The sequence below is a fragment of the Chitinophaga niabensis genome (genome assembly GCF_039545795.1).
GTDB classification, from domain to species: Bacteria; Bacteroidota; Bacteroidia; order Chitinophagales; family Chitinophagaceae; genus Chitinophaga; species Chitinophaga niabensis_B.
Genome location: NZ_CP154260.1, coordinates 6229683 through 6287353, shown reverse-complemented (window position 1 = coordinate 6287353; position 57671 = coordinate 6229683). Strand labels below are relative to the sequence as shown.

Below are 57671 nucleotides of genomic sequence, written 5' to 3'. Positions count from 1 at the left end.
ATTTATCAAATCATGGTTACGGAAAAGAATAACAAAGGAAACCAGATTTCACGTAGATCATTTCTAACGGGCACCGCAACAGCTGCCGCAGGATTTATGATCGTTCCACGTCACGTATTAGGAGGTAAAGGGTACACAGCGCCAAGCGATAAGTTGAGGGTAGCAGGCATTGGAGTTGGCGGTAAAGGAGAAAGCGATATTGCTGAGTTCGCAAAAGGACCGGCAGATATTACCGTTCTGTGTGACGTGCACGACAGTCGTGCCGCAAATTCTGTAAAGCGTTTCCCGAAAGCGAAGTTTTACAGGGACTACCGCGAAATGCTGGACAAAGAACACAAGAACATTGATGCCGTTTCTGTATCCACCCCGGATCACAGTCACGCTATCCAGGCAATGGCCGCTATGCAGCTGGGTAAACACGTATACGTGCAAAAACCCCTGACGCATGATATTTACGAAGCGCGCATGCTCACAGAAGCTGCGAAGAAATATAAAGTAGTTACCCAAATGGGCAACCAGGGTGCTTCCGGTGATGGTGTTCGCCAATTGATGGAATGGTATAATGCCGGCCTCATTGGTGATGTGAAGGAAGTATACTGCTGGACCAACCGTCCTGTTTGGCCACAAGGTATTCCCTGGCCTTCAACACCAGCCCCGATCCCTTCAGACCTGGATTGGGATCTCTGGTTAGGTACTGCTCCTAAAAAGGATTATGTAAATAAACTGGTTCCTTTCAACTGGCGTGGCTGGTGGGATTATGGTACCGGTGCGCTCGGAGACATGGGTTGCCATATCGTGGAACCTCCTTTCCGTGTGCTGGACCTGGGTTATCCTGAGTCTGCAGAAGCCAGTGTGGGTAGCGTATATGTTGACGAGTTCAAACAAGGTTACTTCCCGGACAGTTGCCCTCCTTCTTCTCATTGCATCCTGAACTTTAAAGGCAAGAAAGGTAAACCAGATGTGAAACTGCATTGGATGGACGGTGGTATTCAACCTGCACGTCCTGAAGAACTGGGACCAAATGAAAGAATGGGCGATGGTGGTAACGGTGCCATCTTTATTGGTACAAAAGGTAAGATGATGTGCGGTACTTATGGTATCTCTCCCACCCTTTTGCCAACTTCCCGTAGCAAAGAGGTGAATGTAAAACAAACTATTGCACGTGTTCCGGAAGGGCACTATGTACAATGGGTGAATGCAGCCATCGCTGGTTATGGTAAGAAAGAAGTCAGCTCTCCATTTGAGATTGCCGGTCCGTTAACAGAGACTTTGCTGATGGGTAACCTGGCTATCCGTAGCTATGATGTTCGTAAGCCTAAAGCAAATGGTAATGGTTTTGATTATCCAGGCCGTTATATTAAACTGCTGTGGGATGGTCCGAACATGAAGATCACCAACTTCGATGATGCTAACCAGTTTGTGAAGAGAACTTATCGTGATGGCTGGAAGCTGGGTTCCTGATAATTGAATTATTAAATTTTGAAAGGGCGTCCTGTATGGACGCCCTTTTTTTATTCGTCTTCCTTAGTACCCTCCTATATCCCATATTCGCTTGACATAGGCTAAAGATACGCTTTGATATGTGTCAGATATTATCTATCTTAGTACCATGGCAATCTCGGAACATAACGTCATTACCCGCGGGGCAACCGGAACTTTCGGTGGCCAGGTAGTTTTCCGTCAACGGAACGGAAAAACCATTATGTGCAAACCACCGAAACCATACCCGCCTAAAACGCCCACCCAGATCGCGAACCAGGAACGCTTCAAAAGAGCGAACGATTTCGCCAAACAGGTCATTAAAGACCCCGCTAAGAAGGCCTTCTACAAGTCCATCGCCAAACCCGGCCAGACTGCTTTCAACGCAGCCTTCCAGGATGCATACCATAAACCGGAAGTGGAAGTAAGTGTAGAGGAAAAGACCATCGCCATCAAAGCCAGGGGTAAACACCGCGTAGAAAAAGTAAAAGTTGCCATTCAGGACCCCTCCGGCACAGAAAAGAGAACCGGCTTCGCCCTATTAAAGAATGATCTCTGGGAATATAACCTCGGGGATATACAGGAAGGTGAAAGTATCTGGCTATGGGTACATGATATAGCAGGTAATATCGTCCGGAAAAAATACAGATATAGCTAAATAATATCGTATGGGCCTTATTTCATTCCATCATTTTGTCGATATCGACAAAATGATCGGAAGTCACATCTCTGGCGAATTAAAATGAATTGATCAAGGCTGGCCCCTTCTTTTACTCATCATTTTATTGATGTAAATAAGATGATTGGAAACCAGCGCTGTTGGGGATCTAAATAAAAAGATGAAATCATTCTTGATCATTTTTCCGATGTCGGCAAAATGATCGGATTCCTTTATACCAGCCCATCTAAACAAAAAAGGTGTTCGTTTGAACACCTTCCTTTTCTATCTGAACAACTCTTTAAAATCACGCTTAAATTCCTCCCACTCACTATCTGCTTTCTTCAGCGATTTATCCATTCCTTTCTTCGTTTCCTCCCAGGCTTCCACGGTACTATTCTTCACATCCTCCATGGTCTTATTCAGATCATCTCTTGCCTCTTCCAATCTTTTGCGCGCACGTTCGCTTTTCTTGCTGCCGTCTTTCTTTAACTCTTCAATCTTCGCATCCAGTTCATCTCTTTTTTCTTTCAACTTCGCCTGTGCTATTTCTTTCTGTTCTTTGAGGTAAGCACCTACGGTATCTGCTTTCATTTCTACACCTTCTTTCACCTGCTCCACTCCCTCTTTCATTTTATCAGCAGCAGAATCTGTGGTGGTCTGCGTATTACTGGTATTGCTCTGGCAGGCCATGAACGTTGCCGCGGCTGCCATTATTAAAAAATACTTTTGCATATGCTTTATGTTTTATTGTTGGATAGCTGTGAATGTTGCCAGAATAGAATCTCCCCGCTGTAAACGCAGGAGGTCTTTATCGATCGTATACTTACTGGTGGCAGCCATTGCTTTCCCCAACGCATTCTCCACATCCAGGGAAGGACAAGCCATTTGTGTAGAGACCACATCGGAGATCTGAAGATCCCCCTTGTCCGTAGCAAGGTATTTGCCACCAAAGCCATTACAGCCCAAAAATCCCTGGATCTGGGAAGAAGTATCCACAAAGGAAATATAGATGTCCTTTTCGCTGGGCGGGATCGCGATAGGGTTCGCCGGAAATTCCTTCAGCTTCCAGCGGGTGCCTTCCAGTTTCCAGGAAGGGGAAGCGGTGGTTACCACGGCAGAAGTGTCTCCTCCTGTGTTTTTGCTGGTGCCCTGACAGGCATAAATAAACATCGATAAAGCGGCTAAGCCGCCAAAAAGTACCTGTTTCATAGTTTGGTTTTATGGTGCATGAAAAAGTATGATCAATCTTCAAGCCATTTTAACATCCGGCCCCTGTAATTGTTCTGCAATTAACAACAAATTAAACTTATCTCTTATGTTCGCCGAAAGAGGTAAATCCATCAGCGGCAGCACTATTATCAAAAATTTCGCTAGGTTTGGGCCTCTTTACAAAATCTGAACTATGAAGAAAAATCTATTCCTGCTGCTCCTGTTACTTTCGGTGAAGCTGGCGAAAGCAGATGAAGGTATGTGGTTACCATATCTCCTGGGTCAGCAAGTCTATGCCGACATGGTGAAAAAAGGACTGAAGCTCACAAAAGAACAGTTGTACAGCATCAACAAATCCTCCATGAAAGACGCCATCATTATCTTCAACGGTGGATGTACCGGAGAAATAGTGAGCAGTGAAGGTCTGATCTTCACCAACCACCACTGTGGTTATGGCGCCATCGCCGCTGCCAGCAGTGTGGAGAAAAACTACCTGAAAGATGGTTTCTATGCCAGAAGCAAACAGGAAGAGATCCCTTCCAAAAACATGTTTGTGCAATTCCTGGTGCGCGTGGAAGATGTTACCACCAAAGTAGACAGTGCTTTGCAAGGCGCCGCAGCCAATGAGCGTAACGCCAAACTGCAGGCTGCTTATGGCAATATCATCAAAGCCGCCACAGATGGTACCGGTTATGAAGGACGTGTTGTTCCCATGTACGCCGGTAACCAATACATCCTCTTTATTTACGAACGTTATACGGATATCCGCCTGGTAGGTACCCCTCCTGAAAGCATTGGTAAATTCGGTGGCGATACGGACAACTGGGAATGGCCACGCCATACCGGAGACTTCTCTGTATTCCGCGTATATACCGGCAAAGATGGCAAACCTGCTGCCCATAACCCTGAGAACATCCCCATGAAAGCAAAGTCTTTTCTGCCGGTATCTATCAAAGGGGTGAAAGAAAATGATTACGCCATGATCTTTGGTTATCCCGGAGGTACCACGCGTTATGAAACTTCTTTCGGCGTAAAACTGAAAACCGATATCGAAAATCCTTCTACAGTTAATCTGCGCGACATCCGTCTTAAATATATGTTTGAGGAAATGAAGAAAGACCCTGCTGTGAAACTGCAACTGGCTTCTTCTTACGCAGGTATCGCCAACTACTGGAAATTCTTTGACGGTGAAAGCAAACAACTGCTGAAGTACCATGTATATGAAGAAAAACAAAAACAGGAAGCTGCTTACCAACAATGGGCTAAGGGCAAACCCGAATTTGAAAACGTGTTTGCACAATATGAAAAGGCTTACAAAGCCTGGGAACCTTATGCTAAACACCGCATCTATCTGCGTGAAGCAACTTTAGGTTCTCCGCTTGCTGCCTTTGCTTCTTCCCTCGCTTCTATTGAAGACGCTATCCTGAAGAAAGGTAATGTAAATGCGGCTGTGGCTGCTGCTGATGCGGCACGCGCCAACTTCCTGAAAGATGAAAATAAAGTAAGTGATCAGAAGATCCTCGCGGCTACGGCTCAGATGTTCTATACGGATATCGCCAAAGACCAGCAGCCGATCGGTTTTTACGAAAGCCTCAAATCCTTCGGTGACCTGCAGGATGAAAAGACTTACAAAACATGGGCCGCCTCAGTGTTCGCCAATACCATGATCTTCAATGATGCCAAATGGAGCGCATTCGTTAAAAACCCTGATGCTGTAACCCTGCAGGACGATCCGGCATATGCTTATGCCTCTGCTTTCGTGAAAAACTACGTGGGTAAATATGCTCCGCTGTTTGCACAATTTGCTGCACAAACCACCGAGCTCAACCGCCTTTACCTGAAAGGGGAAATGCAAATGAACCCCAATAAATCCCGCTATCCGGATGCGAACTTCACCATGCGTCTCTCTTACGGGCAGGTGAAACCTTATGCTCCAAAGGATGCGGTGGCTTATGATTATGTGACCACCTCTGCCGGTGTGCTGGAAAAATACATCCCGGGCGATTATGAATTTGATCTGCCTCCGGGTTATGTAGACCTGGTGAAGAAAAAAGATTTCGGCCAGTATAAGGACCTCAAACGTAACGACCTGGTTGTCGGCTTTATCACTACAAATGATATCACAGGCGGTAACTCCGGTTCTCCTGTTATCAATGGAAACGGAGAGCTGATCGGACTTGCTTTTGATGGTAACTACGAAGCGCTGAGCCACAAGATCCAATTCGACAAGAATTATAACCGTACCATTTGTGTGGATGTGCGCTATGTATTATGGTGCATTGATAAACTGGGTGGTGCAAAGAATATCATTAATGAGTTGAAGATCGTTAAGTAATCTTTTCTTATGTCTTTTAAAGGCCTTCCGGAAACGGGAGGCCTTTTTTTCGTGGGTTATTATAATTATTTTATGGTTTGCGGGCTAGCTTTAGTTGTTCGCTACTCTCACTAAAAACGTCTCCACAGCTCTGCGCACAGCGGTTGAGGTACTGTTATGGTTATTCACCAGCACACTAAAGATCAGCGTTTTTCCATTTTTGGTTACGAGGAATCCGCTCAATGCCACACAGCCACTCAACGTTCCGGTTTTCGCATATAACCTTCCCGGCAGGGCCTGGTAATAATTACGTAAGGTGCCTTTGCCGCCGGTGGGGAAAAGCGGATACAGCCTTTCTTTGGGATAGGTTTTGTATAATTTTTCAAGCACTGTAACAAAGTCCCGCGGGGTAAAAAGATTGTAACGGGAAAGCCCGGAACCATCTACCCAGCTGGGTGGATGCGGCAGATCCTTCAAGGTGCTGTCCAGCATATAACCGATCACTTTACGTGAATCAATGGTATCCCACTTAGCCGAGGCGCACATCATTAATATCTGTTCTGCAAAGAAGTTATCGCTGCGGTGCATCATGGGTTGAAAGAGCGTATCTACAGGAATACTCTTCAGTATGGCACCTGTACTCGCAGCGCGCACTGGTAACAAGCCAACCTGCTTATGCAATGTATCCTGTAACCTTTGCAGGAGCTGTTCATTGCCGCCTGTAATGAAAGGCACTTCAAAATCATGTGCTGCTCTGTCTTCCGGCCGGAAGTGTAACACAAATTCATTTTCCCTTTCTTCCCGGTCTGCCAATACTTCGTTGGGCAGTGGTTCTCCTGAACGGGTAGGATATTCCGGCACCATGGTATAATGGCTGCCTTGTATTTTTATGCGGGCCACATTTCCATACATGGGCCATTCATTTAATTCCGGTTGATAATAATCTGCATAGTCGCTCCAGGCCCATCCGGGGCCGAACCTTTTATTTTTGATCATTGCCGGCTGATACCAGATCCGTTTATTCGTTTGCGTTAAAAAGTCTTTCACCCGCTGCGCTGTAAAATCAGGATGCAGGAAAGAAGGGTCTGCCGTGCCTTGTATATAAATGGCCGTATCGTTTTCTGTGTAACGCATGCCGGGAAGGGAATCTCCCAGTAACTGAAGTCCGGTGAAAAGCGTGAAGATCTTGGTGTTGGAAGCGGGCATGAAGAACTTATCATCCTGGTACTGTATCCAGTATTTTCCTGTTGCAGGGTCCATGATGCTGATACCCACATGTGCTCCGGCCAGGGGCTTTGTATCTAAAACATCCTGGTTGGCCCATTGACGGATATTCTTAGGCTGGGCGGTTGCGGCACCTGCTACCAGGATAGCCACCAACGATAAGTATAATCTCATTCCTTTAAGTTACTCCGTTTTAACAGAAAAAGAAAACCTCCTGAATGATCAGGAGGTTTTCAGTATGGTGTTACATTATTTCAATCAGCTGAAATATTTAGTGATGCCTGGTTTTGCGTAAGCATAGTTACCATCTGCATCAGGCAGTATCGGCGGAGGTGCGTCAAATGCATACTTCGCTGGTTGCAGGTTCAGACCGGAAGCCAGTGCTTTTTCGAACGCAATGGTTTGACCGGAATAAGTAGCCAAACGGCCGATGATAGCAGTGAGTGTGGTTTCTGCACCTCTCTTTGCATCTTCGAATTTGTATTGACCAGCCGCAACTGCTGCAAACAGTTCATCGTGTTCTGCCTGGTAAGGACGGTTCTCCTGTTTCCTGTCGAACTGGTAAATGGTCTTCCCTTTGCTATCCAGGATCCGGCCTTTGTCGCAGATCACGCGGCCTTTTGTACCAATGATCTCTTCGTCCACACGGCTCACGGCATCTTTCCAGTGACGGCATTGTGCGTTCATTACCACACCGTCAGCATAACGGTACTCCACGTAGTGGTGATCATAGATCTCACCAAACTCTTTACCGGTACGGATGGCACGGCCACCCATTCCCATTGCGGTTACAGGGATCTCTCCTTTGAACCAGTTACCTACGTCTATATTGTGAATGTGTTGTTCTACGATATGATCGCCGCAAAGCCAGTTGAAGTAATACCAGTTACGCATCTGGTATTCCATTTCTGTATACTCCGGTTTGCGTGGTTTCACCCACAATGCACCCTGGTTCCAATATACCTGCATGGAAGTGATATCACCAATGATACCATCTTTTACGCGTTTGTACAGTTCCAGGTAAGAGGTTTGATAGCGGCGTTGCAAACCTACTACCACGTTCAGTTTCTTTGCTTTTGCTTTTTCTGCAGTCTCCAAAACCTTGGCGATACCAGCAGGGTCTGTAGCCACGGGTTTTTCCATGAATACATGTTTGCCCTGGCGGATAGCTTCTTCAAAGTGAATAGGGCGGAAACCGGGAGGGGTGGTGAGGATCACCACATCTGCTTTCGCGATGGCTTCTTTGTATCCATCGAAGCCTACATATTTATCTGCTTCGGCAACTTTCACACGTTCAGGTGTAGCTTTCATGGAATCAACAATTTCATTGAAGCTTCCATCCAACCTGTCTTTGAAAGCATCTGCCATCGCAACGAGTTGTACATTTTGCTTAGTGCTCAGTGCCTGAACAGCAGCTCCGGTACCGCGGCCACCGCAACCGATCAGCGCAACTTTGATAACGCCGGGTGCTCCGGAAAAATAATTCGCCTGGCTGGCCTCAGCAATGATAGGCGCTGCCAGCAGTCCGCCCGCAAGCAGGGAGGATTGTTTTACAAAGTCTCTGCGGCTTTGTCCGTGGAATGATGGTGATTTTTCGTTTTCCATGATGGGTATTTTACAGGGAGCGTTTAAGTCCTTGGTGATTTATAAATAGACGATTAGCTATCAGAAATTACGTATTCCTACTGTTAAATCCTAGCGGGCGCCCACGAATTTATCGATAACGTCTGCAAAGAATTTTTCTGCCTCTGCCTTGGTCGGTTGCTTTACCGGACGAATGATCCGGAACCCGATGAACGGAGCATCCGCATTCCACCATTTACTGCGGGGGATCTGAGGATCACGGTTGTTCCAGGACTCATCTGATTTCAGGCGGGCAGCGCAACGGGCTGCTGTAGCCGGTTCCAGGTAAGTACCTCCTTTGATGGTGCGTGGCGTTTTTACGGTGGGCTGATTCCAGGGATTTTCTGCCGCCGCTTTTTCATACCCTTTTTCATCGTATTGGTCCAGCGTCCATTCTCCCACATTACCCATCATATCATATAAACCCCAGGCATTGGGTTTCTTTTCTCCTACTTTATGATATACCTCTTCGCTGTTCTCCTGCGTCCAGGCATATTCTCCGAGTTTGGAAGCATCATCCCCAAAAGGAAATGCTGTGGTAGACCCTGCGCGGCAGGCATATTCCCATTCTGCTTCTGTAGGAAGACGGTAAAAAACACCGGTTTTACCATACAGCCAGCGGCAATACATCAGTGCTGCATACTGGCTCATACTGTTGGCCGGAAATCCGCCTCCTTTTCCCATTCCCAGTGTCAGATCGATATAAGGAGGACTGGGCCTCGTCATACCATCCGGCAATGGGGTTTTATCTTTTTCTGCGTCTGAATACACATCATACTGATCAAACGTCACCTCGTAAGCGCCCATCCAGAAAGGGTCAATCTTCACCTTCTTTTGCGGCCCTTCGTCTGCGTTCCTTCCTTTTTCCTTAGCCGGGCTGCCCAACAGGAACTCGCCTCCTTTCACCGGCACCATTTTGATGGGTACATCTGATCCTGGTACTTTCTGTTCGTAGGCGGTAAATGGTTCGTTGTTCTGAGCGTAAGCCCCGCTGGTCACTATCCCTGCGAGTAAAATGGCCACAGTTTTCTTTCTCATTGCTAGACGTGTGAATTATTAAGCGTGTGAATTTATCGATTTTGATGGTTGAATGCAATAATTATTTTACAAACGTCAAAAATTAATGCTTATGTTTCAATATTGGTTAAAATAGCGGGAGTTTAGGTTAATTTCTGAAATCTCTCGTTTTTACATGGAAAAGCTATTAAATTTCGGATTCAGCATTTAAACTATCACGCTATGGAAAGAAGAACATTCCTTCAAAAAGGCACACTGGCAGGCATTTCAGCCCTGGCCCTTGGCGGTGCGGCCACTGCTGCAAACGCTGCAGATACAAAGCCTGCCGCGGCAGGGAAAACCTTTAACCTGGACTATGCCCCCCATGCCGGAATGTTCAAAAACAGTGCCGGGGACGACTTCCTGGACCAGATCAAATTCATGCATGATCAAGGGTTTCGGTCTATTGAGGACAATGGCATGCTGGGCCGTGATACCGCCCTTCAAAACAAGATCGGTGAACTGCTGGCAAAACTGAATATGCGGATGGGTGTTTTTGTGATAGACGGTGGAGACAACTGGAAAATTTCCCTCACTACCGGCAAAAAAGAATTCCTGGACCTGTTCCTGAAAACCTGCGAACGTTCCGTAGAACTGGCCAAACGAGTGAATGCTAAATGGGCAACTGTAGTGCCCGGTTTCTTTGAACGCAAACTGCCAATCGGTGTTCAGACGGGCAACGTGATCGATGCGCTGCGCCGGGGTTCTGAGATCCTGGAAAAAGGCGGGCTCACCATGGTTCTGGAGCCACTAAGCGATACGCCGGACCTGTTCCTCCGCAATTCTGATCAGACCTATATGATCTGCCGCGCGGTGAACAGCCCTTCCTGCAAAATATTGTTCGACATCTATCATATGCAGAAGAATGAAGGGCAGCTGATCACCAACATGAATCTTTGCTGGGATGAAATTGCCTACGTACAGATCGGTGATAATCCCGGCCGTAAAGAACCAGGTACGGGTGAGATCAATTACAAGAACATCTTCAAACACCTGCACACCAAAGGTTACAAAGGAGTGATGGGCATGGAGCATGGTAATGCATTGCCGGGTAAAGACGGGGAACTGGCTTTGATCAAGGCTTACAGGGAAGCGGATAGTTTTCTGGGATGATGAAATGCTGCGAGCCTTTTCAAAGCAGGCAAGCTATCAATAAAAAAGGCGGTCTGTAACAGACCGCCTTTTCTTTTATAGCCTCAGGTAACCCGCCAGCTGCAACACATGCACTGTGCTGCGAGCAGCGCCTCTCCCGGAAATATATTGATTCAGGTAACCGGCCTCCAGATCGAACTGGCGGCTGAAACGATAACCCACAGCCAGGTACGCACGGTTCTGGTCAAACACTTTTCCATTCACCGCATCTGTATTGGCAAAGTTCAGGAACAGTTCATTCTGTACAGCCGCAAAAGCGCCCTTCGTAAAGGTCTGCTCTCCGTTGAATGGAACAATACCCCGCAGGAAATAACGGAAGCGGTGTGCCAGTTCATGGCCATCTTTTTCCAGTTTGTTATTATTTACAACAGGCGTTCCGATAAAACGTTGTTCCACGCGGAAGCGGTGTTGTATGGGAATAAAACTCAGCTTATGATTAACGATGAATTGCTCCCAGATGCGATGTTCTGAAAGATATGCAGATACATCCTGCACCGCGCGGAGATTATGCACCCAGCCATAACCGACTGTAGCGATCATGTTCTTTCTTACATGGTAATTCAGTCCCGGACGTACAATGAATGTTTGAAATTCTCTCCATTCATGTGTACTGCGCACCTGCGCATCCAGGTGAATGCTGAACTTTGTTTTTGGAATAGCGATGGTATTGAAAGAAGCCAGCCAGCTGGCAAACTGCCTGGACTGCTGCGCATTTGCGGCAGCCACACTCATCATGCAAAAACATACAACTAAAATACACCTCATCCTCTCTTAACTTTTCGGTTTAAATACTACACCTCTCAGCCATTGTACAGCCAGGCCGGGCCAGCTGTTCAGTACAGGATCTTTCGGCCCCATACCATATCCATGGCCGCCGTGATCGTATATATGCAAAGAAGCGGAAATATTGTTTTTCTTCAACGCGGAATAGAACGCCCAGCTGTTCTCTACCGGTACCACTTTATCATCTGTTGAATGTACCAGGAAAGTAGGAGGCGTTTGCGCTGTTACTCTTTTGTCCGTAGATAAAGAATCCATCATGGCCTGCGATGCACCGGGGCCCAATAAATTCACGGTGCTGCCTTTATGCCGGAAGCTTTCGCTCATGCTGATAACAGGATAAACCAGGATGGCAAAGGCCGGGCGGGAACTCCATTTTTCCAGTTCATTCTTTGCGGCCGGGTTCGCAGGAATGATCATGGTGGTGAGCGTGGAAGCAAGATGCCCTCCGGCTGAAAAACCTATTACACCTATCTTTTCCGGGTCCAGCTTCCAGGCTGCAGCTTTGGATTTCACCAGGCGCATGGCATTGGTTACATCGTTGTACTGAGAAGGGAAGCGGGAGCCTTTATTTTCTGCATCGTTCAAACGGTAATGCAGTACAATGGCTTCAAAACCCTGTGCGGTGAAAAACGCGGCAATGTCTTTTCCCTCATGGTCTATGGCCAGGTGCTGGTATCCGCCACCGGGGCAGATCAATATGGCTTCACCGGTTTTTTTATCCGGGGCTGCCGGGTAATGATCGATATGTGGTACATCGTCTATCTTACGGCCGCCTGCTATTTTGAGTTCAGGCTGGCCAGGATAAAGGTCTATCCTTTCCTGTGCAAATGCGGTCATTGTTGAGATCATGAGCAGTGCGGTAGTAAAACCGTTTTTCATGTGGTACAATTGAAGAGTGGATTAATGATGTGTGGCGCGTTTTTTTATCATCCCGCCACGTGTGTCGTTAATATTGTGTTGCACAATAAACGCTTTTTCATCGATTCTTTCAATCTCATCTATGATATTATGTACCTCCAGGCGGGTAACAACAGTATACACGATGTCGATCTCTTCATTTTTTTGACCCCGCTTACCAAAGCCACTCTTGCCTTTGAACACGGTAACCCCTTTTTTTAATTTCAGTGTTAGGGTTTTTCGGATCAGTTCACTTTTTTCTGAGATAATAGTGAGCGCAATATATTCTTCAAAACCCTGGATCACAAAATCCACGGTTTTGGAGGCGGAAAAATAAGTGAGCATCGCATACATGGCTGTTTCCACATTAATCAGTACCGCGGCCACTCCAAAAAGCAGCACGTTAAAATACATGATCACTTCGCCTACAGACAATACGGTTTTGCGGTTGATATAAAGCGCCAGTACTTCCGTTCCATCCAATACGGCACCTCCCCGGATAGACATGCCGATCCCCGCTCCCAGGAAGAATCCGCCAAAGATGGCGATCAGCAATTTATCCTGTGTGAAGGTAGGGACCTTTATGAGCACCAGGCAGGTGGCCAGGCCTATAATAGCCGCAATGGTTTTAATGGTGAACCTTTTGGAAAGCTGTTTATACGCCAGCAAAATAAAAGGGGCATTGATCAAGATGAGTAATACGGAAAAAGACCAGCCGGTGAGCCTGTTCACCAACAGCGAAATTCCCGTTACGCCTCCATCGAGGAATCCATTCGGCAGCAGGAAACCTCTCAGCCCGATACTGGCAAGGAGCACACCAATAGCTATCAATGCTGCATCCTGCGAATTCTGAATGAGGTTTAACCGTACCGCCCTTGCTCTGCGGGTAGTGACCATAGTTGTGTTTTAAAGTCTTTCCTGGCTCCGCATCCAGCGTTCCGGAATTTCATTGTTGCTGGCCCGCAGGTAATCACTGTAGGCGCAGGGCGCAAATGTTTTATCCGGCAATTGCATCCACCATCTGCCTGTTTTTTTACTCTTCAGGAAAACGGTATCGATGTCTGCAAATGCGATGTGAAATTCGAGGAAAGATTCACGTTCTGTTAAAAGGGCTTCTTTGTTCTTTACAGATCTGCCGTCCATAAAGTACCACAGCATTTGAGAGATCTGTTTGGCGGTAAGGTTGTCTTTATCCTTTGCCGCATTATATCCGAAAATACCATAGGTACTGAGCTGCGAACTCATGCCCGCATAACGGGAAAGTGCGCAGGCTTCTTCTCCGCTGAATCCGTTCGGAGAAAGAGAATTGGCCGGGGCATCTGTATATTTGATCATATTAACATCCACACTAAAAAGATCGGTATTGCGGAGTACAGGTTCTATGTCTTCCATATTCTCGCGCACATTGCCGAGGCGGAAACAATCGAAGCGTAATTTATCCAGTGTTTCCAGCATGCGGGGCTGTACAAAATAACTCTGGAAGCCGATATGGTTATAGTGGCGGATATAGTTGGGCTGTTCCATGAACATATCCAGCAGGAAGCGCTGGGAGCGTACAGGAGAGTTTTCCTGGAGGTCTATCAACGCATCTGCCACCGTTACTTCAATGATGTATTTTTTGCCGGCATAAGCCTGGTATTGTGCGTAAGTAAGATCATGAGAGCCGCCGAGTATGATCACTGTTTTTCCGGCATCGATCAGTTCTGTAAGCACACTTTTGAGTGCAGCATAAGAATCTGTAAGACTGCGGCCGGCAATGAGGTTGCCTGCATCAGCAAGGCGTACATCTTTATGCCAGTGATACAGCCTGTAAAATTCGCGGCGGATAGCATCCGGGGTTGCGTTGCCGCCACTGATGGTGCCGTTACCTCTTTCTTCGCCCGCACCTAATAAGATAATGTCCGCCGTATCCAGGTCAGGGATATTTTCTTCTTCATACAGGTCTATCGTACGGCCGATCTGCAGATCGTCGTATTCTTCATCATCATGCAATTGTGTTTTGGAAACAGGCGTAAGAAAATCCTGCAGGTGCGAAAAGTCTATCATCACAACGGATATTGTTTGCTCGCAAATCTACAAGAAGAAATTTAATTCATAGCATAAGAAGTTAACGTTCATAAAATGAACATTGCGAGTGCTATGGAATGTTTTCCGGTTTAATTAATCGCTGGTGTATAGGTTGGAGGGCAGTAGGCAATCGGGTAGGAAATACTACCGGACAGGGATGAAATGTTACGATCAGTTTTTGTGGACGATGAACTCAAATGCTTTTGGCTCTTTACGAAAGAAGGCTCGTTCCAGGATGCGGCGTTTACTGCTAACACGGTGTTTATTGCAGTCTGCTACTTCTGTTGCACGGGCGAGGTAATCCATAGTTTCTACCAACGATAACATATCGCTGATCTGCTTAACCTCATGCTGGATCTCCTGCTCGTTGTAACGATCTTCATGTAGCAAGATGAGTAAATCCCTCTCTACAGGCTTCATGCTAATTGATTGTTTTATTTGTTGTTGACATATTTTTCGATAACGTGTTTCCCCCACATTTCGGTTTCTCAAGGATGGCTTCCGGTATAGAGTGTGCTAGTCTTGTCTTCTAATGTTTCATCCGCCCTTTCTGCATCGGCGGGCAACCACAATCATTCTTTTTCAACACGCTGCAACCTTGCCACATTAAGCTAACCATAAATAAGAAGATAAAACCCCATTTAAACTTTTTCATAGTGCATTATAAAAAAACTTATTGAATATTGCATTTGCCAGCTTAAAAGAGTTTACCGTTTCTTAACAATGGTCATTTCTAAATTAAGCTATTTTCGCATAAAATTTCTAATTATTTGTCCACACACACCCTTGTGCAGAAAAAAGTTCTCGTTGTACCATTGGATTGGGGTCTAGGCCACGCCACGCGCGACATCCCGCTGATCCATGAACTATTAAACGCTGGTTGTGAAGTACTTATTGCGGCGGAAGGAAAACACGCCGCCCTGCTTTCCCGGGAATTCCCGCAGATCAACATTCTACCCCTTCCCGGTTATCAAATTCAATACTCTCAGAAAGGCCTCTTTTTTGGCTTGAAAATAATACAGCAGATCCCTAAGATCTGGAAGGCCGTTCGTTATGAACAGGCCTGGTTACGTAAGACGGTGGCGGATCTTGGCATAGATGCCGTGATATCAGACAACCGTTTCGGTCTCTATCATCCTGATATTCCCTGTGTGTTCATCTCTCACCAGCTGCTCATTAAAACCCCCTTTGGCGGTATCACCGAGCGCCTGCTGCAAAAGATCAATTATAAATACATCAACCGTTACGCTGCCTGCTGGATCCCCGATTTTGCCGGGGAACCCAATCTAAGCGGGGTTTTGGCACATCCCGGCACGCTGCCGGAACACACCACTTACCTGGGCTGCCTTTCCCGTTTTGTGCCCATGGATAATGTGGAAAAGAAATACGACCTGCTGGCATTAATTTCCGGGCCCGAGCCTCAACGCACAAACCTCGAAGAACTGCTGCTGGCACAGGTTAAGCAAATTCCGGGCATGAAAGCCCTGATCGTCAGCGGCCGGCCGGACCAGGCGGAAAAGAGAGAGATCGCCCCCGGGGTTTTCCAGGTGAGCCACCTGGGCGCAAAAGAACTGAACGAAGCCATGCTGGCATCGGATATGGTATTAAGCCGCTCCGGTTATACGACCCTCATGGACCTCGCCAAACTCAATAAGAAAGCCATTCTTATCCCCACTCCCGGCCAATCTGAACAGGAGTACCTGGGGAAATATCTAATGGAGAAAGGTTACTTCTACAGCCTGCCGCAACACCAGTTCAACCTGCAAAAAGCACTGGAGGCTGTAAAAACATTCCCTTTCACCACTTTTCAACATGGGCAGGACATGGAAGCCTATAAAAAAGTGGTGCAAACCTTCGCGAAAACACTTTAAGATTTTAACGCATTTGGAATTGATTAACGAAAGATCAGATGGTTTCTTTCAGTGATTCCACCGTCTTTTTCTCACTCCCCACAAATATTTTCTTCCCGATAATAGTTACCGGCCGTTTCAGGAAAGTGTATTCTTCCAGTATAAGGGAACGGTAATCGTCCTCTGTTAATTCTCTTTCCGCCAGGCCCATCGGTTTGTATTTCTGAGAACGGCGGCTGAACAATGCTTCATAACTCCCCGCCAGTTTACGCATATCGTCCAACTGCTCCGGTGTGATCTTGTCCTTCTTGATATCCTGTAATGCATAGCCCTTTCCTACAGCATCCGTTTCATCCAGGATCCGTTTGCATGTACTGCAGCTCGACAAATAATAAATCCTTTTCATGGCCGCAAAATTAGGTAATATGATCTTGCGAATAGGTAATTGTTTACTTTTACCGAATGAGCAAGAAACTCTTTTTATTAGACGCCATGGCGCTTATCTATCGCGCCTATTATGCATTGATCAGAAGCCCAAGGCTCACCAGTAAAGGACGTAACACCAACGCCCAGTTTGGATTTACCTCTACCCTGCTGGACCTCCTGAACAAAGAAAAACCCACACACATTGCCGTGGCTTTTGACACACATGCCCCTACCGAACGCCACACGGATTTTGCTGATTACAAAGCCAACCGGGAAGAAGCCCCGGAAGATATCATTTCTTCCATCCCCGATATCAAACGGATCATCGAAGGGTTCAACATTCCGGTACTGGAACTGGATGGATATGAAGCGGACGATATCATCGGTACCGTTGCCTGGCAGGCTGCCGCACAAGGGTATGAAGTGTACATGGTAACACCGGATAAAGATTACGGCCAGTTGGTAAAAGATAATATTTTCATCTGGAAGCCGCCCGCACTGGGCAATAAGGAAGAGATCCTCGGCCCTAAAGAAGTATGCGAACGCTGGCAGATCAAAGATGTAAGCCAGGTAATAGATATCCTGGGCCTGATGGGTGATGCGGTGGACAACATTCCCGGCATCCCCGGCGTAGGAGAAAAAACAGCCATGAAATTATTGGCGGAATGGGGCTCCCTGGAAAACATCCTCGCCAATGCCGATAAGATCCCCGGTAAAATGGGCGAAAAGATCAAAGCAGGAACAGAAAGTGCCATCCTCTCCAAAAAACTCGCTACCATCATCACCAATGTGCCCGTAGATTTTCATGAGGAAGATTTCTGCTGTACAGAAGTGAACAAGGAAGCACTGACTGAGATCTTCGCGGAACTGGAATTTAAAACATTAGGCAAACGCATACTGGGAGATACCTTCAATGCTATCGGCGGAGAAGCAAAACCGGTGCAGCAGGACCTTTTTGGTAATGCTACCGCCTCTCCTGCTGAAAACCTTGCGGCCTCTGCTGAAGCCATTGAATCCGTTGGACTGGTGGCAGATAAAAACATCGACAATACACCGCATACTTATCATCTTGCAGATACCCCGGAAAAACATGCAGAACTGATCGCCGTGCTGATGAAAGAACCGGAGATCAGCTTTGATACAGAAACTACGGGAACAGATGCTAATGCAGTAGAAATAGTGGGAATGAGCTTTGCCGTAAAACCCGGCGAAGCATGGTATGTACCATTACCTCCTGATCAGTTTGTAGTAAAAGAGATCCTGGAAAAATTCCGCCAGGTATTTGAAAGAGAAGACGCCCTTTTCATTGGCCAGAACACCAAGTATGATATGATCGTGCTGAAATGGTATGGCATTGAAGTGAAAGGAAAACTGTTCGACACCATGCTGGCGCATTATCTCATTGAGCCGGAAGGCCGGCGCAGTATGGACCTGCTGAGTGCACAATACCTGCAGTATGCTCCTGTATCCATTGAAACGCTCATCGGCAAAAAAGGAAAAGGCCAGGGCACCATGCGGGATGTGGAAATAGAAAAGATCAAAGAATATGCTGCGGAAGATGCAGACATTACTTTGCAACTGAAAGGTAAATTCCTCCCGCTGGTCACAGAAAAGGATGTGGAAAAGGTTTTTTACGAAGTGGAGAACCCGCTGGTGAAAGTACTCACAGATATGGAATACGAAGGTATTGCCATTGATATGAAAGCGCTGGCAGACTATTCCAAAGAACTGGAAACAGATATCCGCAAATCAGAAGAAAGTGTTTACCAGCAGGCGGGTGTAAGATTTAACCTGGCTTCTCCCAAACAATTAGGCGAAGTGTTGTTTGACAAATTGCAGCTGGACCCTAAAGCCAAGAAAACCCGCACCGGTCAATATGCTACAGGTGAAGATGTACTGACCAAACTGGCCAGCAAACATCCTATCGTAGATAGTATCCTGGCCTTCCGGGAACTGAGCAAACTGAAATCCACTTATGTGGATGCACTGCCCTTAATGCTGAACCCGCGTACAAACAGGGTACATACTTCTTTCAACCAGGCCGTGGCAGTAACGGGCAGACTCAGCTCCAATAATCCAAATCTCCAGAACATCCCCATCCGTACAGAAAGGGGCCGCGAGGTAAGGAAAGCTTTTGTACCAAAAAGTGAGGAGTACACACTACTTTCCGCGGATTATTCCCAGATAGAATTACGGATCATTGCCGCCATCAGTGAGGATGCAAATATGATGGAAGCCTTCCGCAGCGGGCTGGACATTCACACCGCCACCGCAGCAAAAGTATACGGGGTAGACATTGCAGACGTTTCTTCTGATATGCGCCGCAACGCCAAAAGTGTGAACTTCGGCATTATTTACGGCGTGAGCGCATTTGGCCTCAGTGAAAACCTGGGCATCGCACGCGGCGAAGCCAAAATGCTGATCGATAACTATTTTGCGCAATATCCCAACATTAAAAAATACATGGAAGACCAGGTGAAGTTTGCCCAAAAGACCGGCTATGTGCAAACATTGCTGGGCCGCAAACGCTGGTTAAAAGATATCAATTCCTCCAATGCCGTGGTTCGTGGTTTCGCAGAACGGAATGCCATTAACATGCCCATCCAGGGTACGGCCGCAGATATGATCAAACTGGCCATGATCTCCCTGCATAAAACCTTCCGGGACCATAACTTCAAATCCAAAATGATCCTGCAGGTGCATGACGAGTTGGTGTTTGATGCCCATCTGGACGAAGTGGAGATCATTAAACCCCTGATCATTGAAGGCATGCGCAATGCCATGCCCTTGGCAGTTCCGGTAGAAGCTGAGATCGGAACCGGCAAAAACTGGCTGGAAGCGCATTAACATCTTTTTCTTTCCAGGGCCGGGAGAAATTTCTCCCGGCTTTTTGTCATTTAAAATCTGTCAATTCTTCTTGGCATGCCCCTTGCTTTTCCCAAAATCCTTTACTAGTTTTCGCTTATGATCCAAACCTTGAGGTTACAGTTGTTGCCCTGCACGTTGAAACACTTTGAAGCGCTTTTGCATGGGAATGAAGCATTAGCCCAAACGTTGGGGATAGACGTACCAGAACAGTGGACAGAATATCCTGAAATGGTGTTGGTTGCTTATGATAAATTACGCAATGACCCATCCCTGCTGGGGTGGTTTTTCTATTTAGCTATTCATAAAACCGACAAACGCCTGGTGGGTACCGGTGGCTTTAAAGGCCGCCCTTCTCCTGACGGGGTGGTAGAAATTGGTTATGAAGTGGCTTTAGAATACAGGGAACAGGGATACGCTACTGAAATGGCCGCTACCCTGATCCGTTTTGCATTTAGTCATTCCTATGTTACAAAGGTCATCGCCCATACGCTTGAAGAATACAACGCAGCAGTGATCGTTCTCCAGAAGAACGGATTTCATTTCGCCGGCGCCGTAAATGGTACGGATGCAGGAGAATTATGGCGCTGGGAAATAACACGTGAACAATTTGAAGCCGCAGATACCGCTCATCAATCATCCTGAATGCTGTAAGGCCCATATCCTTTACATTTGCTCCATTCTTTTATTTTAATCTAAACCTGAGCATGAAGAAACTGATCATGGGCGCAGCGCTGTTATGCAGCATGACCGCGGTTGCACAAAACATTCCGCTCACCAATAAGGAGGGCAGCAAATATCAATTCACCGTACTGAAAAGTCAGGATGCCTTTGGCGTACAGAATCAGGGCCAAACCGGTACCTGCTGGTCTTTTTCTGGTCTTTCCTTTTTTGAGTCCGAGCTTTTACGCAAAGGAAAAGGCAAAAACCTGAACCTCAGCGAAATGTTCGTGGTACGTAAAATGTACCCGCTGAAAGCTGCCAATTATGTAAGAATGCATGGCAAAGCTAACTTCGGCGAAGGTGGCGGATTCCCTGATGATCTGCTCTGCCTCAAAAATTTCGGGCTGGTTCCGCAGGATGTATATGACGGCAACCGCCAGAAAACCTATAACCATGCTGAAATGGTGGGCCTGCTGGAAAGTATGCTGAAACCCTTAGGCAATGCCAACTCGGTAAACCCTGCATGGCAAAAAGCCATGGATGGCGTGCTGGATGCTTATCTTGGCGCTACCCCTGAGAAATTCCAATACAACGGCAAGTCTTATACCCCACAGTCTTTTGCCAAAGAACTGGGCCTGAATGCAGATGATTATGTGATCATCTCTTCTTTCAATCACCATCCGTTCTACCAGCAATTTGTACTGGAAGTGCCGGACAACTGGAATTGGGAGAAAGTATATAATGTGCCTTTGAATGAATTCACCACTATTGCGGAACAGGCTGTGCTCAATGGCTACACCCTTGCATGGGCGGCTGATGTAAGTGAAAAAGGATTCTCTTATAATAACGGGCTGGCCATTGTTCCTGAAAAGGACTGGGCAGATTATTCTGAGCAGGAGCGCCTGAACCTTTTCACAACGCCTGCCAAAGAAAAAGTGATCACACAGGAAAATCGTCAGCTGGCTTTCGATAATTACGAAACACAGGACGATCATGGTATGCACATTACCGGTCTCGCTAAAGACCAGGATGGCAATAAATTCTTTATTGTGAAAAACTCCTGGGGAACGGGTAATGCCTGCGGCGGATATTTTTACGCCTCTGTGCCTTATTTCGCTTACAAAAGCACCTGTTTTATGGTGAATAAAAAAGCGATCCCTGCAGATCTTGCTAAGAAAATGGGTATATAAAAAAGCACCTGCTTTATGGTGAATAAAAAAGCGATCCCTGCAGATCTTGCTAAGAAAATGGGTATATAAAAAAGGCGGGCTGTTTTAAATAGCCCGCTTTTTTTATGCAAATTCTTCCCAACTACCAGCCCCTTCCCGGATCAGTTCTATTTCCGGGCCCGTACAATCTATCACGGTAGATGTGATCATTCCTCCCGGCCCTCCGTCAATTACAATATCCACCAGCTTCCCGAATTTTTCATGGATGATCTCCGGATCTGTATATTCTTCCACATATGCATCAATGGGAAGGGAAGTGCTCATGATGGGATTACCCAGTTCCTTCACAATGGTCCGGCAGATTAAATTATCCGGCACCCGGATACCCACGGTATCTCTTTTGGTTTTCAGGAGTTTTGGCACCTGCCTGCTGGCAGGCAGAATGAAAGTATATGGGCCGGGTAATGTTTTCTTCAGTAAACGGAACAGCGGCGTATCCACGCTTTTGGTATAATCCGTGAGGTGGCTGAGGTCTGAACAGATAAATGAGAAATGTGCCTTTTTAGGATCAATGCCCTTGATCCGGCAAATGCGTTCCACAGCTTCGCTTTTGGAAATATCGCAACCCATTCCATAAACAGTATCAGTTGGATAAATAACCACACCTCCGTCTTTCAGGCATTCTATCACCTTATGCAGGTTCCTCGGATTCGGATTTTGTGGATGCAGTTCTAAAAGCATGTTCCTGTTTTTATCTTTATATATAACAATAATCTTGCTAACTTTCCGGCCGGTATTGAAAAGCTATTGAATGAAATTAAAAGGTATAGTCCCCAGAACCTGGCGAGTACTCAAGAAAATATTCATCATTCTTTTTATCGCGCAACTGTTGTACATCATCCTGCTCCGCTGGGTGAACCCTCCTGTGACAACAACTATGATTGCCAGCTGGTTCAGTCTCTGGGGCACCGATAAATCATTCAAAAGGGATTATGTGAGTATGGATGAAATATCCCCTTATGCTAAGCTGGCTGTGCTGGCCAGTGAAGATCAGCTATTTCCTGATCATAATGGCTTTGATTTCAAATCCATCGAAAAGGCCATGAAGCACAACCAGAAAAGCAAAAAGATCCGGGGTGCCAGTACCATTAGCCAGCAGGTAGCAAAGAATGTGTTCCTCTGGCAGGGTGGCGGATGGTTCCGAAAAGGATTGGAAGTGTATTTTACTTTTATGATAGAAAAGATCTGGGGTAAAAAAAGGATCCTGGCTGTTTACCTCAATGTGGCTGAAATGGGTGAAGGGGTCTTTGGCATTGAAGCAGCGGCGCAAGCTTATTATCATAAAGCAGCAGCATCTCTTAACAGGGAAGAGGCTGCCATGATCGCAGCTTGTTTACCCAATCCTGTTAAATATACTGTTGTACCTCCTGCACGCATTACTTCCTGGCGGCAGCGCAGGATCTTAACACAGATGCGGTTCATTGGGCCGGACCCGGATATTTCAGCTTTGGTAACGGCGGCTAATCTTTCAAAAAAGAAATAGCCTTGATCGCAGTTTGTAATCGTTGCTCATAAGTCCCCCGGATGTCCGCCCATGGCGTTCCGGAATTCATTACAATATCCCGGTAGATCTGGTAGAAGTATTCTCTTTCTTCCGGCTGGGGATGCTCCCTTAAAGGATCATCTTCCCAGGCAATATCAATATACGTGAGCAGGTAAAGATCATATTTCCGCGAGGCGATCAGTTCCAGTATGCGGGGATCACAGTCTCCATATTTCGCTTCACTCCATACTTTGATCACATGCAGGTCTGTATCACAGATCAGTAATTCATTCGCTTTTTCAGCAGCGGCATCTTCTGTTTTTAGCTGGCCTTTTGCCATGTGTAAAAGATCTTCCTGTTCATAAGGCCGGTTCAGCTGCGTCAGGTATTCCCGCGCAAACTCAGGCACCCACAGTGTTTGGTAATGTGCCGCCAGTTGTGCGCTCAATGTACTTTTGCCGGTGGACTCCGGACCTATGACCACTATTTTCTTCAAGATCGGGTTTCGTTTAGCTGTGCGCGATAGAGCTTTAACCAATGAAAATACCCGGTTACCGCAACGATGAATAAAAAGATGGTGAGTGTGGCTGTCAGCGCCAGGTGTTTATGGAACAACAGCGGCACCGCTACAAAGTTTGAAATATTCAGAAAGATCCAGTTCTCTATTTTCCGTTTGGCCAGCAACCACATGCCGCTGCAGGCGGTTGCAGAAACAAATGCATCTATGGCTGGCACATCTGAATTGGAAAAGTTGCGCAGCAGCAGGTAGATGATCCCCCAACCCAATAAAGCAATGGCAATGGCGGTGATCAGCTCTTTTCTATTCACGCGGGTGATGGATGTTACATGCTGCGTGGTATCTTTCTTCATCCAGTAATACCAACCGTATACGCTCATGATGAAGTAATAAGCATTCAATGCAGCTTCTGCATAGAGCTTAAAATGTTGCTGGGCCAGCATATAAGTATAAATGCCCGTACTGATCAGCCCTGTGGGATATACCCACACGCTGTTCTGCCGGGAACATAATACGCTGAGTACACCAAAGAAAACAGCGATGGCTTCCAGTAAGGTCATTTGTTGAAAGCCCGTAAGGATCTCCTGTGATATTTCCTGCATGTTCTTTTATTCTTTATCGCCAATCAGTACACCGGAAACGTTCCAGGCACTGAAACTTCCGCCTTCCGGTTTACCTAATGGAATGGCCACCTGGAAAGTATGTTTGCCCGGCGCCAGATCTGGTAAGGGAATTTCCACGGGTAATGTAATGGTACCGGGGCACCAGTTGGAACGGCTCAGGTCTGATGAAGATAACCCGTTCCCAAAGTTGCCGGACGCAGGATTTAATAAACGGTAAGTTGCGCAATCCTCTCTCCAGGGAATAAAGTGATACACCCTTTTGCCATCCGTAAAGATCTCATTCAGCTTGGGAACAAATTCATCTCCTCCACCCCAGCCACCATGGCCTGTTGTGAGGTAACGTAATTTGAGGTTCTTTACACCTTGTGGTACTTCTACTGTTACGGTGAGAGAATCTTTATCGAACATGGTGCCGTATTCCTGCCCGCCCATTTCCATCAGGTTGGTACTGTTGAATACTGGCAGGATCCACGTTTTATTTTCCACAGCTCCTTCCCCATCATACCCTGGATAATATTTGAATTGCAAACTGGCCTTATGCCCGCCTTTATCATAATTACCAATGAATACACCAATCCATACTTCTCCCTGCAGGCTGGGCAGCAACACGGAAATATCCTGTTTATATACTGCTGAATCCGCCCAGTCGTATCCCTTGATCTTTGCCTGCGCGTTAAAATGCCTTACACCGAATGGAGTGAAAAAACGCATGAGTTCCAGTGGTGGTAAATAATTATCTGTGGCTACAACGCCCTGGTATTTCTTTCCGTTCCTGCCTGTATATACCGGCAATGCCTGCACGCCATTTTGTAATCCGTTCAGGAAAGATAAAGGCTGATTCGCAGGGATCATAAAAACCGAACCTGTACGGTCATACGCATCTCCATTGGAATACTGCACCAGTTCTGCAAACAGCCGCTGGCCTGGTTTTGCCACAGGGAGTTTTACTTTTTTGAGGATCACGGTGCCGCCGGAGAAATGATACACGGCATCCAACTGCTCGCCTGCTGGGTTATTGATCGGATTGCCAAAACTGATCTGCTCCCTGTCGAAAATAGTAAGCGTGGTGTACCTGCTTTCAATCACCTGGCGTTGATAGGTAGGTTCATCCACGATGGTGCCCATGCTGGATGGCCAGGCCAATTCATCTGCCGTAATGGTCCTGTATTCAATGTTCTTTGCTATTGTTTCAGAATTACCATTGCGGATAGTTTTTAACACCAGCCCCATGCCGGGTGCAATGGAAATACTGGGTGTGCCTTTTATTTTCAGATCGTTCGTGTACCATACTTCTATGGTATTGGAGCGGATAAAGAGTTTGGCTTTTTTACAGGGGATACCAATAATGGTATCTATGCCGGGCAGCAGTTCTGCTTTTACGTATTCTGAAAATGGTTTCTTCAGGGTGTAAAAGCTGCCGTTGCTATTGAGCACCTGGTAACTCGTTTTTTCTGAAAGCTGGAGGAATTGTTGTTCTGTTTGCCTGCCCTGGGGAGCCAGGCGTACCCGGTTACCTTTAATAAAGAGCTTTTGTTCTCCGCGGGATTCCTTCCCATTGTTGCGGAACCCATAAGTAACTACTGCCTCTGTTTGTGTCTGTGCAAACAAGGGCGCACAGGTAATGGCCAGTGCACATCCGATTATAATCCCTCTCATTTTGTAAAGCTAAGGATCATAAATGAAAAAAGCGCAGCCTGAGGCTGCGCTTGATAACACTATCATTCACTCAACTATGGCTTATTCTGCTTCTGCCACTACTTCTTTCACCTCAGGGATCATACGTTTCATCATTCCTTCAATACCCGCCTTGAGCGTGATCATGGAAGATGGGCAGCCTGAACAGGAACCTTGCAGCATAACGGTTACAACACCGTCATCATAATCTTTGAACTGGATAGCACCGCCGTCCATTTCAACTGCAGGTTTCACATAATTCTCGAGTAATTCTTTAATACGTTGAACAACATCGCTTTCGTCTCCGCTGAAAACGGGAGCCGCTACGATATCGTCCTCATTGATAACAGCACGGTTGTCTTCCAGGTATTCTTTCAGGAATTGTTTGATGGTTGGAATTACATCCGTCCAGTCTGTATCATTGGTTTTTGTAAGCGTTACAAAGTTGCTGCAGATGAACACGCCCCGGATAAAGGGGAAAGTGAACAGCTCAGCTGCCAGTGGTGAAGGTGTTGTACTGGCTGCATCAGGGAAATCGATCGATTTATTCGGATACAGGAGTTTGTTTACCACAAACTTCATCGTTTCCGGGTTCGGCGTCATTTCCGTATAGATACTGATGATTGGATTTCCTGTTTTGATCATTACTTTAACTATTTTCTCCTGCAAAATTAACGAAATTTAGCGAGAGTTCATTTACGAAATACGGTCTTCTTCACTAAAGCTTGTTATAGCAACTGTAATCTATTTGATTACTTTTGCATATATGATGTCAAACAGCAAAACGCTTCATGCCCGCAAAAGGATAGCACTGATTGCGCATGACCACAAAAAGGCAGAATTATTGGATTGGGCGGTTTACAACAAAACAGTATTGGCTCGTCACGAACTCTATGCCACCGGCACAACCGGCAAATTACTGGAAGAGGCGCTGGACGTATCTGTTCGTAAACTGCTGAGCGGCCCCCTGGGTGGGGATCAGCAAATTGGCGCTGCTGTTGCGGAAGGAAGGATTGACGTGATCATTTTCTTCTGGGACCCGATGGAGGCTTTGCCGCATGACCCGGATATCAAGGCTCTGCTGCGTTTGGGTGTGGTTTGGAATATCCCGATGGCCAGTAACAGGGCCTCTGCGGACTTCCTGATGACCTCTCCCCTGATGCACCAGGAATATACGGTTAGTCTGCCGGACTACAGTTTATACCTGGGCCGCAAAGTGTAAGGGCGCCCTTTTCAGCTTGGTTCCACGGGAAACGTTCTTGTCTTTTCGGAACACGGGCTTCTTATTTCCCTACATGTGCTTTATCATAATGCTGTTTCAGCACATCTTCCCCAAAATCATTCTTCAGGTCCCGGAAAGTAGTATGAACATGGTTCGCCCCGTTCTGGGTGTTATCATATTCTACAATAAAGGTGGGCCCCTGGATCCTGTAGTAATGACCCATTCCCATGGCCCGGCTGCCTGCCCAGGCAAAATGCAGCTTGTCCCAACCCGCCTGCCCTATCTCTTTTAACAGGATATCCGCCATCAGCTTGGTATAGCGGTCTATATACACGGCCAGCAATTTTTTGAGTAATTGCTGTTGCGCGGGTTTCAGTTTGGTAAAAGCTAAACCGGGTGGGTCTTGCAACCAGGCCGTTCTTTTGTTGCCGGTGATAATATCCGCCGGTGCTTTTTCTGCCACCAGCGCTACTTTCAACTGTTCCGGCTCCAATGTGTTCAGCAGCTGAAAGCCCAGTTCCGTCTCTTCTTTCAGGATCTGTGTTCCTTTTTTAGGCCCATCCGGAACAATAGCAGGATTGGAACCCATGAATGCGGGTGTTCCTGAAAGCAACGTTCCATCCAAAGCGGAGAAGTTCAGGGAAAGATGATGCCCTTCCATCCGCCAGCCCCAGGGATTTTTTGTCCCCGGCTCACCAAAAATGGTAAAGTAATATTTCCCGGGATTACGGTATTCATCACTATCGCCGCGCCCTTCCAGTACACGGAGCACCAGTTCCAGCTCCACGATCGCGGATGCTTTTTTATATCCCTCTGCACTCATGCATGTTTTCAGCAGTTCATATGCCTTTGCGCGTTGCTCCTTGCTCATGGCCCGTAAAGGAAGCCCCTTCCTTTCACGCGGAACAAAATGCCAGTTGAAGCGTTCTGCATCTTCCCAGCTCATGCAGGCTTGTTCACGAAGCGGCGCATCCAGCAATGCGATGAATTCTTTGGCAGCTTTTACGGAAGATTGTGCCTGCGCAGCAAAGGGAATAAGGATGGAGAGGAAGAGGAATACCCGCTTTTTCATAACGCTGGAATGTGTTATAAACAAAATACAAATCTTTTATCAAAGTATATAGCGAATAGGTTTGGCTCCGCTTTTGCTGGAAATGAAGGACTTCCGCATTTGGGATTTGGCGATTGGTGGGTTATTTTCGCAGTTTTCAGGATTAAAGGAAAAAGTATCAGGAATGGTGAAGCACTTTTTGGCAGGATTACTACTGTGTGGCAGCATGGTACTCACAAGTAAAGCACAACTACCGCCTAAACGGGAGCTGCGGGCTGTATGGATAGCCACGATTGAAAATATCGACTTTCCATCACGGAAAGGTTTGTCTTCCGAAGAACAACAACAGGAGTTCATTCGCCTGCTGGACCAGCATCAGCGGAATGGCATGAATGCTATTGTTTTCCAGGTGCGGCCGGTAAGTGATGCTTTTTATGCTTCCCCATATGAACCCTGGAGCGAATACCTCACCGGGGTACAGGGAAAACCGCCCTACCCTTATTATGATCCCCTGGAATTTATGGTAACGGAAACGCACAAACGGGGCATGGAATTCCACGCATGGTTCAATCCCTATCGCGCCGTAGCCAATATCCGCAGCAGCAGTATCGCAGCCAATCACATCACCCGCCTCAAACCACAGTGGTTTGTAACTTATGGTGACAAAAAATATTTCGACCCCGGTATTCCCGAAGCACGCAGTTATGTAACAGAAGTGATCCGCGATGTGGTAAAACGGTACGACATTGATGCCGTGCATTTCGATGATTACTTTTACCCCTACCGTATTGCCAACAGGGACTTCCCGGATAAAAACTCTTACCGCATGTACGGCAAAAATCTCTACATAGATGATTGGCGCCGTTCCAATGTGGATACCATCATACAAATGCTCAACACGGCCATCAAAGCTGAAAAGCCCTGGGTGAAATTCGGGATCAGTCCTTTTGGTGTCTGGCGCAGTAATGATAAAGACCCTGATGGAACGCCTACCCGCGGAAGCCTCACCAACTACGATGATCTTTATGCAGATGTGATCAAATGGCAGCGGCTCGGCTGGATAGATTACCTCGCCCCGCAATTGTATTGGGAATCCGGTCACCGCCTGGTGCCGTTTGGTTTGTTAGTGAACTGGTGGAGCAAACACGGATATGGCAGACATATATATATAGGACATGCCCCCTACCGCATCGGCAGCAACGCCAGCTGGAAAGATCCTGCGGAAATTCCAAGGCAGATCACAGCCACCCGTGCCCTCAGCACAGTGCAGGGCAGTATCTACTACAGTTCCAAATGTTTCGCAGACAATGCTTTAGGTGTGGTGGATTCTCTCCGGAACCATTTTTACCGTTACCCGGCTCTGCGGCCCACTATGCCCTGGCTGGATAACAAAGCGCCTGAAGCCCCTTACTTCACAGATGCTTTTGAAAAACCGGAAGGGCTGGAGGTGCGTTGGGCAGATGACGATACTTCTCACCAAACCAAACAGTACGTGCTGTACCGCTTTGAGGAGACGGATGTGGTGAACGTGAACGACCCCACGAAGATCCTCAGCATCGTTTTACAGATGCCGGACCCCGTTTTCATCGACCGCACTTATATTAGAGGACGAAAATATATTTATATAGTTACGGCTCTGGACCGTATGCAAAATGAAAGCATGATCAGCGATCCGCTGAGGGTAGAAATAGAAAATGGCAAGCCGAAATTTGAATTTGAACCTTGATCCACATTGTTTTACACAACTTATTACCAGCCGGGATATTCTCCCGGCTTTCTTGTGCCCGGAATGGGTTCCGGAGGCCGTTCATTTTTTAATATTATCAAATGAAGACCCGGGTCTTTTTAAAGTTTTCCAAATTTTAGGCCTTTAATAGAACTTTCTATAAAAAATACCGCATTCCTTTAGTATCTTTAAACCGTTCCCAAAGCAATTACGGTACCAATGCCCGGGGGTTTGCTCCTTCAGGGAGGAGTGTATCTGGTATCTGATATAAAAGGAAAAAATCTAAAGCTAATGAGTAATGTGAGCCAAGAGCTGGGTTTGTATCGTTCTGAATTTGAGCATGATGCCTGCGGTACGGGCTTTACCGCCCATATTAAAGGAAGAAAGTCACATACGATCATTCGTGATGCGTTGAGCATGCTGGAATGCATGGAACATCGCGGCGCAAGTGGTTGCGAACGTACAACTGGTGACGGTGCCGGCATTCTTATCCAGATGCCGCATGAGTTTTTATATGATGAGTGCCTGAAACTGGGCATCCGCCTCCCCGCCAATGGTAAATATGGTGTGGGAATGGTTTTCTTTCCAAAAGAACAACGCTGGCGCGATGAGTGCCGCGAGATCATACAACGCTGCGCTGAAAAATTAGGCCTTAATGTACTCGGTTACCGCCTTGTTCCTGTCCGTCCGGATGGTATAGGGGAAACCGCATTGTCTGTTGAGCCACAGATCGAACAACTGTTCATCACTGCTGCTATTGATGTGGCAGATGATGATGATTTTGAACGCAAACTGTTTGTACTCCGTAATTATATTACCAAAACGGTTCGCAATTCCATTCCAAAAGATAAAGCGGAGATCTATTTCGCTTCTCTCTCTTCCCGCACTGTAGTATATAAGGGCCAGCTGACCACTTACCAGGTTGGTCACTATTATACAGACTTGCGCGATGAAAGGATGGTTTCTGCATTCGGTCTTATCCACAGCCGTTTTGCCACCAATACTTTCCCCAGCTGGAAACTGGCTCACCCATTCCGCTTCATTGCACACAATGGTGAGATCAATACGCTGAAAGGTAACCTCAACTGGTTACGTGCCGGCGAAAACAGTTTTGCTACCAAATACTTCACGCCGGAAGAAATGGAAATGCTGTCCCCCATCGTAGATGAAGGCCAGTCTGACTCCGCCTGCCTGGATAACGTGATAGAACTGCTGAACCTTACCGGCCGTTCTTTACCGCATGTAATGATGATGCTGATCCCTGAAGCCTGGGATGGTAATAATGATATGGACCCGGTGAAGAAAGCATTCTATGAATACCATGCTTCACTGATGGAACCCTGGGATGGCCCGGCTTCTATTTCTTTCACAGACGGAAAGATCATTGGCGCAACTTTGGATCGTAACGGTCTCCGCCCTTCCCGCTTTGTGGTAACAAAAGATGATCGCGTGATCATGGCTTCTGAAGCTGGTGTTTTGCCTATCGATCCAAAAAATGTAAAAGAAAAAGGCCGCCTGCAACCCGGTAAAATGTTTGTGGTGGATATGGAACAGGGCCGCATCATTGGTGATGAGGAACTGAAACAATCTATCTGCTCTCAGCAACCTTATGCAGAATGGCTGAACAAATACAAGATCCGTATTGACGAACTGCCTGAACCACGTGTAACTTTCACGCACCTGGAACAAGAGCAGATCTTCAAATATCAGCGTGCATTCGGATATTCCACAGAAGACCTGGAAACCATCATCGCGCCAATGGCCCTCGATGGTAAAGAACCGGTTGGCTCTATGGGAACCGATGTGCCTTTAGCTGTGCTGAGCGATCAGCCGCAACACCTCACCAGTTATTTCAAACAACTGTTTGCACAGGTAACCAACCCTCCCATCGATCCGATCAGGGAAAGGCTGGTAATGTCCCTCGCAACTTTCCTTGGCAACAACGGAAACCTGCTGGACGAAAATCCTTTGCATTGCCACAGTGTTGCACTGCCGCATCCAATCCTGAACAACTATGATCTGGAAAAGATCCGCAGTATCGATACCGGTATCTTCCAGGCCAAAACTTTACACACATACTTTAAAGCAGACGGTAAACCAGGCTCCCTGGAAAAAGGCCTCGCCCGTTTATGCCGTTATGCAGTAGATGCCGTGGATGATGGTTTTGAAGTGATCATACTTTCTGACCGCGCCATTGATTCTGAACATGCTGCAATCCCGTCTCTGCTGGCACTTTCAGCCGTACACCATCACCTTATCCGTAAAGGATACCGTGGTCAGGTTGGGCTGGTAGTAGAAGCCGGCGATGTTTGGGAGGTACATCACTTTGCATGTTTACTCGGATTCGGCGCCACTGCCATCAATCCATACCTCGCATTGAGCACTATCCGCGATATGCGCCTGGCTGGTAAAATGCAGACGGACCTGGATGTGGATAAACTGAAAAAGAATTACATCAAGGCGGTTTGCGAAGGATTGCTGAAAGTGTTCTCCAAGATGGGCATCTCTACCCTGCAATCATACCAGGGTGCACAGATCTTCGAAATACTCGGTATCAACAAATCCGTTGTAGATAAATATTTCTCTGGTGCCGTTTCCCGTATCCAGGGAATGGGCCTGGATGAACTGGCAAAAGAAACACTGGCGAAACACTGGATCGGTTATGGCCGTAAAGAAACTCCGGTGCAACGTCTCAACTCTGGCGGGGTGTATCAGTGGAAAAGGAAAGGAGAGTTCCACCTCTTCAATCCTACTACCATTCACCTGCTGCAGTATTCAACAAGGCTAAACGACTATAACGTTTTTAAAAAATACTCCAAGTCTATAAACGACCAGATGGAAAAAGCAGCTACGCTGCGGAGCCTGTTTACGTTCAAACGTAATCGCAACCCTGTTCCACTGGAAGAAGTAGAACCAGCTGAGTCTATCCTGAAACGCTTTGCCACAGGGGCTATGAGCTTTGGCTCCATCAGCCACGAAGCACACTCCACACTGGCTATTGCCATGAACCGCATTGGTGCAAAAAGCAATACCGGGGAGGGTGGTGAAGATGAAATGCGTTACGAGATTGCCGCTAATGGAGATAACATGCGTTCTGCCATTAAGCAGGTAGCTTCTGCACGTTTTGGTGTAACCAGCTACTATCTTACGAATGCAGACGAATTGCAGATCAAGATGGCACAGGGTGCTAAACCCGGAGAAGGTGGCCAGCTGCCAGGTCATAAAGTAGATGAATGGATCGCAAAGGTTCGTCACGCTACCCCTGGCGTAGGTTTGATCTCTCCGCCACCACACCACGATATCTATTCTATCGAGGACCTGGCGCAGCTGATCTTTGATCTGAAGAATGCTAACCGTGCAGCAAGGATCAGCGTAAAGCTGGTTTCCAAAGCTGGGGTGGGAACTATCGCAGCAGGTGTGGCAAAAGCACATGCGGATGTGATCCTCGTTTCCGGCTATGATGGCGGAACAGGGGCTTCTCCGATCAGTTCTATCAAACATGCCGGTTTACCCTGGGAACTGGGTCTGGCGGAAACACATCAAACACTTGTTCGTAATAAACTCCGCAGCCGCGTAACCGTTCAAACGGATGGCCAGCTGAAAACCGGAAGGGACATTGCCATCGCTACCTTACTGGGAGCGGAAGAATGGGGTGTTGCCACAGCCGCACTTGTTGTAGAAGGTTGTATAATGATGCGGAAATGCCACCTGAACACCTGCCCTGTTGGGGTAGCTACACAGGATCCTGAATTGCGGAAACGTTTTGAAGGAAACGCACAGCACGTGGTGAACTTCTTCCACTTCCTGGTGGCAGAATTACGGGAGATCATGGCTGAACTTGGTTTCCGCAAAGTAGAGGAAATGGTGGGCCAGGTAGAAGTATTAAAAGTTCGCGAAAACGTAACACACTGGAAATACAAGAACCTGGATCTTTCTCCGATCTTGTATCGTGAACCCGCTTCAGACGACACCGGTCTTTACAAACAGGAAGAACAGGACCATGGCATTTCAGAGGTGCTGGACTGGCAATTGCTGAAAGCATCCAAACCCGCGCTGGAGAACAAAACCCGCGTGTTCGGAAAATACGCTGTAAGGAATACAGACCGTACCATCGGTACCATCCTGTCCAACGAAATATCAAAAATATACAAGAGCGAAGGCTTACCGGAGGATACGATCCATTTCAAATTCACCGGTTCTGCAGGTCAGAGCTTTGGCGCATTCAATACAAAAGGTGTAACGCTGGAACTGGAAGGTGAGGCAAACGATTACTTTGGTAAAGGTTTATCCGGCGCCAAACTGATCCTCTACCCTTCTAATGAAGCAGGTTTCAAAGCAGAAGAAAACATCATTGCCGGTAATGTGGCATTGTATGGTTCTACTTCCGGAGAAGCTTACATCCGCGGTAAAGCAGGTGAAAGGTTCTGTGTAAGGAATTCCGGCGCAACCGTTGTAACGGAAGGAACAGGAGACCATGGTTGTGAATACATGACTGGCGGCCGCGCAGTGATCCTGGGAGAAACAGGCCGCAACTTTGGTGCAGGTATGAGTGGAGGTCTTGCATTTATATATGATGTGAAGAATGTGTTCGCCAGCCGTTGCAACCTGGATATGATCGATCTGGATCCATTGAGCGAAGAAGATGCAGCACAACTGCACGACCTGATCACCAAACACCACGCCTACACGAACAGTACTGTAGCCAAGTTCATCCTGAAAGACTGGGAGAACCAATTACGCCACTTCGTGAAAGTATTCCCGAAAGAATACAAGGCAGCATTGAAACATGCCGAACAAAAAGGCGTAAAAAGCAATGCAAAAAAGTAGGAACCAAATTTTAACAAGAGACTAAGCAGAGATATGGGTAAACCAACAGGATTTCTGGAATTTACACGGGAGCTTCCCGGAAAGGCTGATCCGAAAGGACGGGTAAAACACTACAATGAATTTGTAGAACGTTTCCCCGAGCCAAAGCTGAATGAGCAGGCTGCGCGTTGCATGAACTGTGGTGTTCCCTTTTGCCATAGCGGATGCCCGCTGGGTAATGTGATCCCTGAGTTTAATGATGCGGTATACAGAAAAGACTGGCAGGAAGCGCTGGACATCTTATCGTCTACCAATAACTTCCCTGAATTCACCGGCCGTATTTGTCCGGCCCCCTGCGAAAGTGCCTGCGTTTTGGGAATTAACCAACCGCCGGTAGCTATCGAGGAAATTGAAAGGCACATCATTGAAATAGGTTTTGATAAAGGACTGATAAAAGCCAAAGTACCGCGTGTACGTACTGGCAAAAAAGTGGCAGTGATCGGTTCCGGCCCTGCGGGTCTGGCTGCCGCCGCACAACTGAACTCTGCCGGCCACCATGTTACAGTATTTGAAAGAGATGATAAACCAGGCGGACTACTCCGTTACGGCATCCCGGATTTCAAACTTGAAAAATGGGTGATAGACCGCAGGATCACTTTGTTGGAAGAAGAAGGAATTGTGTTTCAATGCAATGCAAACGTAGGCGTGAACGTTAGTGTGAATGATCTGCAGCGTGAATACAATGCAATTGTGCTGGCAGGTGGTTCTACCATTCCCCGTGACCTCGCTATCCCGGGCCGTGAATTGAAAGGTGTGCATTTTGCGATGGACTTCCTGAAGCAACAAAACAAGCGTGTAAGTAAATTACCTGTAGAAGGTGAAGATATTTTTGCCACTGGTAAAAATGTAGTGGTGATAGGTGGTGGCGATACCGGTTCGGATTGTGTAGGAACTTCCAACCGCCATGGTGCCGTTAGCATCACACAATTAGAATTATTACCAAAACCTCCCGGAGAGCGGACGCCTTATATGCCATGGCCTACTTATCCCATGGTATTGAAAACTTCTTCTTCTCATGATGAAGGGGCAGACCGTCAGTGGGCAATTGCTACAAAAGCATTTGTGGGTGATGATAAAGGTAACCTCAAAGGTTTGCTGCTGGTGGATCTGCAATGGTCGCTCGGCACAGATGGCAGACCGGCAAGGTTCACGGAAGTACCAGGTTCAGAAAGAGAAGTTCCCTGCGAACTGGCATTACTGGCCATGGGCTTTATTCAACCACAACATACCGGTATGCTGGATGACCTGGGTGTGGAAACAGACGATCGTGGAAATGTGAAGGCTTCCGAAAAAGCATATGAAACCTCCGTTGCTAAAGTATTTGCTGCCGGCGATATGCGCCGTGGCCAGTCTTTGGTAGTGTGGGCAATTAGTGAAGGACGTGAATGTGCCCGTAAAGTGGACGAGTTCCTGATGGGTTCTTCACAACTGGAAAGCAAAGATCATTCTTTGATGTTCCTGTCCTTATAAAAAAGAATTTTTTAAGTTTTCTCATAAGCAGGTTTAGATTTTGTTGTAACCTTCAGCCGGGCCGGATTTTCATCCGGCCTTTTGCTTTCCAGGCATTTTTAAAAATCAGTACAGGTAGAAACCCGCAACCGAAATAGCTACCAACCCTGCTATGGGACAACATCCATAACAAAGACAAAAAATCCGACAACAAAAGTTTTAGGTAAACCGGGCTAACTTACGGAACGAATATAGGCAGTGCCAACGAAGTTACCATCGTTCAATTTATTCATTTTGCCTCCGGGTGTTAACTCCTGAAACAGGCACGCGCACCATTCTTTTATTTCTTAAATTTATCTAACTAAAACCATTCTCATATGCGTTGGCAAGGACGTCGCGAAAGCGGAAATGTTGAAGATCGCCGTGGTTCATCCCGTGGCGGGCTTATCGCCGGAGGCGGCATCGGTACTATTGTTATTGCTGTTATTATTTACTTCCTTGGCGGGGACCCCTCCCAGGTAATGGACCTTCAGCAACAGCAAGCCCCCAGCCAGGGCCAGCTTTCCCCGCAACAGGAAGCTGCGGAAAAAGAAGCGGCCGGCTTTGTCAAAGTGGTATTGGCAGATACAGAGGATGTGTGGAACAAACTCTTTTCCGAAATGAATCAGCAATACCAGGAACCCACCCTGGTAATGTTCACCGGCGTGGTGGAATCTGCCTGCGGTAATGCCAGCAGCGCATCCGGCCCTTTCTATTGCCCCGCAGACCGGAAAGTTTATATCGACCTTTCTTTTTACGATGAACTGAAAGATAAACTGAACGCCCCGGGAGACTTTGCCATGGCTTATGTGATTGCCCATGAAGTGGGTCATCACGTGCAAAACCTCCTCGGCATCTCTGAAAAAGTGCAACGCGCCCGCTCCCAGCTCAGCGAAACGGAATACAATAAACTCTCCGTAAAACTGGAACTACAGGCGGATTTCTTTGCAGGCGTTTGGGCTAATCACGCCCAGAAAATGCAAAACATCCTGGAAGCCGGCGATATTGAAGAAGCCCTCAATGCCGCCAACGCCATTGGAGACGACCGCCTCCAGAAACAATCCCGCGGAGTAGTAGTACCCGATGCCTTCACACATGGTACCTCAGCCCAAAGGATGTACTGGTTCAAAAAAGGTTTCGAAACCGGCGATGTACGCCAGGGTGATACTTTTAACAGTAATCAATAGATGTCATGAAAAAACAAATAGTCTGGAAGGGCCTCTTCCAGCAAATGATGGAGTATTGCAATGTGGAAACAACGGAAACCGATATACGAATAGACGGAACAATTGTAGGTTATGGAGAAGATACCCCGTTCTCTGTTAACTATGATATTATATTAGACCGCCTCTGGCAGGTAAGCTCGCTGGAAATGGCGGTGGAAAAAGCCGGAGAATATTCCTGGATCTCTCTCCAGCGGGACCAGGATGGCGTATGGACCCAAAGCGGCCACACCCGGCCGGAATGGGCTAAGTGTATAGACATAGATATTTCTCTCACCCCGCTTACCAATACCCTCCCCATCAACAGGCTTCAGCTGGAACCTAAAGACAGGCGGGAAATTGATGTGCTTTACATCAATATTTTCAAAGACGAGATCAAACCCGTAAAACAGTTTTACACCAATCTCGGCGATGACATATATAAATACGAAGGTGTGTTCAGAGATTTCACGGCTGATTTGAAAGTAGACGAAGATGGATTGGTCATAGACTATCCCACACTCTTCTCCCGCATCCAGTCTTAAGGGTAATACTTCTTTAATAAGAAGAGATAATGCGCAGGCATGTGATGGATGAACACATTTTTACCATCAAATGGATATTGCTTAAAATATTCCTCATCTGCCTTCAGTATAACCGGTGATCCGGCCGTCATGTAATTATTGCTGTACATATAGGCCGGCTGCTGGAGTTGCGACAGTTGTTTCTTTGATAACTTATACACAAAGTTGCCGAGGTATTTCCGGTAACGGCGAACAGAACGGTTCGTTGCACGCGTGAGTTTATTATATACCATCTTGCCATAAAGCCGCACAAAGAATTTCTGCTTTTTCAAAGTTCCCGGTATATCTATAAACGGATTCACAGGATTAAAGTCGGTTACCCTTTGCAAGGACAATGGCGTTTCCGGAACCCAGTCCGCGCTGTTCACAACCCTGAATCCCCATCCATCTCTTGTAATGAAATCAAAATCATACGCATAATAAAGGTTCCCCGGTTTAGGTGCCGCACTGCAATAGGTTTTGTATTTGATATCCTTTGGCATGCCCGGTAAATATTCAAGATAAGAGCGGGTTAAAAAAGCAATCGCCCCACCCTGGCTATGGCCCATGATAATAAACTCCCGCGCCCCGGCCTTATATTGCTCTTTGATATGCGTTACAATATCAGGGGCCAGGAAACCCAGGGATACCGTCCAGCCCACATGCACATAAGGAGCAGCACTATCCTTCGCCAGCCTATAATCAAATCGTGTACTATCCGTTAATTGCAGGGAGCCCGTTGCCGGGATCATGGCCGCATAAAAATTCGCCAGCCAGCTTTCTGTTTTTCCAATGGTACCACGGATATTGATCACAATCACACCATCATTCCGTTTCCATAAGAACCAGCGGTTATAAAAACCCACTTCGGGGGAAGTATAGAGGAGTTGATAATTGTCCGGATGTTTGTCCATACTACTATCTCCTCTTTCCGGGAGGCTGAGGAGATCGTGGTATTCTTTGGGGTCAAAGCCGGGTTTCAGTTGTTGAGCCTGTAGGGGAAAATAGATGCAGGCCAGTAATCCGAAAATTAAACCGCGCATGTTTTTTATTTTTTAATAAACATAACAAAAAGAAAGAAGCAATGTTGATATCCTTTAATTTGCAGGACTAACTATACGCAACATGTTAACTATCACCAAAGCAACGGCGGACCAGATCCATATTATCCAGGAGATTGCTTACATCACCTGGCCGGAAACATTTGGAAAGATCCTCTCCAAAGAACAGATCTCTTACATGCTTGGCATGATGTATGACGATGCATCCCTACGCAGCCAGATCACCGAACGTGGTCACGTTTTCCTGCTCGCAAATGTAGATGGTGTATTCGGCGGTTTTGCTTCCTACGAGTTAAATTACAAAAACGAATTAACGGCAAAATTGCACAAGATCTATATCCGGCCGGATATGCAGGGTAAAAATATAGGTAAAGTGCTCATGACGGAAGTGGCAGACATTGCACGGAAAGCCGGAATGCAATACCTTACCCTCAACGTGAACCGCGGAAATAATGCAGTTGGTTTCTATCAACGTTACGGTTTTGAAAAGACCGGCGAAGAAGATATCGATATCGGGAACGGCTATTTTATGAACGATGCTATTATGCAGATGACCTTATGATACAACGCTATTACATTTGGCTGATCGCCATCCTGTGCTTTTCCACATCCTGCGCCCGCAAAATAACGGAAAGCGGAAAAGCCTCTTACTACGCAGATAAGTTCCAGGGCCGCAAAACCGCCAATGGCGAAACCTTCAAACAACAACGGATGACGGCTGCGCATCCAACCCTCCCCTTCGGCACCAAAGTAAAGGTCACCAATCTGAACAATGGCCGCAGTGTAAAAGTGCGGGTGAACGACAGAGGTCCTTTTGTTGCCGGCCGCATCATCGACCTTTCCAAAAAAGCAGCCCGCAAATTAGGTATGCTGCAAACAGGAGTTGCCAATGTAAAGCTGAAATACAAGAAGAAACGCTAGTACATCTTTCTAGTATCGTTTTTTCGTCATATATTCGGGGTAATTGATGTGTTGACATATGGATACCTGGTTTACCCTACCTACCGTTTCCGATGAACGCCCGCAGATGAATAACCTTCCCGCTTACCCGGATTTCACCATAACACTTTCCCGTGACGATTGGAGGCAGGCAGAATTCATCAACATCAGCAAGCTCTGCGCTGTTGGTGAAGAGGTGGATGAGATCAAAGACATCTGGATCAATCACAGCAAAGAATCCGCAGAAGGTATACGCTTGTTTCATCAATTGCATATCCGTAAGCAGATCGGCCCTGCTGAATTATTCATCCCTCTCTTTGAACTCAAAGCATTACTACGTAGTGATTCCCTTGGCAGTATAGCTTTTGATCAGCAACCCGGCTTCGTGAAAAACGGATTTGCATTAACTACTGCAGCCAGCTGCTATTACGGCCTGGAAGAAAATGGAGTAGTAAAATACCTCTGCATGCACCACAGCCTGCCACCCGCAGAACGGGAAATTTCCCGCATCATCAGATCCTTCTCCCTCATTTTTGTGAATTGGTATAACTGTAATATTCAAACGCCCTGAGAAAGGAAATATGCTGCAACTGACCCCAAGCATTGGTAGCCCTGACAATACCCACATGGCCCCTCCCCCATCTTTCAGCTAATTGTCACTTTTTCAGGTAACCCCTTGCATCTGCGCCTTCCGTCTGTTTTATTTGTATATATGAATAAGCAACGCTACTCTCTCTTAACGCTGGCATGCCTGGCCATCGCAAACCTGTCTCTTGCACAGAAGACACAGAACACTCCCGTTACTTTACCTGGTTTTACCGCATACGCCGTTCCGGAAGAAAATGGTGTGGATATCTCCGGAAGAAATGGTGTGGTAAAATGGACGGACAATACCAATGCCGTGAATTTTTATTTCCACACATCGCATACCGGATCTCTGAAACTCGCACTGCAAGCCAAAAGCGATGCACCTGCAAAGATCAGGGTTACACTTAATGGTGTAGAAAAAATAATTTCCATTCCTAACGGCACAGACTACACGAGTATTCCGGTTTTACAAACAAAACTGAAGGACACGGGCTTTTATACGATCAGCCTCAAAGGCCTGGAAAAACAAGGCTCCGTATATGCCGATGTAAAAAGCATTACCCTGGAAGGTCCTGCCACAAAGGATATTCAGTTCAATCCAAAACCATGGCGCCGTTCCGCATCAGTCCATTTAGGATATACGGTACCGGATGATAAAAAAGTAGAATGGTTCTATGGTGAGATCAAAGTACCAGAGGGGCAGGATAAACTAGGTACCTATTTTATGTCCTGCGGATTCCACCGTGGTTATTTTGGAATGCAGGTGAACGGCCCACAGGAAAGAAGGATCATCTTTTCTGTATGGGATTCCGGCAAAGAACCGGATAGCCGTGCTAAGGTAAAGTATGAAGACCAGGTAACGCTCACCGCAAAAGGAGATAGTGTGGTCGCTTCCGGTTTTGGCGGAGAAGGTACTGGTGGCCACAGCCATTGGGTCTACAACTGGAAAGCCGGTGAAACTTACCGCTTCCTCATGCACGCCGTACCTTTCGGAACCAACACACAATACACGGCCTACTTTTATGTGCCCGAACATAAAGAGTGGAAACTGATTGCCAGCTTCCGCGCACCGAAAGATGGAAAATACATGGGCCACCTCTATTCTTTCCTGGAAAACTTCAGCTTTGAAAACGGGTACCTCCACCGCAAAGGATATTTTGGTAACCATTGGGTAAAAACCAATACCGGCGAATGGATAGAACTAACCAAAGCCCGCTTTACCAATGATGCTACGGCTAAGGCAAAAGACCGGTTGGATTTTGGCGGCGGCTCTGAAAATGGCATGTTCTATCTCTGGACTGCTGGTTTCATTCCCGCGAATGCCAAGCTGGGAGACATTTTCGAACGCCCCGCATTAGGAAAACATCCTGAAATAGACCTGCCAAAGTTCTGATACAACCACCATTAAAATATAAGCGCCCGGTTCATCCGGGCGTTTTTTTGCCCCTGATAACCCGTAAGTTAGACCTGCATTTTGTCAAGCTAGCTATTCTTTGTGTAAAATATATTTTACATTTTGTAAAACATTCCTATCTTTGGTATAAATACTTCCGCCATGAAATCAAAGTATCTCTTACCGCACCTGTACAAAAAGATCGGCTGGTCTATCACCATCCCTTTCCTTATAATTGGCATCCTCCTTTTCCCATTGGGAGACCTTCTTTTCGAGGGCGCTAAATGGCTCACCTTCCTCGATAAATTTCCCGGCCAGTATACAGATGAAGTAATTGCTGCCGGTTTGATCATTGGTATGTTGCTCGTAGCCTTCAGCAAGGAAAAAATTGAAGATGAATATATCAACAAGGTCCGGTTGGAATCTCTCCAGATCTCGGTGCTGATCAATTATCTGTTACTCATCATTTGCATACTTTTGATCTATGATGTGGAATTCCTTTCGGTGATGACATATAACATGTTCACCATTCTGCTTCTTTTCATCATCCGGTTTAATTTTATAATTTACCGCAACAAGTAACGCCTTATGAAGAACAGCATCAAAGTGGAACGCGCCAGAAAGAACCTCACGCAGGATGAACTGGCCAGGCTGGTAGGCGTTTCCAGGCAAACCATCAATACCATCGAATCCAATAAATATGTGCCTTCCACCATTCTGGCCCTGAAAATTTCGAGGGTATTCGAAAAGCCGCTGGAAGAAGTTTTTGAGTTGGAAGAAGGAGATTAGGTAACCGGCAGCTGATCATTATTCAGCCGCCGTTGTGTCACTCACTTCGGCGGTTGGTTTTCTATTCAGGTTTAGTTTTGGCCGCCGGGGATTTACAAACAGTTTACATTTCGCTCTTTTGCATTTTGCGGTATTCGCCCGCAGGTTATCCACAAATAAATTCATTTCCGCGCGCCGATCTTTAACGCCGTTTTCGTTTGCCCAATATTCATTGCCAGCGGATCCGCATATTGCACCACAAACTTCGTCCGCAGATTATCGTTAAATCCTTTAGTGGTATCCAGCATCCTTTCCGCTTCCATAAAGAGTTCGCGGGTTTGTTCGGATAAATGGCCGTCCAGTTTATCCTGGTAAAATAACCAGATAGCCTTCACACCACCCAGTGCTTCTTTCGTTTCCGCTACACCATTTTCATTCGCCTCAAAATCTTTCACTTTCCCCATTTCCATCATCATCGCATCAAACAATTGTGCATCGGTAGAAACCAAAGAATCCGTTGTGTTTTTTAAATGTTCAATATGGCTGATCACCTGGATGGTTTCTCTTCTCATTGCCGCCGTATCATTTAAAGTAATACTGTTCCATCCGCTCAAAGCCGTAGCGGTGGCCGGATCAAAGTAAGCTGCAAACAATTCAAGTTTCTTGTAAGCGGCTCTTGTATCCCTGAATTGTTTTTCTATTTCTTTTTCTTTTCTATGTGCCATCACGGCCTGCAGAAATTGTTGTGATTCTTTTTGCAGCACACGTAATTGTATACCATACCAGTCAATGGAATGTGCTGCTTCCGAAGACATTTTTTTCGCACGATTACCATTGATGATAGAAAAAATTCCGGCGAAGAATGCTACTACAATAAAGATACCTGGGCGCATATGTTATCATTAAAAAGGGATAATCGGATGAAAGAGCCCCTCCTCCCGGAGAGGCCCTTATACTTTTCCAGGGTTAAAAAAGAAATTGGATTACCTGAAACTAACACTTCTATGTTACCTCAGTGTTACGAACATTTAATTTAACAAGTACTGTGGCATTCCGCTTGCAGAGAGATTTATCCTATTTTAGCATAAAATCTCCAAGAATGGGCAAGCACGGTTTAATTCCAATTCCTGATGCGATCAATCCTTTCAAAGTAAGGAAGCAGCGCCTCATGAACTTCAACCCCGTAACGGCAAGCACGTCCCGCAAAAAAGTGGATAAAGTGAAGATCACCGTTTTCGAATTCGATGCCCACAGCATCCGGGAAGAGGTGATGGATTCGGTATCCGATTGTTTCAAATTCCGGGAAACCAAAACCATTAAGTGGATCAATGTGGATGGGGTCCGCCGGGAAGAAGTGGAAAAGATCTGTGAACATTTCCACATCCACTACCTGCTCATGGAGGATATCATGAGCGAAGGCCAGCGCGCCAAAATGGATGAGATAGGAGAAAACGTTTTCTGCCTCCTGCCCATGATGTATTTCTTGTCCGAAAGTTCTACTATCGATCAGGAACAGGTAAGCCTCGTTCTCGCAAAAAATGTGGTGATCTCCTTCCAGGACGACCCGGACCGCGATGTATTCAATCCCATCCGGGACAGACTCCGCACCGGCGGAACAAAGATCCGGCACTCAGGGGCAGATTACCTTTTATACGCTTTGCTGGATATTATTGTGGATAACTACTTTATGGTAATGGATAGCCTGGGCGAGCGGATAGAAGTATTGGAAGAGATCATCCCCCGCCAACCGAACAACCGTACCTTGGCCCGTATCAACTTTTTACGGAAAGAAATGCTCGTATTCAAAAGAGGCATCACCCCTGTCCGTGAGGTTATGAACGGTTTGATGAAATCAGAGAATGATCTGCTGCATGAGAATACCGTAAAGTATTTCAAGGATGTATACGATCACATTGTACAGGCTGTTGATCTTTCCGAAAACTATCGCGAGCTGGTGATGAACCTGCAGGAACTATATCATGCACAGATGAACCAGAAGCTGAATGAGGTGATGAAAGTATTGGCGGTGGTAACAACACTCCTGGCGCCACTCACGGTGATCACAGGAATTTACGGAATGAACTTCGATGTAATGCCGGAGCTGAGAAGCCCTTACGGTTACTTCATTGTGTTGGCAGTGATGTTATTCATCTTCGTTTCCATGCTGATGATCTTCAGGAAACGGGGTTGGTTTTAAGTTTTTGTAACAACGGTTATGGGTTTACCTTTCTCAAGGCTGTTGTCTTTGGCTATTCCTGGTCACTTTTTCTTATACACAGGCACCGTAGAACAAGGCTCCCCATACATAATACTTTTCGCAACCGGGCGGAGCAAACGGGTGATCTCCACATACGCAGCTTCGGTAATGGATTTATCCCCACAACCTTTCACCACTACCCTTTGGTCCTGAAACCTTTGAGGATCAATGCTTCCGAGATTTTTCAGGAACAGGGTCTTCTGCACAAAGTCTTCATCCCCAAATGCATAAAAACGCGCAACGGGTTCTAAGTAGCTGGCTACCAGCATATAAGCCCAGATAGGAACAATCGCATCCGCACTGCAAATGATGGCTACATTTTTATCCCTGTACTGTTCCCAGTCCGTAGTGAGTAACCCCGCCCTGAAATCTTTTTCCTTCAGGATCAGCTCCATAAAAAGATGGTCCTTCAGATCAAACACGGCTGTTTCTCCCTGTGGGTAGTAATTTTCCAGATCTATGGTGGTCAGTGCGCTCTGCGCTACTTTATTAATAATCTCGTCCATGGCTCTTTCTCTTAAATTATACTGCAAATTTACGAAATTCCGGGGTATCAGGGCTTCGCACAAAAAAGGGCCGGGTGATGAACCCGGCCCTGTATAGACTATATATCTTTCTAAAATTAATTACCTGGGAAGAAGGTAGCGCGGTTATCCTTAATGTCGCTTTTCTTCTTCAGTGCTTCAAACAATTGCTGATCAGCAAATTGTTTCAGGCTTTGTTCATATGCCTGGCGTTGCTGTGCATAATCCATAGCTGGCTGAGGAGACGGTACATAACTGCTCACTTTAATAACAAATACACCAGTATTACCTTTTATAGGAGCAGAAACTTTTGCAGTACCCCATGCTTTATTGAAAGCAGCACCACTCAGGCGGGGCTCATAACCAATAGAAGCAATGAAAGGCTGCGCAAAACTAACACCTTCTGCAGTTAATACAGGTTGGTTAGTGGCGCTGGCTGCAGCTTCAATAGTTGCCGGCTCTTTCAGTTTGGCAATAATTTGTTCTGCTTTTTTATCTTTCTTCACTTCAGCTTCTACCATCGGGCGAACTTCAGAAAGTGGAGCAATACCTTTTTCACGTGCGCCGGTTAATACACCCACTACAAATTTATCTTCCAATGTGAACACAGGGCTCACATCTCCTTTCTTCGCTTTATAAGCCCAGCTTACAATTTCACGGGAGCTACCCAAACCTGGCAGTACAAAATCCATTGGGCTGATGTTATCAGCAATACGTTTGTTCAGTCCTTTCTCCTGTACGGTTTTCTCAAAAGTTTTTTGGTCCTGGTTGGCAGTAGCAAAATCATTCGCGCGGCCTAAAGCTTCGCTGCTGGTTGTGCTGCTCGCATCCACACGTTTAGCGAGGTAAGCGATTTTCAATGCTGGTCCAAAATTCTTTTGTTCTGTGATCTTTACAACTACATAACCGATCGGCAGTTTCACAGTTTTGATAGCACCAGTGGTTCCTTCAAAAGCAAAATCTTTTACGAGTTGCAGTTCTGGTGCAAAGTATCCGCTGGGAGTAAGTGTATACTCACCGCCGGTTTGTTTACTGTTTGGATCATCAGAGAATTGCAGTGCGAGTGCAGCAATATCAGCACCACCTTTGATAGCAGTTTCTAAACTGTCCGCACGTTGTTTTGCAGCAGAGTCAGTAAGACCTGGTTGCACAGCGATAAAGATCTGACGGATCTTTGCAGTGTCCGGCATGGTTTTACGCGCAATCATTTTTGCATACACCACCAGGTTATTATCCTGGTAAGGTCCATACACTGTACCTACAGGAATATCAAGGATGGAATCTTTACCTGGCACCTGAATAGTACTGCGGGAAGCGAAACCATCATAATAAGGTAATTCAGAATTCAGTTTGATAAAACCAGCAATGTCCGGAGTAGTATCCATTTCTGCTTTCAGTTTTACCAGTTCGCTCATAGCAGCAGCGCTATCTGCAGCAGATGGCAATGCATCAAAAGAAACATATTCTACCCTGCGGCTTTCCGGAACTTCAAAACGTGCTTTGTTGTCCTGGATATATTTATTCAATTCTGCATCGGTCACTTTAATGGTGCTGTCTGAAATAGTAGCATAAGGAACCTGCACATAACTGATGTTAGCGGTTTGTGCATTTTCTGCGGTCTGCATTTGAGACAACCATTTAGGATAATAAATACCCTGGTGAACCAACGTAATATATTTAAGGTTCTTTTGGTATTCAGCGATCATGTTGTCGAACTGTACCAGCTGAGCACTCAGCTGACCGGTTTGATCCTGTCTTGCATTTTCTCTTACACGGTCCAGGATAGAGCGGTCGAATTGACCAGTTTGAGGATCGGAGAAATTTTGGAGTACAAGTGGGTTAGGGTTTTTACCATTGATCTGATCAGCAATTTCAGCAGTGGTCACTTCAATGCCCAGTTCATTATACTGTGCGGTCATGATCTGCTCGCGGATGAATTCGTTCCAAACCTGTTCACGAATTCTTTGTTGATCTTCATCACCGAGGGTAGCACCTTGCAGTTGCTGACGTGCCTGGTTTTGCGCAACATCTATTCTCCGGAGATATTCGCGGTAATCCAGTTCTTCGCCATTCACTTTACCTGCTGTGGTACTTTGTGAAAACATGGAACTTTTTCCGAAAAATACATCCTGTAGCAAAAAGCTCACAATAGCCACGCAGATCACTACAATGATAGCAACGGCATATTTGTCCCTGATTTTCTGAATAACTGACATATATTATATAGTCTAAATTTTAGAGGAAGCAAAAATAGAATAAAATAGTTGTAACTGCAAAATAGGTTTTTTAACCCCGAAAGTCAATACAGCAAAGGGTTTGAGCGGTACGGAAAGGGGGTGGATTTCTATCTTCATGCACACTTTATCCACATTTTGCCCGAAATTAAGAGATAGGTATTGGTTGTTATAAATCTTGTTAAAGGCCCGCCATTTGGCTATTTCCGGGTTTGGCCCCCGGTAGAATAAACACGTGGTTATCCACAAAATAAGCATATGCCCGATATAATCCACAAGAAAATGTGGATTGATTTAAAGAAAACAGAAAAATTTTTCGGCCGCTGGAATTTCAGAAAAGCGGGTCAGTTTGTTCACAGTTGTTGTGAATAACCATGGGGTTAACGCTGTTTTCTGTGGGTAAACACCCCTTGAGAAGGAGGTAAAACTAAATTTGTTTTTCTTCGGCGGATAATTTTCAAACCTCAGGCGGTGGATAACCTTGCTCTTTTAACAATTTCTTAATACCCACAGCCCAAAAAAGTTGTTCAGTTGATTCCCTGTTAACACTGTGGATAAAGCATGCCAAACTCAGCATTGATAGGAAAAAGCAATGTTAATTTGCTGTGGATAGTCACTGAAATAATAATAACAAGTACATTTGTATCAGGGTAAGGAGCTGAGTTTCCCCCATATTCACACCCCTAATAGTAGTGGGTTTTCTCTTCTTTTTAAAAAGAAAAATTAATCTATAGTTATGATTATAGAATTAGCGGAAGCAAAAAAAAATTTACAGAAAAAAGGGTTCCTTGACGTAGAGGTGGACGTTAAGCTGGACCTTTTTGCGGAAATAGACCGACTGAAAAAAGAAAAGAACGCGATCATCCTGGCACACTATTACCAGGAGCCGGATATCCAGGACGTGGCAGATTATATTGGAGACAGCCTTGGGCTGAGCCAGCAGGCTGCAAAAACAGATGCGGACATTATCGTTTTCGCGGGCGTGCACTTCATGGCCGAAACAGCTAAGATCCTCAGTCCACAGAAAAAAGTGCTGCTGCCGGACCTGAAAGCAGGTTGTTCTCTGGCAGACAGTGCACCTCCCGAGCTGTTCAAAAAGTTCAGGGACAAATACCCCGATCACATTGTTATCTCTTACATAAACTGTTCTGCAGGTATCAAAGCGCTCAGCGATATCATTTGCACGAGCTCTAATGCCGAAAAGATCATCGAAAGCGTTCCCAAGGACCAGCCGATCATTTTTGCACCCGACCGCAACCTGGGGTCTTATTTGATCAAGAAAACGGGTAGGGATATGGTGTTGTGGAATGGAGCCTGTATGGTACACGAGATCTTCAGCCTGGAAAAGATCACCAAATTAAAGGTGCGCCATCCGGAAGCCAAGATCATTGCACACCCGGAATGTGAAGCAAACGTACTGGCTATTGCAGATTTTATTGGTTCTACTACAGGTCTGCTGAAATTCACTCAGCGGGATGATGCCCAGGAATACATCGTGGTAACGGAAACAGGGATCCTCCATCAGATGCAAAAAGAAAATCCTGCCAAGACGTTTATTCCCGCGCCACCAAATAATGCCTGCGCATGTAATGATTGTCCGCATATGAAATTGAACACCCTGGAGAAATTGTATCTGTGCATGGAATACGAAGAACCAGAGATCACCATGGAAGAAGGATTGCGTATCGCTGCTAAGAAACCGATTGACAGAATGTTGGAGATAAGTGCACAGGCAGGATTATAATTCATAGAGAATTTTCAGATACCAGCCCTGGGAGAATATTTCTTCCGGGGCTTTTTTATGCCGGTTTGAGAATAGGATCAACATATTTTAGATAGGGTTGACATAGGCTTGAGATAGGGTATTTTATTGTCGATCGTTTACTATTTTGATGCGTTAGATTTCAGCGAGGTTTGTAGAGTATAAGTATGGATCAGCCTATTTACCTGTCTTCAATTGACTTTGTCAATGCATGTTGAAACTTACTCCTTCAACAGAGGAGAGCAATATGAGCAGTGGTGGAACGCGGTGAAGAAAGAATATATAACCCTCTCCTGTCTGGGAAAAGGAATTCGTTAGTTCAGGAAATTTTTTGGAGCTGGGGCGTGAGGTAGAAGAGCCGATCGCATAACCTGGATAAACTAAGTTTTCTAAATATTGAAAAGATGCTTCGTAGGTTTCAGTTCGTTTAGAAAAGCTCTTCCTTCGTACCGTTAAAAGAGATGCCTTCATAAGTGCTTTTTTCCAAAGACCCTCTCCTTCGTACAAATAAAAAAGGATGCCTTTATCAGACATCCTTGTAAAATCTTTTTTGATATTGTTTTAGATAGCGATCTCTTCTACCCAGATATGATCTGCTTCTGTTTTACGAAGGGATAAGTTGTATCCTGCAACAATAATACAGATTGGATCTCCCATAGGTGCAATCTTTTCTACTTTAACTGTTTCTCCTGGTACACAACCCATTTCCATTAGTTTAATATGGATATCACTTTTCTCGAAATCCCGGATCACTGCACTTTTGCCAAGCGTAAGGGAAGAAAGTTTAATCATAATGATTTATTGATCGAGTTAAAACCAATCTGTGACCATAGCCCCAGCTAATTACGGTGCAAAGGTATGGTACAAAGGGGAATATGCAAAAAAGAGGGATGGCCGGTTTTATTGTCTTTAGTAATGTGTTTGCTTCAGTTTGAATCTCCCTGAACTTCCTCCCTATTGATATCATCACTACTAATTGCGCGAATGATCCTTGCAGGATTTCCTCCAACCAAGGTATTGGGAGGAACATCTTTTGTGACTACAGCACCTGCAGCCACAACTGAATTTTCACCTATGGTCACACCCCCAATAATTATTGCACCAGCTGCGATCCAAACATTTCTTTCAATCACGATGGGCTTTCCGATGGTAATGCCCCGGCGTTGTGATGGTTCAAGAGGATGACCTGTTGTAATGATACTTACATTCGGCCCGATCATTACATCATCTCCGATATCAAGACCACCGAGGTCATAGAAGGTACAGTTCTGATTTACGAAAACATTTTGGCCGATGCGGATCTCTGTTCCGCCGGCAGTATAGAATGGTGGGATCAACAAGAAGCTTTGATCTACCTCTTTTCCGATGAGTTCGCTGAACAGCATCCGGATTTCTTCAAGATCATCGAAGGTTAGTTGGTTAAGTTTTGCAGAGAGAGCTGTCGCGCGTTTAACGTTTGCTACCATCTCCGCTGATGCTGGTGTTCTTCTGGGAATTATTTTAGTGCGGTCGTTATTCATTATTTTCCTTGGCTGGGTTGTTTTATAGGGTTAAAAGTAATCATCTACCCTTAATTTTTTACCTGGTAGAAGCTCAAATAGAAAGCCTTATGGCGGAACCAACTTTTCATTTTAATTTTACAGGATGGCAGTACAATTTTCAGCGCATGAGGTCAAGGTAGGGATGAAAGACCGGACCAGGCTCAAAGCTTTTATCGAGGATTTATTCAGGAGAGAGGAACAGGGATTGAAACATCTACAGTATGTTTTCTGTACAGATGAATATCTCTTGCAGTTAAACGAGGAGTTTTTGCAGCATGATACTTACACAGATATAGTCACCTTTGAATTATCCGATGACCCAGAGGTAACGGAAGGCGAAATATATATCAGCATTGACAGAGTTAAAGAGAACGCGGCGAACTTTGAAGTAACGGAAAACTACGAGTTGCACCGGGTTATTTTTCATGGGGCTTTACATTTGTGCGGATATAAGGATAAGACAAAGAAGGAAGAAGCACTTATGAGAGAGAAAGAAGATGAGTATCTTAATTTATACTTCGAAAAGTAAAGGGATGTTCCACGTGGAACATCCCTTTTTATTTACTACAAATGTTTCACGTGGAACATCTGCTGTTAAGAAAGTGGTTGTTTGGATGTTCCTTCAGAGGTTTATCAGCCAGGTCGAGAAATCCTTTTTAGCTTACTTGCTGGTTTTGTTTATGATTGTTTTAATAAAATTAGGATCATTTTTGAGCTTTATACTGATGTTTCTGAAAGGTATTTTCTGCGCTCCCTTCTCTAAGGATCCCTGTTGTAGAAGTCTTTTTAAAACTATAATTGAAAAAAATGTTCCTTAATTCTCCGTTTTCTATAGAAGACACACAAATACATCTTGAATCATTGCTTTCTTTCTATTTTAACGATTCTCTTTTCCCTGGTTTAATGATTCTTCTACCCTCCTTAGTAGAAAAAATATGGTTTCAACTTCCCTTACGTGTGTATTAATGCTGCTACTAAAATGATTAAATTCCTTCCTTTTTAGATTACTAATCCTTTAATAGTTCTTTGGAGTCCTTTTGATACAAAATCCCCCAAGCTTTCCATTATTTGTGTACCGGTTCCCTTCATTCTTGATTAATTTCCTCTTTATTTGTTGATTCTTTAGTATTTCTGTGAGGAAAACTGGCTTTAGAAGGTCTACCTGATCTTGGATGAGCTATTATAGACTTAGGTTTTTCCCATTTGGAATTTTTCTCTGTGCCCATTTACCGCTGAAATCGTCTTAAGTAGAGGGGAATCCACATGAAGTACTCATTTTTATAGATGTTCCACGTGGAACATCTGCCTTAGCATAATGAAAATAGGGATATTTTTCTCTTGGTGAGGGATTAGCTTTATTCAAAACAACTTCCATCTACCTCTCCTAACCATGATTTCTTCACAATGCTTTTAAATCCTACTTAAAAACATACCTCCCATTTACCCTTTTCTTATAAAAGAAGCTTTCTTCACTAATTCGCCTGAAAAGAGGCCAGCTTGTTTTTACTTTATCCTTAGTAACCCCTAGGGCAATACCATTAAATACCAAAAAAAAGCCTGTCCCCTATTCCCTTCTATCTAAGACACACTTGAACGAACAAAATCTCTAAGGAAAAACGGCTTTATATACCCTCTTCCTTCTAATAGTTTTCGCTCCAGATACCCTGATCTTCCTTGAAACCTACCCTTCTCCCACCTCTTAGAAAGGGGAAATGACTACTTTATCCTCCAATCTTATAGAAAATCAAGTTTTCCCTTCTTCGTCTATATCAAAAAACACCTCCGGGTTCCCTACCTATTCCTCCTTTTTTCTATGCCATTCCAAAAAGAAAAATGTTCTTTTTAAATGAATCCACTACAAAGAGCCCTAAAGAGGTACTTCCTTAATACTGTCTTTCCCGTAATTCATCCTCCATCTCTTCTAAACTTCCCCCTAAAAGATCTTTCTCGTTTACCCGTTTAAAGAAAGAATGCTCCTTAATCAATATCAATCTTTGGAGAAAATCAGGCTTACTACTTTTTTTTCTCAAAACACCTTCCCATGTATCTACCCACCTCATCCTTTATCCTCCCATTTTCCGCAGAAAGAAGAATTGCTTAAATAGATCTGTCCTCAAGAACCTTAAGGACGCAGGTTTATTTCATACAATCCTTTCTAAAAATCAGCTTCTGGAATTCTCAAAGCATTCACAAAAGGCATTGTTTATCTCCGGTTCTATGTAAAAGCCCTTCCTCTAATACCAAACCCCATGTAAAAAGATCCCTTATGTCCTTTCATAAACAGCGTTCCGCATACCTAACTAACCTTCTTTTTAGCCAAAAAGCGGCATTTCTTAAATAGATTCACTGTATAAAGAACCAAATTCAATTACTTCTTCCCTCAAACGATCTCTTTCTAATTCCTCTTTCTGTGAAAAAAACCTCCTTCTCATATTTGCTTAGCCTATTTTTTTAGCCAAAAACGGCTTTCCCTAAATGAATCCGCTGTGTAAAGGATCAGTTTTATTTTACTTCCTCCTTTAAACAATCCCTTTCTAACTCTAAAAACACCTTGCTTCTATAATCAAAATATAGATAATAGCACCATCGAACCAGTCATAGTATCACCTTCTAAACTCCTTTTACAGAACTCTCCGCAATACCTGTATCCCTCTTTCTCGAATAATTCCCCCAGAAAGGAAACTATTGAGCATACTCCCTCTTCTAAAAAGCTACTTTTCACCAAGCCAATTCGAGTGAAAACTACCCTAACCCTTTCCATCTTTCCTGAAAAGGCTCCCTCAGAAAAACAAAACAATTCAGTAAAAACTATAACCCCTCCCTCCAAAACACCCACATGCAAAAACATACTCACCCAAATACACCACCCTCAGCAATACCTCCTCCTAAATTCCCCTGGAAAAAACAACACCCCCTGATAAACAGATTGTTTTAAGCCCCTCCCATCAATCTTTATACTTAACTTTGCACTCTCAAAATTTTCATAATGTTCCCTTCTTACGATGTTATTGTTGTCGGTGCCGGACATGCCGGATGTGAAGCTGCAGCTGCTGCAGCCAACATGGGCTCCCGTGTGTTGCTCGTAACCATGAATATGCAAACAATCGCCCAAATGAGTTGCAACCCTGCCATGGGTGGTATCGCTAAAGGACAAATTGTACGCGAAATAGATGCCCTCGGTGGATACTCCGGCATCGTCACAGACCAATCCATGATCCAGTTCAGGATGCTGAACCGGAGCAAAGGCCCAGCCATGTGGAGCCCAAGAACACAAAACGACCGCATGCTCTTCGCTGCAAAATGGAGAGAAGCATTAGAAAATACCCCCAACGTAGACTTTTACCAGGATATGGTGAAAGGATTACTTATTAAAAATGGTGTTTGCCATGGTGTAATAACCGGCCTCGGACATGAAATCCAGGCAAAATCTGTTGTACTTACCAACGGTACTTTCCTCAATGGTGTTATCCATATCGGCGATAAACAGTTCGGCGGAGGAAGGGTAGCAGAAAAAGCAGCCACCGGAATCACAGAACAATTGGTTTCCTTGGGTTTTGAAAGTGACCGTCTCAAAACAGGAACCCCTCCCCGTGTGGATGGCCGCAGCCTGGATTATTCCAAAATGGAAGAACAAAAAGGAGATGAGGAGATCGTTGGATTCTCTTATATGGATGTGGAAAAGATCAAACCTTCCCAACAAAGAAGCTGCTGGATCACCTACACAAGTGAACAGGTACATGATATCCTCCGCACCGGTTTCGACAGATCACCCATGTTCCAGGGAAGAATTCAGGGAACAGGACCAAGATATTGCCCTAGCATTGAAGATAAGATCAACCGTTTCGCAGAAAGAGAACGCCATCAATTGTTCGTAGAACCGGAAGGTTTTAACACAGTAGAGATCTATGTGAACGGATTTTCCACCTCTTTACCGGAAGAAGTGCAGCTGAAAGCACTGCAATTAGTACCCGGTTTTGAAAATGTAAGGATCTTCCGCCCGGGCTATGCCATCGAATACGACTTCTTCCCACCTACCCAGTTACAGTTTTCACTGGAAACAAAACAGGTATCCAACCTCTTTTTTGCCGGTCAGATCAATGGAACAACGGGTTATGAAGAAGCTGCCTGCCAGGGATTAATGGCCGGGATCAATGCTCATCAGAAAGCAAAAGACCTCGAACCATTGGTACTCAAACGCAGCGAAGCCTACATCGGCGTGTTAATTGACGACCTGATCAACAAGGGAACAGACGAACCTTACCGCATGTTCACCTCCCGGGCGGAATTCAGAACACTGCTCCGCCAGGATAATGCAGACCTCCGCCTCACTGAAAAGAGCTATAAATTAGGCCTTGCTACAGAAGAAAGGATGCAAAAAACCAGGGAAAAACTTTCCGGAGTTGACAAGGTAAAAACCATCCTGAAGGAATTAGCACTCGAACCGGAAGAAATGAATGCCTGGTTACAGGAAAATGGTTCTTCCCCATTGAAGGAAAAACAAAGAGCACATCAGATATTATTGCGCCCCGGATTGGATATTATGTCTATGAAAGAGCAGATCGGAAAAGTAGGAAATGCACTCGCCGGATTCAGCAGAGAAGTTTTGGAGCAGGTAGAAATCCAGGTGAAGTACGATACCTATATCGAAAAAGAAAATGAACTGGTAAAAAGGATGAGTGAACTGGAAGATCTGATCATCCCTGATTCTTTCGATTACACAAAACTCGTTTCACTTTCCAACGAAGCAAGGCAAAAATTCACCCGCATCAAACCGCGCACTTTAGGACAAGCGAGCCGGATCAGCGGAGTCAATCCAAGCGATGTACAAATTCTCATGGTTTTCATGGGCAGATAAAAAATCTTGCAGCACATAAAACGAAAAGGCACCCGAACAGGGTGCTTTTTCTATTTTTATCATAACTAATTGAAAATCAACAAAATAAAAACACCCTCAAATTTCAACGATCTCCACTTAGGTAAAGTACTAGTATCAAAATCGCCCTAAAATCAATAAAAGGCTTAAAAAGAGGGTTTTTGAAGAAACAGTGGAAAATGGCTTTTACGAAGGTGAAAAAACTTAATTTTTCCACATCCAAGGCAACTTCTATGAATTGAAACACGTAAAAGATGTGAAGCGAAGAACAACATCTAAACCTTTAAAAAAGATTCGGTAACTTATGGAGAGAGGAGGATTTTCAATGAAGGAGATTTTCCAGGGTAAGTTAAGATAGCAAAAAAACAGTGCAGGACATAGCAGATATCATCGAAGGTTGCCGCCAATTGAAACGTAGCAGCCAGGAAGCACTTTACCGGCAATTCTTTGGATATGCCATGGCTATCTGTTTGCGTTATGCATCTAACAAGGACGAGGCGATTGAAATCTTAAACGATGGGTTCCTGAAAATTTTTAACCATATACAATCTTACGATACATCCCGACCTTTCAAAAGCTGGCTCAGTAAGATCATGGCCAATACGGCAATAGATCATTTACGCAGCAGAAAGAAAATATCGTTTTCTGAAGATATTACACAAGCCTATGATCTCGGGGTGCATGATGATAAAGCGCTGGACAAACTTGCCTATGAAGAAATACTCCAACTTGTACAGGACTTACCTCCCGCTTATAAGACCGTTTTTAACCTATACGTTATGGAAGGATTTCAACACCAGGAGATTGCAGACCTCTTGGGTATCTCTGAAGGTACCTCCAAGTCTAATTTGTTCAAAGCAAAAAGAATATTGAAAACGAAAATTGAAGAAATAACGTCTCAAAATAATGACGCCGGCAAGATCGGCGCAACAATGCAAAAATGAGTGAACAATTTGAAAATAGCATTCGTAAAAAACTGGAGGAGGTAGATATCCCCTTCGATCCCGCCGCTTGGGATGATATGAAAAAGCGGCTGGACGATTCGGATAAGCGCCGTCCCGTTTTTTGGTGGTGGACTTCCGGGCTCCTCCTGCTTCTTCTGCTTGGCGGAGGCGGCTGGTGGTGGTATGCCCAGCAAGACCAGTCCACCGCGTTGCAAAAAGTGCCGATTGAGAATATCGCAGGGGGAAATAATGTGCATACACCGGCTGTTACCGGAACTGATAAAGTAACATCACCTTCTTCTGAAAAAAATGAGGCAACACCGTTATCAGAAAAACTAAGCCACACCAACGAAGCAACGCCTTCAGAAAAAGCAACTATAATACCAACAGAAAAAACACCAAATACATCGCTATCAGAAAAAACAACAAACGCATCATCTTCAGAAAAAACTACCGTGCCCAATTTCGCGTCCAATAAAAAAACAACACACCCATCAAAGGAACAAACACAAACATCCACCAACGAAGCAATAACCAAAGAATCAACAATCGCACCCGAAGAATCAACCCCACTGCGTTACGACATTCAACCAATACCATTTAACCAACTGCAAAAAACTTCCATACCGGCCAATGTGAATAACTCACCGGTAATTAACATACACACAGATACTACCGTCAATAACTATACGAAAAAAGCTAAAAAGAAGAAATCCGGATTCGATGGTGGTATTACCCTCGGCCCTGATTATAATATCGCCCCTTCTTTCACAATGGGAAAAATTGGTTTCAACGGCGGATTATTTTTGCGCTATCATGTGAATAACCGCCTCAGCCTGAGTGTAGCCGCAGTGTACGCAAAAAAAGTATACGG

The 57671-nt window shown here is 45.5% G+C and carries 50 protein-coding genes (1 of these 50 only partly in view); 27 read left to right on the top strand and 23 right to left on the bottom strand.

Going from position 1 to position 57671, the window contains the following annotated elements:
• The first annotated feature begins 12 nt into the window (after window positions 1-12).
• Together AAHN97_RS25275 and AAHN97_RS25270 are read left to right on the top strand one after the other, a co-directional pair.
• Complete coding sequence (locus AAHN97_RS25275) at window positions 13-1461, top strand: Gfo/Idh/MocA family protein (RefSeq protein ID WP_343304868.1); 1449 nt, start codon at window positions 13-15, stop codon at window positions 1459-1461.
• A 148-nt stretch (window positions 1462-1609) separates the two neighbouring features.
• A complete protein-coding gene (locus AAHN97_RS25270) occupies window positions 1610-2137 on the top strand; it encodes a hypothetical protein (protein WP_343304867.1) in 528 nt (175 codons plus the stop codon).
• Window positions 2138-2422: 285 nt separating this feature from the next.
• Here AAHN97_RS25270 and AAHN97_RS25265 read toward each other — a convergent pair whose 3' ends face one another.
• Together AAHN97_RS25265 and AAHN97_RS25260 are read right to left on the bottom strand one after the other, a co-directional pair.
• Window positions 2423-2872, bottom strand: a complete 450-nt coding sequence (locus tag AAHN97_RS25265) for a hypothetical protein (protein ID WP_343304866.1) — start codon at window positions 2870-2872, stop codon at window positions 2423-2425.
• A gap of 12 nt (window positions 2873-2884) precedes the next feature.
• A complete protein-coding gene (locus tag AAHN97_RS25260) occupies window positions 2885-3349 on the bottom strand; it encodes an META domain-containing protein (protein WP_343304865.1) in 465 nt (154 codons plus the stop codon).
• Between the two features lie 193 nt (window positions 3350-3542).
• Between AAHN97_RS25260 and AAHN97_RS25255 the strand changes: the two genes are divergently transcribed.
• Window positions 3543-5684 (top strand): S46 family peptidase, encoded by a 2142-nt coding sequence (locus tag AAHN97_RS25255; protein ID WP_343304864.1) that lies wholly within the window; start codon window positions 3543-3545, stop codon window positions 5682-5684.
• A gap of 90 nt (window positions 5685-5774) precedes the next feature.
• Here the strand turns inward: AAHN97_RS25255 and AAHN97_RS25250 are convergent, their stop codons facing one another.
• From AAHN97_RS25250 to AAHN97_RS25240, 3 genes are all read right to left on the bottom strand, one after another.
• The gene (locus AAHN97_RS25250) at window positions 5775-7061 is read right to left on the bottom strand and encodes a D-alanyl-D-alanine carboxypeptidase/D-alanyl-D-alanine-endopeptidase (RefSeq protein ID WP_343304863.1); all 1287 of its coding nucleotides are present in this window, start codon (window positions 7059-7061) and stop codon (window positions 5775-5777) included.
• An 84-nt stretch (window positions 7062-7145) separates the two neighbouring features.
• The gene (locus AAHN97_RS25245) at window positions 7146-8492 is read right to left on the bottom strand and encodes a Gfo/Idh/MocA family protein (RefSeq protein ID WP_343304862.1); all 1347 of its coding nucleotides are present in this window, start codon (window positions 8490-8492) and stop codon (window positions 7146-7148) included.
• A 90-nt stretch (window positions 8493-8582) separates the two neighbouring features.
• A complete protein-coding gene (locus tag AAHN97_RS25240; RefSeq protein ID WP_343304861.1) occupies window positions 8583-9548 on the bottom strand; it encodes a formylglycine-generating enzyme family protein in 966 nt (321 codons plus the stop codon).
• A 201-nt stretch (window positions 9549-9749) separates the two neighbouring features.
• Here AAHN97_RS25240 and AAHN97_RS25235 point away from each other — a divergent pair, with 201 nt between their 5' ends.
• On the top strand, window positions 9750-10679 hold the full coding sequence (locus tag AAHN97_RS25235; protein WP_343304860.1) for a hydroxypyruvate isomerase family protein: 930 nt from the start codon (window positions 9750-9752) through the stop codon (window positions 10677-10679).
• A 75-nt stretch (window positions 10680-10754) separates the two neighbouring features.
• Here the strand turns inward: AAHN97_RS25235 and AAHN97_RS25230 are convergent, their stop codons facing one another.
• The 5 genes from AAHN97_RS25230 to AAHN97_RS25210 form a co-directional block, all read right to left on the bottom strand.
• The gene (locus tag AAHN97_RS25230; protein ID WP_343304859.1) at window positions 10755-11483 is read right to left on the bottom strand and encodes a DUF2490 domain-containing protein; all 729 of its coding nucleotides are present in this window, start codon (window positions 11481-11483) and stop codon (window positions 10755-10757) included.
• Between the two features lie 6 nt (window positions 11484-11489).
• Window positions 11490-12380 carry an alpha/beta hydrolase gene (locus AAHN97_RS25225; RefSeq protein ID WP_343304858.1) on the bottom strand — a complete coding sequence of 297 codons (891 nt, stop codon included), beginning with the start codon at window positions 12378-12380 and terminating at the stop codon, window positions 11490-11492.
• 21 nt (window positions 12381-12401) lie between these two features.
• Window positions 12402-13295, bottom strand: coding sequence for a YitT family protein (locus AAHN97_RS25220; RefSeq protein WP_343304857.1), 894 nt, complete (start codon window positions 13293-13295; stop codon window positions 12402-12404).
• 9 nt (window positions 13296-13304) lie between these two features.
• Complete coding sequence (locus AAHN97_RS25215; RefSeq protein WP_343308285.1) at window positions 13305-14444, bottom strand: formimidoylglutamase; 1140 nt, start codon at window positions 14442-14444, stop codon at window positions 13305-13307.
• 192 nt (window positions 14445-14636) lie between these two features.
• The gene (locus AAHN97_RS25210; RefSeq protein WP_153660589.1) at window positions 14637-14855 is read right to left on the bottom strand and encodes a hypothetical protein; all 219 of its coding nucleotides are present in this window, start codon (window positions 14853-14855) and stop codon (window positions 14637-14639) included.
• A gap of 380 nt (window positions 14856-15235) precedes the next feature.
• Between AAHN97_RS25210 and AAHN97_RS25205 the strand changes: the two genes are divergently transcribed.
• Entirely contained in the window at window positions 15236-16336 is a 1101-nt protein-coding gene (locus tag AAHN97_RS25205) for a glycosyltransferase (protein ID WP_343304856.1), read from the top strand.
• A gap of 34 nt (window positions 16337-16370) precedes the next feature.
• On the opposite strand, the gene AAHN97_RS25200 is transcribed toward AAHN97_RS25205, so the two are convergent.
• Complete coding sequence (locus AAHN97_RS25200; protein WP_343304855.1) at window positions 16371-16721, bottom strand: arsenate reductase family protein; 351 nt, start codon at window positions 16719-16721, stop codon at window positions 16371-16373.
• Window positions 16722-16777: 56 nt separating this feature from the next.
• Between AAHN97_RS25200 and polA the strand changes: the two genes are divergently transcribed.
• The 3 genes from polA to AAHN97_RS25185 all read left to right on the top strand — a co-directional run bounded on the left by polA (window position 16778) and on the right by AAHN97_RS25185 (window position 21459).
• Complete coding sequence (gene polA / locus AAHN97_RS25195) at window positions 16778-19588, top strand: DNA polymerase I (protein ID WP_343304854.1); 2811 nt, start codon at window positions 16778-16780, stop codon at window positions 19586-19588.
• A gap of 117 nt (window positions 19589-19705) precedes the next feature.
• Window positions 19706-20251, top strand: coding sequence for a GNAT family N-acetyltransferase (locus AAHN97_RS25190; protein WP_343304853.1), 546 nt, complete (start codon window positions 19706-19708; stop codon window positions 20249-20251).
• Between the two features lie 62 nt (window positions 20252-20313).
• Window positions 20314-21459 carry an aminopeptidase C gene (locus tag AAHN97_RS25185; RefSeq protein WP_343304852.1) on the top strand — a complete coding sequence of 382 codons (1146 nt, stop codon included), beginning with the start codon at window positions 20314-20316 and terminating at the stop codon, window positions 21457-21459.
• Window positions 21460-21561: 102 nt separating this feature from the next.
• Here AAHN97_RS25185 and AAHN97_RS25180 read toward each other — a convergent pair whose 3' ends face one another.
• Window positions 21562-22179, bottom strand: coding sequence for an L-threonylcarbamoyladenylate synthase (locus tag AAHN97_RS25180; protein ID WP_343304851.1), 618 nt, complete (start codon window positions 22177-22179; stop codon window positions 21562-21564).
• A 70-nt stretch (window positions 22180-22249) separates the two neighbouring features.
• On the opposite strand from AAHN97_RS25180, the gene mtgA reads away from it, so the two are divergent.
• Complete coding sequence (mtgA, locus tag AAHN97_RS25175) at window positions 22250-22981, top strand: monofunctional biosynthetic peptidoglycan transglycosylase (RefSeq protein ID WP_343304850.1); 732 nt, start codon at window positions 22250-22252, stop codon at window positions 22979-22981.
• On the opposite strand, the gene AAHN97_RS25170 is transcribed toward mtgA, so the two are convergent.
• The 4 genes from AAHN97_RS25170 to AAHN97_RS25155 all read right to left on the bottom strand — a co-directional run bounded on the left by AAHN97_RS25170 (window position 22959) and on the right by AAHN97_RS25155 (window position 26440).
• The gene (locus AAHN97_RS25170; protein WP_343304849.1) at window positions 22959-23477 is read right to left on the bottom strand and encodes an ATP-binding protein; all 519 of its coding nucleotides are present in this window, start codon (window positions 23475-23477) and stop codon (window positions 22959-22961) included. The genes mtgA and AAHN97_RS25170 overlap by 23 nt on opposite strands.
• The gene (gene pnuC, locus AAHN97_RS25165; RefSeq protein WP_343304848.1) at window positions 23474-24100 is read right to left on the bottom strand and encodes a nicotinamide riboside transporter PnuC; all 627 of its coding nucleotides are present in this window, start codon (window positions 24098-24100) and stop codon (window positions 23474-23476) included. Before pnuC ends, AAHN97_RS25170 begins: the two co-directional genes overlap by 4 nt.
• Before the next feature lie 6 nt (window positions 24101-24106).
• Window positions 24107-25777, bottom strand: coding sequence for a PNGase F N-terminal domain-containing protein (locus tag AAHN97_RS25160; RefSeq protein ID WP_343304847.1), 1671 nt, complete (start codon window positions 25775-25777; stop codon window positions 24107-24109).
• Between the two features lie 81 nt (window positions 25778-25858).
• On the bottom strand, window positions 25859-26440 hold the full coding sequence (locus tag AAHN97_RS25155; RefSeq protein WP_074241551.1) for a NifU family protein: 582 nt from the start codon (window positions 26438-26440) through the stop codon (window positions 25859-25861).
• 121 nt (window positions 26441-26561) lie between these two features.
• Between AAHN97_RS25155 and AAHN97_RS25150 the strand changes: the two genes are divergently transcribed.
• Entirely contained in the window at window positions 26562-27017 is a 456-nt protein-coding gene (locus tag AAHN97_RS25150) for a methylglyoxal synthase (RefSeq protein ID WP_074241552.1), read from the top strand.
• A gap of 61 nt (window positions 27018-27078) precedes the next feature.
• Here the strand turns inward: AAHN97_RS25150 and AAHN97_RS25145 are convergent, their stop codons facing one another.
• Window positions 27079-28089, bottom strand: coding sequence for a DUF3500 domain-containing protein (locus AAHN97_RS25145; protein WP_343304846.1), 1011 nt, complete (start codon window positions 28087-28089; stop codon window positions 27079-27081).
• Between the two features lie 163 nt (window positions 28090-28252).
• Here AAHN97_RS25145 and AAHN97_RS25140 point away from each other — a divergent pair, with 163 nt between their 5' ends.
• The 5 genes from AAHN97_RS25140 to AAHN97_RS25120 all read left to right on the top strand — a co-directional run bounded on the left by AAHN97_RS25140 (window position 28253) and on the right by AAHN97_RS25120 (window position 37895).
• On the top strand, window positions 28253-29794 hold the full coding sequence (locus AAHN97_RS25140) for a glycoside hydrolase family 10 protein (RefSeq protein WP_343304845.1): 1542 nt from the start codon (window positions 28253-28255) through the stop codon (window positions 29792-29794).
• Between the two features lie 291 nt (window positions 29795-30085).
• Window positions 30086-34621 carry a glutamate synthase large subunit gene (gene gltB, locus AAHN97_RS25135; protein WP_343304844.1) on the top strand — a complete coding sequence of 1512 codons (4536 nt, stop codon included), beginning with the start codon at window positions 30086-30088 and terminating at the stop codon, window positions 34619-34621.
• A gap of 33 nt (window positions 34622-34654) precedes the next feature.
• A complete protein-coding gene (locus AAHN97_RS25130; protein WP_343304843.1) occupies window positions 34655-36130 on the top strand; it encodes a glutamate synthase subunit beta in 1476 nt (491 codons plus the stop codon).
• A 356-nt stretch (window positions 36131-36486) separates the two neighbouring features.
• On the top strand, window positions 36487-37335 hold the full coding sequence (gene ypfJ / locus AAHN97_RS25125; protein WP_343304842.1) for a KPN_02809 family neutral zinc metallopeptidase: 849 nt from the start codon (window positions 36487-36489) through the stop codon (window positions 37333-37335).
• A 5-nt stretch (window positions 37336-37340) separates the two neighbouring features.
• Window positions 37341-37895, top strand: coding sequence for a putative glycolipid-binding domain-containing protein (locus AAHN97_RS25120; protein ID WP_343304841.1), 555 nt, complete (start codon window positions 37341-37343; stop codon window positions 37893-37895).
• Here the strand turns inward: AAHN97_RS25120 and AAHN97_RS25115 are convergent.
• Entirely contained in the window at window positions 37892-38956 is a 1065-nt protein-coding gene (locus AAHN97_RS25115; protein WP_343304840.1) for a lipase family protein, read from the bottom strand. The genes AAHN97_RS25120 and AAHN97_RS25115 overlap by 4 nt on opposite strands.
• Before the next feature lie 82 nt (window positions 38957-39038).
• Here AAHN97_RS25115 and AAHN97_RS25110 point away from each other — a divergent pair, with 82 nt between their 5' ends.
• The 6 genes from AAHN97_RS25110 (at window position 39039) to AAHN97_RS25085 (ending at window position 42683) form a co-directional block, all read left to right on the top strand.
• Entirely contained in the window at window positions 39039-39536 is a 498-nt protein-coding gene (locus tag AAHN97_RS25110; RefSeq protein ID WP_343304839.1) for a GNAT family N-acetyltransferase, read from the top strand.
• Window positions 39533-39895, top strand: coding sequence for a septal ring lytic transglycosylase RlpA family protein (locus tag AAHN97_RS25105; RefSeq protein WP_343304838.1), 363 nt, complete (start codon window positions 39533-39535; stop codon window positions 39893-39895). Before AAHN97_RS25110 ends, AAHN97_RS25105 begins: the two co-directional genes overlap by 4 nt.
• A 58-nt stretch (window positions 39896-39953) precedes the next feature.
• Entirely contained in the window at window positions 39954-40484 is a 531-nt protein-coding gene (locus AAHN97_RS25100; RefSeq protein ID WP_343304837.1) for a hypothetical protein, read from the top strand.
• 141 nt (window positions 40485-40625) lie between these two features.
• The gene (locus AAHN97_RS25095; protein ID WP_343304836.1) at window positions 40626-41894 is read left to right on the top strand and encodes a DUF3472 domain-containing protein; all 1269 of its coding nucleotides are present in this window, start codon (window positions 40626-40628) and stop codon (window positions 41892-41894) included.
• Between the two features lie 162 nt (window positions 41895-42056).
• Window positions 42057-42476 carry a hypothetical protein gene (locus AAHN97_RS25090; RefSeq protein WP_343304835.1) on the top strand — a complete coding sequence of 140 codons (420 nt, stop codon included), beginning with the start codon at window positions 42057-42059 and terminating at the stop codon, window positions 42474-42476.
• Window positions 42477-42482: 6 nt separating this feature from the next.
• On the top strand, window positions 42483-42683 hold the full coding sequence (locus AAHN97_RS25085) for a helix-turn-helix transcriptional regulator (protein ID WP_074241564.1): 201 nt from the start codon (window positions 42483-42485) through the stop codon (window positions 42681-42683).
• A gap of 161 nt (window positions 42684-42844) precedes the next feature.
• On the opposite strand, the gene AAHN97_RS25080 is transcribed toward AAHN97_RS25085, so the two are convergent.
• Window positions 42845-43555 carry a hypothetical protein gene (locus tag AAHN97_RS25080; protein WP_343304834.1) on the bottom strand — a complete coding sequence of 237 codons (711 nt, stop codon included), beginning with the start codon at window positions 43553-43555 and terminating at the stop codon, window positions 42845-42847.
• A gap of 206 nt (window positions 43556-43761) precedes the next feature.
• On the opposite strand from AAHN97_RS25080, the gene corA reads away from it, so the two are divergent.
• Window positions 43762-44859 (top strand): magnesium/cobalt transporter CorA, encoded by a 1098-nt coding sequence (gene corA / locus AAHN97_RS25075; RefSeq protein WP_343304833.1) that lies wholly within the window; start codon window positions 43762-43764, stop codon window positions 44857-44859.
• Between the two features lie 62 nt (window positions 44860-44921).
• Here the strand turns inward: corA and AAHN97_RS25070 are convergent, their stop codons facing one another.
• Window positions 44922-45425 carry a DUF2480 family protein gene (locus AAHN97_RS25070; protein ID WP_343304832.1) on the bottom strand — a complete coding sequence of 168 codons (504 nt, stop codon included), beginning with the start codon at window positions 45423-45425 and terminating at the stop codon, window positions 44922-44924.
• Between the two features lie 116 nt (window positions 45426-45541).
• Window positions 45542-47659 carry a peptidylprolyl isomerase gene (locus tag AAHN97_RS25065; protein WP_343304831.1) on the bottom strand — a complete coding sequence of 706 codons (2118 nt, stop codon included), beginning with the start codon at window positions 47657-47659 and terminating at the stop codon, window positions 45542-45544.
• 754 nt (window positions 47660-48413) lie between these two features.
• Here AAHN97_RS25065 and nadA point away from each other — a divergent pair.
• Window positions 48414-49421, top strand: a complete 1008-nt coding sequence (nadA, locus tag AAHN97_RS25060; protein WP_074241569.1) for a quinolinate synthase NadA — start codon at window positions 48414-48416, stop codon at window positions 49419-49421.
• A gap of 579 nt (window positions 49422-50000) precedes the next feature.
• Here nadA and AAHN97_RS25055 read toward each other — a convergent pair.
• Together AAHN97_RS25055 and AAHN97_RS25050 are read right to left on the bottom strand one after the other, a co-directional pair.
• Complete coding sequence (locus AAHN97_RS25055; protein ID WP_074241570.1) at window positions 50001-50231, bottom strand: FeoA family protein; 231 nt, start codon at window positions 50229-50231, stop codon at window positions 50001-50003.
• A gap of 134 nt (window positions 50232-50365) precedes the next feature.
• Complete coding sequence (locus AAHN97_RS25050; protein WP_343304830.1) at window positions 50366-50959, bottom strand: sugar O-acetyltransferase; 594 nt, start codon at window positions 50957-50959, stop codon at window positions 50366-50368.
• Between the two features lie 124 nt (window positions 50960-51083).
• Between AAHN97_RS25050 and ybeY the strand changes: the two genes are divergently transcribed.
• The 4 genes from ybeY to AAHN97_RS25030 all read left to right on the top strand — a co-directional run.
• Window positions 51084-51509 carry an rRNA maturation RNase YbeY gene (gene ybeY / locus AAHN97_RS25045; RefSeq protein WP_343304829.1) on the top strand — a complete coding sequence of 142 codons (426 nt, stop codon included), beginning with the start codon at window positions 51084-51086 and terminating at the stop codon, window positions 51507-51509.
• Between the two features lie 2457 nt (window positions 51510-53966).
• Entirely contained in the window at window positions 53967-55835 is a 1869-nt protein-coding gene (gene mnmG / locus AAHN97_RS25040) for a tRNA uridine-5-carboxymethylaminomethyl(34) synthesis enzyme MnmG (protein WP_343304828.1), read from the top strand.
• 386 nt (window positions 55836-56221) lie between these two features.
• The gene (locus AAHN97_RS25035) at window positions 56222-56797 is read left to right on the top strand and encodes an RNA polymerase sigma factor (protein ID WP_343304826.1); all 576 of its coding nucleotides are present in this window, start codon (window positions 56222-56224) and stop codon (window positions 56795-56797) included.
• Window positions 56794-57671: the 5' portion of an outer membrane beta-barrel protein gene (locus AAHN97_RS25030; protein WP_343304825.1), read on the top strand. It continues 406 nt past the right edge of the window; only the first 878 of its 1284 coding nucleotides appear in the window; the start codon lies at window positions 56794-56796; its stop codon lies beyond the right edge, outside the window. The genes AAHN97_RS25035 and AAHN97_RS25030 overlap by 4 nt, the downstream gene beginning before the upstream one ends.

Bases quoted from the DNA above. Each gene is read 5' to 3' on its own strand.
- AAHN97_RS25275 (WP_343304868.1), top strand. From the start codon at position 13: ATGGTTACGGAAAAGAATAACAAAGGAAACCAGATTTCACGTAGATCA.
- AAHN97_RS25270 (WP_343304867.1), top strand. From the start codon at position 1,610: ATGGCAATCTCGGAACATAACGTCATTACCCGCGGGGCAACCGGAACT.
- AAHN97_RS25265 (WP_343304866.1), bottom strand. From the start codon at position 2,872: ATGCAAAAGTATTTTTTAATAATGGCAGCCGCGGCAACGTTCATGGCC.
- AAHN97_RS25260 (WP_343304865.1), bottom strand. From the start codon at position 3,349: ATGAAACAGGTACTTTTTGGCGGCTTAGCCGCTTTATCGATGTTTATT.
- AAHN97_RS25255 (WP_343304864.1), top strand. From the start codon at position 3,543: ATGAAGAAAAATCTATTCCTGCTGCTCCTGTTACTTTCGGTGAAGCTG.
- AAHN97_RS25250 (WP_343304863.1), bottom strand. From the start codon at position 7,061: ATGAGATTATACTTATCGTTGGTGGCTATCCTGGTAGCAGGTGCCGCA.
- AAHN97_RS25245 (WP_343304862.1), bottom strand. From the start codon at position 8,492: ATGGAAAACGAAAAATCACCATCATTCCACGGACAAAGCCGCAGAGAC.
- AAHN97_RS25240 (WP_343304861.1), bottom strand. From the start codon at position 9,548: ATGAGAAAGAAAACTGTGGCCATTTTACTCGCAGGGATAGTGACCAGC.
- AAHN97_RS25235 (WP_343304860.1), top strand. From the start codon at position 9,750: ATGGAAAGAAGAACATTCCTTCAAAAAGGCACACTGGCAGGCATTTCA.
- AAHN97_RS25230 (WP_343304859.1), bottom strand. From the start codon at position 11,483: ATGAGGTGTATTTTAGTTGTATGTTTTTGCATGATGAGTGTGGCTGCC.
- AAHN97_RS25225 (WP_343304858.1), bottom strand. From the start codon at position 12,380: ATGAAAAACGGTTTTACTACCGCACTGCTCATGATCTCAACAATGACC.
- AAHN97_RS25220 (WP_343304857.1), bottom strand. From the start codon at position 13,295: ATGGTCACTACCCGCAGAGCAAGGGCGGTACGGTTAAACCTCATTCAG.
- AAHN97_RS25215 (WP_343308285.1), bottom strand. From the start codon at position 14,444: ATGATAGACTTTTCGCACCTGCAGGATTTTCTTACGCCTGTTTCCAAA.
- AAHN97_RS25200 (WP_343304855.1), bottom strand. From the start codon at position 16,721: ATGAAAAGGATTTATTATTTGTCGAGCTGCAGTACATGCAAACGGATC.
- polA (WP_343304854.1), top strand. From the start codon at position 16,778: ATGAGCAAGAAACTCTTTTTATTAGACGCCATGGCGCTTATCTATCGC.
- AAHN97_RS25190 (WP_343304853.1), top strand. From the start codon at position 19,706: ATGATCCAAACCTTGAGGTTACAGTTGTTGCCCTGCACGTTGAAACAC.
- AAHN97_RS25185 (WP_343304852.1), top strand. From the start codon at position 20,314: ATGAAGAAACTGATCATGGGCGCAGCGCTGTTATGCAGCATGACCGCG.
- AAHN97_RS25180 (WP_343304851.1), bottom strand. From the start codon at position 22,179: ATGCTTTTAGAACTGCATCCACAAAATCCGAATCCGAGGAACCTGCAT.
- mtgA (WP_343304850.1), top strand. From the start codon at position 22,250: ATGAAATTAAAAGGTATAGTCCCCAGAACCTGGCGAGTACTCAAGAAA.
- pnuC (WP_343304848.1), bottom strand. From the start codon at position 24,100: ATGCAGGAAATATCACAGGAGATCCTTACGGGCTTTCAACAAATGACC.
- AAHN97_RS25160 (WP_343304847.1), bottom strand. From the start codon at position 25,777: ATGAGAGGGATTATAATCGGATGTGCACTGGCCATTACCTGTGCGCCC.
- AAHN97_RS25155 (WP_074241551.1), bottom strand. From the start codon at position 26,440: ATGATCAAAACAGGAAATCCAATCATCAGTATCTATACGGAAATGACG.
- AAHN97_RS25150 (WP_074241552.1), top strand. From the start codon at position 26,562: ATGATGTCAAACAGCAAAACGCTTCATGCCCGCAAAAGGATAGCACTG.
- AAHN97_RS25145 (WP_343304846.1), bottom strand. From the start codon at position 28,089: ATGAAAAAGCGGGTATTCCTCTTCCTCTCCATCCTTATTCCCTTTGCT.
- AAHN97_RS25140 (WP_343304845.1), top strand. From the start codon at position 28,253: ATGGTGAAGCACTTTTTGGCAGGATTACTACTGTGTGGCAGCATGGTA.
- gltB (WP_343304844.1), top strand. From the start codon at position 30,086: ATGAGTAATGTGAGCCAAGAGCTGGGTTTGTATCGTTCTGAATTTGAG.
- AAHN97_RS25130 (WP_343304843.1), top strand. From the start codon at position 34,655: ATGGGTAAACCAACAGGATTTCTGGAATTTACACGGGAGCTTCCCGGA.
- ypfJ (WP_343304842.1), top strand. From the start codon at position 36,487: ATGCGTTGGCAAGGACGTCGCGAAAGCGGAAATGTTGAAGATCGCCGT.
- AAHN97_RS25120 (WP_343304841.1), top strand. From the start codon at position 37,341: ATGAAAAAACAAATAGTCTGGAAGGGCCTCTTCCAGCAAATGATGGAG.
- AAHN97_RS25115 (WP_343304840.1), bottom strand. From the start codon at position 38,956: ATGCGCGGTTTAATTTTCGGATTACTGGCCTGCATCTATTTTCCCCTA.
- AAHN97_RS25110 (WP_343304839.1), top strand. From the start codon at position 39,039: ATGTTAACTATCACCAAAGCAACGGCGGACCAGATCCATATTATCCAG.
- AAHN97_RS25105 (WP_343304838.1), top strand. From the start codon at position 39,533: ATGATACAACGCTATTACATTTGGCTGATCGCCATCCTGTGCTTTTCC.
- AAHN97_RS25100 (WP_343304837.1), top strand. From the start codon at position 39,954: ATGGATACCTGGTTTACCCTACCTACCGTTTCCGATGAACGCCCGCAG.
- AAHN97_RS25095 (WP_343304836.1), top strand. From the start codon at position 40,626: ATGAATAAGCAACGCTACTCTCTCTTAACGCTGGCATGCCTGGCCATC.
- AAHN97_RS25090 (WP_343304835.1), top strand. From the start codon at position 42,057: ATGAAATCAAAGTATCTCTTACCGCACCTGTACAAAAAGATCGGCTGG.
- AAHN97_RS25085 (WP_074241564.1), top strand. From the start codon at position 42,483: ATGAAGAACAGCATCAAAGTGGAACGCGCCAGAAAGAACCTCACGCAG.
- AAHN97_RS25080 (WP_343304834.1), bottom strand. From the start codon at position 43,555: ATGCGCCCAGGTATCTTTATTGTAGTAGCATTCTTCGCCGGAATTTTT.
- corA (WP_343304833.1), top strand. From the start codon at position 43,762: ATGGGCAAGCACGGTTTAATTCCAATTCCTGATGCGATCAATCCTTTC.
- AAHN97_RS25070 (WP_343304832.1), bottom strand. From the start codon at position 45,425: ATGGACGAGATTATTAATAAAGTAGCGCAGAGCGCACTGACCACCATA.
- AAHN97_RS25065 (WP_343304831.1), bottom strand. From the start codon at position 47,659: ATGTCAGTTATTCAGAAAATCAGGGACAAATATGCCGTTGCTATCATT.
- nadA (WP_074241569.1), top strand. From the start codon at position 48,414: ATGATTATAGAATTAGCGGAAGCAAAAAAAAATTTACAGAAAAAAGGG.
- AAHN97_RS25055 (WP_074241570.1), bottom strand. From the start codon at position 50,231: ATGATTAAACTTTCTTCCCTTACGCTTGGCAAAAGTGCAGTGATCCGG.
- AAHN97_RS25050 (WP_343304830.1), bottom strand. From the start codon at position 50,959: ATGAATAACGACCGCACTAAAATAATTCCCAGAAGAACACCAGCATCA.
- ybeY (WP_343304829.1), top strand. From the start codon at position 51,084: ATGGCAGTACAATTTTCAGCGCATGAGGTCAAGGTAGGGATGAAAGAC.
- mnmG (WP_343304828.1), top strand. From the start codon at position 53,967: ATGTTCCCTTCTTACGATGTTATTGTTGTCGGTGCCGGACATGCCGGA.